The organism is Bacteroides sp. HMSC067B03 (assembly GCF_001811315.1).
Lineage (GTDB): Bacteria > Bacteroidota > Bacteroidia > Bacteroidales > Bacteroidaceae > Bacteroides > Bacteroides faecis.
In genome coordinates, this window is the sequence record NZ_KV804289.1 from 70,053 (window position 1) to 122,119 (window position 52,067).

Genomic DNA, 52,067 nt, shown 5'->3' on the forward strand with positions numbered 1-52,067 from the left:
TCGGGGTCGTTGGTTCGAATCCGACAAGAGGCTCGAAGGGATGATGAAAGTCTTCCGGCTCGCATAGCGAGGAAAGAATTAGAAGAAGAACTGAGAATAAAACATCTGTCTTCGGAGTATTGTTCGCTTTTTGATTTTAATTCTTCGTTTTAAGTATTAAGGGCAAATACCAGAGTGGCCAAATGGGGCAGACTGTAAATCTGCTGTCTTTCGACTTCGGTGGTTCGAATCCATCTTTGCCCACAATCAGAGTGACAACTTTGGCAAGAATGCGGAAGTAGCTCAGTTGATAGAGCATTAGCCTTCCAAGCTGAGGGTCGCGGGTTTGAGCCCCGTCTTCCGCTCTTTTTTCTTGCTGTTATAGCTCAGTGGTAGAGCACTTCCTTGGTAAGGAAGAGGTCCCGGGTTCAAATCCCGGTAACAGCTCATAAAGATGTAAATGCTGATTATTAATCAAATAAATAACAAGTAAAGCTATGGCTAAAGAGAAATTTGAACGTACCAAACCGCACGTAAACATTGGTACAATCGGTCACGTAGACCACGGTAAGACAACGTTGACAGCTGCTATCACTACGGTGTTGGCAAAAAAAGGTCTTTCTGAGTTGCGTTCTTTCGATTCTATCGATAACGCTCCTGAAGAAAAAGAAAGAGGTATTACTATCAATACTTCACACGTTGAGTACGAAACAGCTAACCGTCACTACGCACACGTTGACTGTCCGGGACACGCCGACTACGTAAAGAACATGGTAACTGGTGCTGCTCAGATGGATGGTGCTATCATCGTTTGTGCTGCAACTGATGGTCCGATGCCTCAGACTCGCGAACATATCTTGTTGGCTCGTCAGGTAAACGTTCCTCGTCTGGTTGTATTCTTGAACAAGTGCGATATGGTAGACGACGAAGAAATGTTGGAACTCGTTGAAATGGAAATGAGAGAACTTCTTTCATTCTATGATTTCGATGGTGACAATACTCCTATCATCCAGGGTTCTGCTCTTGGCGCATTGAACGGTGTAGAAAAATGGGAAGACAAAGTTATGGAACTGATGGATGCAGTTGATAACTGGATTCCGCTTCCTCCGCGCGATGTTGATAAACCATTCTTGATGCCGGTTGAAGACGTGTTCTCTATCACAGGTCGTGGTACTGTAGCAACAGGTCGTATCGAATCTGGTATCATCCACGTAGGTGATGAAGTTGAAATCCTTGGTTTAGGTGAAGATAAGAAATCAGTTGTAACTGGTGTTGAAATGTTCCGTAAACTGTTGGATCAGGGTGAAGCTGGTGACAACGTAGGTTTGTTGCTCCGTGGTGTTGACAAGAACGAAATCAAACGTGGTATGGTTCTTTGTAAACCGGGTCAGATTAAACCACACTCTCGCTTCAAAGCTGAGGTTTATATCCTGAAGAAAGAAGAAGGTGGTCGTCACACTCCGTTCCACAACAAATACCGTCCTCAGTTCTACTTGCGTACTATGGACTGTACAGGTGAAATCACTTTGCCGGAAGGAACAGAAATGGTAATGCCGGGTGATAACGTAACTATCACTGTAGAGTTGATCTACCCAGTAGCATTGAACCCAGGTCTTCGTTTCGCTATCCGCGAAGGTGGACGTACAGTAGGTGCTGGTCAGATTACTGAAATTATCGACTAATACAACAATAATTAATCAGTTCCCGGTTTTACCATCGGGAACTGATTATGTACAAACGGGAGTAGCTCAGTTGGTAGAGCACCGGTCTCCAAAACCGGGTGTCGGGAGTTCGAGCCTCTCCTCCCGTGCTAATATTATTGAAATGAAAAAGGTAATAGCTTATATTAAAGAATCTTACGACGAACTTGTTCATAAAGTATCGTGGCCTACGTATTCCGAACTTGCTAACAGTGCAGTAGTTGTTTTATATGCTTCCCTGCTTATTGCATTGGTAGTATGGGGTATGGATGTCTGTTTCCAGAACTTCATGGAAAAAATTGTTTATCCACATTAAAAAAATAGGAATTGAAAATGGCTGAGATTGAAAAGAAATGGTACGTTCTGCGTGCTATTAGCGGAAAAGAAGCTAAGGTAAAGGAATATCTTGAAGCTGATCTTAAAAACAGCGACCTTGGTGAATATGTATCTCAGGTATTGATTCCAACTGAAAAAGTGTATCAGGTTCGCAATGGTAAAAAAATTGTGAAAGAGAGAAGTTATCTCCCTGGTTACGTTTTAGTGGAGGCTGCTTTGGTCGGTGAGGTCGCTCATCACCTACGCAATACTCCGAATGTGATAGGCTTTTTAGGTGGCTCCGAAAAACCGGTGCCTCTCAGACAATCAGAAGTGAATCGTATACTTGGTACAGTAGACGAGCTACAGGAAACGGGTGAAGAACTCAATATTCCGTATGTAGTGGGTGAGACTGTGAAAGTTACTTTTGGTCCTTTCAGCGGATTCAGTGGTATCATTGAAGAAGTGAATAGCGAAAAGAAGAAACTAAAGGTCATGGTGAAGATATTCGGGCGCAAAACGCCGCTTGAATTAGGCTTTATGCAAGTGGAAAAAGAATAACGCGGAATTGTTACGCTGTTGTTGTTCTTCGTTTAATGTTTATATATAAATCAATAAAAAAATGGCTAAAGAAGTTGCTGGACTAATCAAGTTACAGATTAAAGGAGGCGCTGCAAATCCATCACCCCCAGTTGGACCTGCTTTGGGTTCCAAGGGTATTAATATCATGGAATTTTGCAAGCAATTCAATGCCAGAACCCAAGACAAGGCAGGTAAGATTTTGCCTGTTATCATTACTTACTACGCAGATAAGTCTTTCGATTTTGTAATCAAGACTCCTCCCGTTGCTATTCAATTGCTTGAAGTAGCTAAGGTAAAGAGTGGTTCTGCTGAGCCTAACCGTAAGAAAGTTGCCGAGCTTACTTGGGAACAGATTCGTACGATTGCTCAGGACAAAATGGTTGACTTAAACTGTTTTACTGTGGATGCTGCCATGAGAATGGTTGCTGGTACAGCTAGAAGTATGGGTATCGCTGTAAAAGGGGAGTTCCCGGTTAATAACTAATAAACTTCAATTGTAATGGGTAAACTGACAAAAAATCAAAAGTTAGCTGCAGAAAAAATTGAAGCAGGGAAAGCATACTCACTGAAAGAAGCTGCATCTTTAGTAAAAGAAATTACTTTCACTAAATTTGATGCCTCACTGGATATTGACGTACGTTTAGGTGTAGACCCACGTAAAGCTAACCAGATGGTGAGAGGTGTTGTTTCACTTCCTCATGGTACTGGTAAAGAAGTACGTGTTTTGGTACTCTGTACACCGGATGCTGAAGCTGCTGCAAAAGAAGCTGGTGCTGACTATGTTGGTCTTGACGAATATATTGAAAAGATCAAAGGTGGATGGACTGATATTGATGTAATTATCACTATGCCATCTATCATGGGTAAAATTGGTGCACTCGGTCGTGTACTCGGTCCTCGTGGATTGATGCCTAACCCGAAGAGTGGTACTGTAACTATGGATGTTGCTAAAGCTGTAAAAGAAGTAAAACAAGGTAAGATTGACTTTAAAGTTGATAAGAGCGGTATCGTTCATACTTCTATCGGTAAGGTATCATTCAGTCCTGATCAGATTCGCGACAACGCGAAAGAGTTTATCTCTACTCTGAACAAACTGAAACCGACCGCAGCAAAGGGTACATATATTAAGAGTATTTATCTTTCTAGTACAATGAGTGCGGGTATCAAGATCGACCCGAAATCAGTGGAAGAAATCTAATAAAACAGAGAAATAATGAGAAAGGAAGATAAAAATTCGATTATAGAGCAAATTGCTGCTACAGTAAAGGAATATAACCACTTCTACCTGGTAGACGTTACAGCGATGAACGCTACTGCTACAAGTGCATTGAGAAGAGATTGTTTCAAATCTGACATCAAATTGATGGTAGTTAAGAATACATTGCTTCACAAAGCTCTTGAGAGCCTGGAAGAAGACTTCTCTCCTCTTTACGGTTCTTTGAAAGGTACAACAGCTGTTATGTTTTGCAACACTGCAAACGTACCTGCTAAACTGATCAAGGACAAAGCTAAAGACGGAATTCCCGGACTGAAAGCTGCATATGCAGAAGAAAGCTTCTATATTGGTGCAGACCAATTGGATGCTCTCGTTGCTATCAAGAGTAAGAACGAAGTCATCGCCGATATCGTTGCATTGTTGCAATCTCCGGCCAAGAATGTTATTTCTGCTCTTCAATCAGGTGGTAACACCCTTCACGGAGTTCTCAAAACTCTTGGTGAGAGACCCGAATAATTTTCAAAAAACAACAAAGTATTTAAACAATTAAAATCATACAAAAAATGGCAGATTTGAAAGCTTTTGCAGAACAATTAGTTAACTTGACAGTAAAAGAAGTTAATGAACTTGCAACTATCCTTAAAGAAGAATACGGTATTGAACCTGCTGCTGCAGCTGTTGCTGTTGCTGCTGGTCCTGCAGCTGGTGCTGCTGCTGTAGAAGAAAAAACTTCTTTCGACGTAGTATTGAAGAGTGCTGGTGCAGCTAAACTTCAGGTTGTTAAGGCCGTTAAGGAAGCTTGTGGTCTTGGCTTGAAAGAAGCTAAGGACATGGTAGACGGTGCTCCTAGTGTAGTAAAAGAAGGTTTGGCTAAAGACGAAGCAGAATCATTGAAGAAAACATTGGAAGAAGCTGGAGCTGAAGTTGAACTTAAATAACATTAGCCTGGTAATCAGGTAATTCGGTTAGGAATCCTTCGCAAGAGGATTCTTAACCTTTTTGTGTATATATTTCAAATTAAGTTCTCCAAATTCATTCACAGATGTCTTCAAATACTGTAAATCAAAGAGTTAATTTTGCTTCGACTAAGAATCCGCTTGAATATCCGGATTTCCTGGAAGTACAATTGAAGTCATTCCAAGACTTTCTACAATTAGATACCCCACCTGAAAAGCGCAAGAATGAGGGTTTGTATAAAGTATTTGCTGAAAACTTCCCTATTGCCGATACAAGAAACAATTTTGTTCTTGAGTTTTTGGATTATTATATTGATCCGCCGCGCTATACCATCGATGATTGTATAGAGCGTGGGCTCACATATAGTGTTCCTTTGAAAGCGAAACTTAAGCTGTACTGTACTGACCCCGATCATGAGGATTTTGATACAGTTATTCAGGACGTATTCCTCGGCCCGATTCCTTATATGACTGACAAGGCTACTTTCGTCATTAACGGTGCCGAACGTGTAGTTGTGTCACAGCTTCACCGTTCTCCGGGTGTGTTCTTCGGTCAGAGTGTACATGCCAATGGTACGAAACTTTATTCGGCTCGTATTATCCCGTTTAAAGGTTCGTGGATTGAGTTTGCTACTGACATCAATAATGTGATGTATGCATACATCGACCGTAAGAAGAAATTGCCGGTAACTACTTTGTTACGTGCGATTGGCTTCGAGAACGATAAGGATATTCTTGAGATTTTCAACCTTGCAGAAGATGTGAAGGTAAACAAGACAAATCTGAAGAGAGTTCTAGGTCGTAAGTTAGCTGCACGTGTTTTGAAAACATGGATTGAAGATTTCGTTGATGAAGATACCGGTGAAGTGGTTTCTATCGAACGTAACGAGGTTATTATCGACCGTGAAACCGTGCTGGAGGAAGTACATATTGATGAAATTTTGGAATCGGGAGTTCAAAACATCCTTTTACATAAGGACGAGCCGAATCAATCTGATTTCTCTATTATATATAATACCCTGCAGAAGGACCCGAGTAACTCGGAAAAGGAAGCTGTGTTGTATATCTACCGTCAGTTGCGTAACGCTGATCCGGCTGATGACGCAAGTGCACGTGAAGTTATCAACAACTTGTTCTTCTCAGAAAAACGATATGACCTTGGTGATGTAGGTCGATACAGAATTAACAAGAAGTTGAATCTGACGACTGATATGGACGTGCGTGTCCTCACGAAGGAAGATATCATTGAAATCATTAAATATCTGATTGAGTTGATTAACTCAAAAGCGGATGTGGATGATATTGACCACTTGAGTAACCGTCGTGTGCGTACAGTTGGTGAGCAGCTTTCTAATCAGTTTGCTGTTGGTCTGGCTCGTATGTCTCGTACGATTCGTGAACGTATGAATGTTCGTGACAATGAAGTATTTACTCCGATCGATTTGATCAATGCGAAGACTATTTCTTCTGTGATCAACTCTTTCTTTGGAACAAATGCTTTGTCACAGTTCATGGACCAGACAAACCCGCTGGCTGAAATTACGCACAAGCGTCGTATGTCTGCACTGGGGCCTGGTGGTCTTTCTCGTGAACGTGCCGGATTTGAGGTTCGTGACGTTCACTATACACACTATGGTCGTCTATGCCCGATTGAGACTCCTGAAGGTCCGAATATCGGTTTGATCTCTTCCTTGTGTGTATTCGCTAAAATTAATGAGCTGGGATTCATTGAAACTCCGTACCGTAAAGTGGAAAACGGAAAAGTGGATCTTTCCGATAATGGTCTGGTTTATCTGACTGCTGAAGAAGAAGAAGAAAAGATTATTGCACAGGGTAATGCTCCGTTGAATGATGACGGTACATTTGTCCGCAATAAAGTTAAATCTCGTCAGGACGCTGACTTCCCGGTTGTAGAACCGTCTGAAGTAGATTTGATGGACGTTTCTCCTCAGCAGATTGCATCGATTGCTGCTTCACTGATTCCGTTCCTGGAACATGATGATGCTAACCGTGCATTGATGGGATCAAACATGATGCGCCAGGCAGTTCCTTTGTTGAGAAGTGAAGCTCCGATTGTAGGTACAGGTATCGAACGTCAGTTAGTGAGAGACTCTCGCACGCAGATTACTGCAGAAGGCGATGGTGTTGTTGACTTCGTTGATGCAACTACGATCCGTATTTTGTATGACCGTACAGAAGACGAAGAATTTGTAAGCTTCGAGCCTGCTTTGAAAGAATATAGAATTCCGAAGTTCCGTAAGACGAACCAGAACATGACTATTGACTTGCGTCCGATTTGTGACAAAGGTCAGCGCGTGAAGAAGGGTGACATCCTGACTGAAGGTTATTCTACCGAAAAGGGTGAATTAGCTTTGGGTAAAAACCTGTTGGTTGCTTATATGCCATGGAAGGGATATAACTATGAGGATGCTATCGTATTGAACGAACGCGTGGTTCGCGAGGACTTGTTGACTTCTGTTCACGTAGAAGAATACTCTCTGGAAGTTCGTGAAACGAAGCGCGGTATGGAAGAATTGACTTCTGATATTCCGAATGTAAGTGAGGAAGCTACTAAAGACCTGGATGAAAATGGTATCGTAAGAATCGGTGCGCGTATCGAACCGGGTGATATCATGATCGGTAAGATTACTCCGAAAGGTGAATCTGATCCTTCTCCGGAAGAAAAACTGCTTCGTGCTATCTTCGGTGATAAGGCAGGTGATGTGAAAGATGCTTCTTTAAAAGCTTCTCCTTCTTTGAAAGGTGTTGTTATTGATAAGAAACTTTTCTCACGTGTAATCAAGAACCGTAGCTCTAAACTGGCGGATAAAGCATTGTTGCCTAAGATTGACGATGAGTTTGAATCAAAGGTTGCAGACTTGAAGCGTATTCTGGTTAAGAAACTGATGACTTTGACTGAAGGCAAGGTTTCTCAGGGTGTGAAAGACTACTTGGGCGCAGAAGTTATTGCTAAGGGATCTAAGTTCAGTGCTTCTGATTTTGATTCACTTGACTTTACTTCTATTCAGCTGAGTAACTGGACTAGTGATGACCATACTAATGGTATGGTTCGTGATCTGGTTATGAACTTTATCAAGAAATACAAAGAACTGGATGCTGAATTGAAACGTAAGAAGTTTGCTATCACTATCGGTGATGAACTTCCGGCTGGTATCATTCAGATGGCTAAAGTATATATTGCTAAGAAACGTAAGATTGGTGTAGGTGATAAGATGGCAGGTCGTCACGGAAACAAGGGTATCGTGTCACGTGTTGTACGTCAGGAAGATATGCCGTTCTTGGCAGATGGTACTCCGGTTGACATTGTACTGAATCCGTTGGGTGTGCCTTCTCGTATGAACATTGGTCAGATTTTTGAAGCTGTATTAGGTCGTGCCGGAAAAACTTTGGGCGTGAAATTTGCAACTCCTATTTTTGACGGTGCTACGATGGACGACTTGGATCAGTGGACAGACAAAGCGGGATTGCCACGTTACTGTAAAACTTATCTTTGTGATGGTGGTACAGGTGAGCAATTTGACCAGGCAGCAACCGTAGGTGTGACTTATATGCTGAAGCTGGGGCACATGGTTGAAGACAAGATGCACGCTCGTTCTATCGGTCCGTACTCATTGATTACTCAGCAACCTCTTGGTGGTAAAGCACAATTCGGTGGTCAGCGTTTCGGAGAAATGGAGGTTTGGGCACTCGAAGGCTTCGGTGCTGCTCATATCCTGCAGGAAATCTTGACTATTAAGTCTGACGACGTAGTAGGACGTTCTAAGGCTTATGAAGCAATTGTGAAAGGTGAACCGATGCCGCAACCCGGTATTCCGGAATCCTTGAACGTATTGTTACACGAGTTGAGAGGTTTAGGTTTGAGTATCAACCTAGAATAAAATAATGAAAGAATGCAGGATGTCAATAGGCCGATGAAGGTCTGTTGACATTCGCATCTTCTTCAATTTCCAATGATTCAATTATCAAATCTCAATTATATAGAGTATGGCTTTTAGAAAAGAAAATAAGACGAAAAGCAATTTCTCGAAGATCTCAATTGGTCTGGCTTCTCCGGAAGAAATCCTAGAGAATTCGAGTGGTGAAGTTTTGAAGCCTGAAACCATAAATTACCGTACGTACAAACCCGAACGCGATGGTTTGTTCTGCGAGCGCATTTTTGGTCCCATTAAGGATTACGAATGCCATTGCGGTAAATATAAGCGTATCCGTTATAAAGGTATCGTCTGCGACCGTTGTGGTGTAGAAGTTACAGAAAAGAAAGTACGCCGTGAACGTATGGGACATATACAGCTGGTGGTGCCGGTGGCACACATCTGGTATTTCCGTTCGCTTCCAAATAAGATCGGTTATTTGCTCGGACTGCCGACAAAGAAGCTGGATTCGATTATATATTACGAACGTTATGTTGTTATTCAGCCGGGTGTAAAGGCTGAAGATGGCATTGCCGAATATGATTTACTTTCTGAAGAAGAATATCTGGATATTCTGGATACACTTCCGAAGGACAATCAATATCTGGAGGATAATGATCCGAATAAGTTTATCGCTAAGATGGGAGCTGAAGCAATCTATGATTTGCTGGCTCGTTTGGATCTGGATGCTCTGTCTTATGAATTGCGTCACCGTGCAGGCAATGATGCTTCACAGCAACGTAAGAATGAGGCATTGAAACGTCTGCAGGTTGTAGAATCGTTCCGTGCATCACGTGGACGTAACAAGCCGGAATGGATGATTGTACGTATCGTACCGGTTATTCCGCCCGAACTTCGTCCATTAGTTCCATTGGATGGTGGTCGTTTTGCTACTTCTGACTTGAATGACCTTTATCGTCGTGTTATCATTCGTAACAACCGTCTGAAGAGATTGATCGAAATCAAAGCTCCGGAAGTAATCTTACGTAATGAGAAACGTATGCTTCAGGAATCTGTAGACTCATTGTTCGATAATTCACGTAAATCAAGTGCAGTGAAGACGGATGCTAACCGCCCGTTGAAATCACTGTCTGATAGCTTGAAAGGTAAACAAGGACGTTTCCGTCAGAACTTGCTGGGTAAACGTGTTGACTACTCTGCACGTTCGGTAATTGTCGTTGGTCCGGAACTGAAGATGGGTGAGTGCGGTATTCCTAAATTGATGGCTGCCGAACTTTATAAGCCGTTTATTATCCGTAAGCTCATTGAACGTGGTATCGTTAAGACGGTGAAATCTGCAAAGAAGATTGTAGATCGTAAGGAAGCGGTGATCTGGGATATTCTGGAACACGTAATGAAAGGACATCCTGTACTGTTGAACCGTGCTCCGACATTGCACCGTTTGGGTATCCAGGCATTCCAGCCGAAGATGATCGAAGGCAAAGCTATCCAGTTGCACCCGTTGGCATGTACGGCATTCAACGCCGACTTTGACGGTGACCAGATGGCTGTTCACTTGCCTTTGAGTAACGAAGCAATTCTTGAAGCTCAGATGTTGATGCTTCAGTCACATAATATCCTGAATCCGGCAAATGGTGCGCCTATTACTGTGCCTGCACAGGATATGGTTCTTGGTTTGTATTATATTACCAAGTTGCGTGCCGGTGCTAAGGGAGAAGGACTTACATTCTACGGACCGGAAGAAGCATTAATTGCTTATAATGAAGGTAAGGTAGATATTCATGCTCCGGTAAAGGTTATCGTGAAAGACGTTGATGAAAATGGTAACATTGTTGACGTTATGCGTGAAACCTCTGTAGGACGTGTGATTGTTAATGAAATTGTTCCTCCTGAAGCAGGTTATATCAATACGATTATTTCTAAGAAATCTCTTCGTGATATCATTAGTGATGTAATCAAGGTTTGTGGTGTGGCTAAAGCTGCAGACTTCTTGGATGGAATCAAGAACTTAGGTTACCAAATGGCCTTTAAGGGTGGTTTGTCATTCAACTTGGGTGATATTATTATCCCGAAAGAAAAAGAGACATTGGTACAAAAAGGTTACGACGAAGTTGAACAAGTCGTAAATAACTATAATATGGGGTTCATTACCAACAACGAACGTTATAATCAGGTAATTGATATCTGGACACATGTGAACTCTGAGTTGTCTAACATCTTGATGAAAACTATTTCTTCGGATGACCAAGGATTTAACTCTGTATACATGATGCTGGATTCGGGTGCCCGTGGTTCTAAAGAACAGATTCGTCAGTTGTCCGGTATGCGTGGTTTGATGGCTAAGCCCCAGAAAGCTGGTGCTGAAGGTGGTCAGATTATTGAAAACCCGATCTTGTCAAACTTTAAAGAGGGACTTTCTGTGTTGGAGTACTTTATCTCCACTCACGGTGCCCGTAAAGGTTTGGCGGATACCGCTTTGAAGACTGCCGATGCCGGATATTTGACTCGTCGTCTGGTAGACGTTTCTCACGACGTGATCATCACAGAAGAAGACTGCGGTACACTTCGTGGATTGGTTTGTACAGACTTGAAGAATAACGATGAAGTAATCGCTACCCTGTATGAACGCATCTTAGGTCGTGTTTCTGTACATGATATTATTCATCCTACTACAGGCGAATTGCTTGTTGCCGGTGGTGAAGAAATCACAGAAGAAGTTGCTAAGAAGATTCAGGATTCTCCGATTGAAAGCGTTGAAATCCGTTCTGTATTGACTTGTGAAGCGAAGAAGGGTGTTTGTGCTAAGTGTTACGGACGTAACCTGGCAACAAGCCGCATGGTTCAGAAGGGTGAGGCTGTCGGTGTAATTGCTGCTCAGTCAATCGGTGAGCCGGGTACACAGTTGACATTGCGTACATTCCACGCCGGTGGTACTGCTGCGAATATTGCGGCAAATGCAAGTATTGTGGCTAAGAACAGTGCTCGTCTGGAATTTGAAGAACTTCGTACGGTAGATATCGTAGACGAAATGGGTGAAGCTGCAAAAGTAGTGGTAGGCCGTTTGGCTGAAGTTCGTTTTGTGGACGTAAATACTGGTATCGTTCTTTCTACGCACAATGTACCTTATGGTTCTACATTATATGTTTCGGATGGTGATCTGGTTGAAAAGGGTAAGTTAATTGCTAAATGGGACCCGTTCAATGCCGTTATTATAACTGAAGCAACTGGTAAGATTGAATTCGAAGGTGTAATTGAGAATGTTACTTATAAAGTGGAATCGGATGAAGCAACCGGTCTTCGTGAAATCATTATTATTGAATCTAAGGATAAAACGAAAGTTCCTTCGGCTCATATCCTGACAGAAGACGGCGATTTGATTCGTACTTATAATTTACCGGTAGGTGGTCACGTGATTATTGAAAATGGTCAGAAAGTGAAAGCCGGTGAAGTAATCGTGAAGATTCCGCGTGCTGTAGGTAAGGCGGGTGACATCACGGGTGGTCTTCCTCGTGTTACTGAGTTGTTTGAAGCACGTAATCCGTCTAATCCTGCTGTCGTTTCTGAAATTGACGGTGAGGTTACAATGGGTAAGATCAAGCGTGGTAACCGTGAAATCATCGTAACTTCGAAAACAGGTGAAGTGAAGAAGTATCTTGTTGCATTGTCCAAACAGATTCTGGTTCAGGAGAACGACTATGTGCGTGCTGGTACTCCATTATCTGACGGTGCTACTACTCCGGCTGATATCCTGGCAATTAAAGGTCCTACGGCTGTACAGGAATATATTGTGAATGAAGTTCAGGATGTATACCGTCTGCAGGGTGTGAAGATCAATGATAAGCATTTTGAGATTATCGTTCGCCAGATGATGCGTAAGGTTCAGATCGATGAGCCGGGTGATACTCGCTTCTTGGAACAACAGGTAGTGGATAAGCTTGAGTTTATGGAAGAGAACGATCGTATCTGGGGTAAGAAAGTCGTTGTTGATGCAGGTGATTCTCAGAATATGCAGCCGGGACAGATTGTGACTGCCCGCAAGTTGCGTGATGAGAACAGTATGCTGAAGCGCCGTGACTTGAAACCTGTTGAGGTACGTGATGCTGTAGCTGCAACTTCTACTCAGATTCTTCAGGGTATTACGCGTGCTGCACTGCAGACTTCAAGCTTTATGTCAGCTGCATCCTTCCAGGAAACAACGAAGGTATTGAATGAGGCTGCTATCAATGGCAAGACAGATAAACTTGAAGGAATGAAGGAAAACGTAATTTGCGGTCACTTAATTCCGGCAGGTACAGGTCAGCGTGAATTTGAAAAGATTATCGTTGGTTCAAAAGAAGAGTATGATCGTATCTTGGCGAACAAGAAGACAGTACTTGATTACAATGAAGTAGAATAATACAATTCAATTGACTATATGAAAAAGGAGCGATTGCTGTAATAGGCAGTTGCTCCTTTTTTTGTTTCTTTTACCTGACTGTATCATTCTTATCTCGATAAAATTTTGTTATTTTGCAAAAAAACATTTTATCTTATTTAATATGGAAGAACAAAATAACAACCAGTTACAGATCGAGTTGAAAGAAGAAGTAGCGCAAGGAACTTATGCGAATCTTGCAATCATTACTCATTCAAGCTCAGAGTTTATTCTAGACTTTGTACGGGTTATGCCAGGAGTGCCGAAAGCAGGAGTGCAATCTCGTATTATAGTAGCTCCAGAACACGCAAAACGCTTGTTGCGGGCATTGGAGGATAACATAGCAAAGTATGAACGTGCTTTTGGGCCTATTCGTATTTCTGAAGAGTCACCGATGCCTCCGCTAAGTGTTGTAAAAGGCGAAGCATGAGGTTGATATAAAAACATTAAAAAAGAAAAAAAAGTTGTAGCGCATTGAATATTCAAATATTATTCGTATTTTTGCAGCCCAAAATGTATAGTTACGAAATTAATATAACAATAATATAAATCAAAAAACAATTAAAATGCCTACAATTCAGCAATTAGTAAGAAAAGGACGCGAAGTGCTGGTGGAGAAAAGTAAATCTCCAGCCTTGGATTCATGTCCTCAAAGACGTGGCGTTTGCGTGAGAGTATATACTACTACTCCGAAGAAGCCGAACTCTGCAATGCGTAAAGTAGCTCGTGTACGTTTGACTAACCAAAAAGAGGTTAACTCATACATTCCGGGAGAAGGACACAACTTGCAGGAACACTCAATCGTTTTGGTACGTGGCGGTCGTGTAAAAGACCTTCCTGGTGTACGTTACCACATTGTACGTGGTACACTTGATACTGCAGGTGTTGCTGGTCGTACTCAAAGACGTTCTAAATACGGAGCTAAGCGTCCGAAACCAGGACAAGCTGCGCCGGCTAAGAAAAAATAAGGATTAAAACCTAATTAGAATTAAAGTAATAACTTACGTTTTAGTTTGTTGGAAATGCTAAAGGTTGAGTAAATTCTCCGGTGGGAGAGTTGAAGAAGTCAAGAAGTAGACAACCAAGAACAAAAACATTATTTTTCAAACAAATGAGAAAAGCAAAACCCAAAAAACGCGTAATCCTTCCGGATCCCGTTTTTAATGACCAAAAGGTTTCTAAGTTTGTAAACCATTTGATGTATGATGGTAAAAAGAATGCGTCTTATGAAATCTTTTATGCCGCTCTGGAAACAGTGAAAGCAAAACTTCCTAACGAAGAAAAATCAGCTCTCGAAATCTGGAAAAAGGCTTTGGATAATGTAACTCCGCAAGTAGAAGTAAAATCTCGTCGTGTAGGTGGTGCTACCTTCCAGGTTCCTACTGAAATCCGTCCTGATCGTAAAGAATCGGTTTCAATGAAAAACTTGATTCTGTTTGCTCGCAAAAGAGGTGGTAAATCTATGGCAGACAAATTGGCTGCTGAAATCATGGATGCCTTTAACGAACAAGGTGGTGCATACAAACGTAAAGAAGATATGCATAGAATGGCTGAAGCTAACCGTGCATTTGCCCATTTCAGATTCTAATACTATAAGAATATAACCGATTTAGATTAAAAACTTAAAGTAAAGGAATAAGAAAATGGCAAAGACAGATTTACATTTGACTCGTAATATCGGTATCATGGCTCACATTGATGCCGGAAAAACAACAACTTCTGAACGTATCCTGTTCTACACTGGATTGACTCACAAAATTGGTGAGGTACACGATGGTGCTGCAACAATGGACTGGATGGAACAGGAGCAAGAACGTGGTATTACTATTACATCTGCTGCAACAACAACAAGATGGAAATATGCTGGTGATACTTATAAAATCAACTTGATTGACACTCCGGGACACGTTGACTTTACTGCTGAAGTAGAACGTTCGTTACGTATCCTGGATGGTGCTGTGGCTGCTTACTGTGCAGTAGGTGGTGTAGAACCTCAATCAGAAACTGTATGGCGTCAAGCTGATAAGTATAATGTGCCACGTATTGCGTACGTAAACAAAATGGACCGTTCGGGTGCTGACTTCTTTGAGGTTGTACGCCAGATGAAAGCTGTTTTGGGTGCTAATCCTTGTCCAATCGTTGTTCCTATTGGTGCTGAGGAAACCTTCAAAGGTCTAGTAGACTTGATTAAAATGAAAGCTATCTATTGGCATGATGAAACAATGGGGGCTGACTATACAGTTGAAGAAATACCGGCAGATCTCGTTGATGAAGCAAATGAATGGAGAGATAAAATGCTTGAAAAGGTAGCTGAGTTTGACGATGCTTTGATGGAGAAATATTTCGACGATCCTTCTACTATTACAGAAGAAGAAGTGTTGAGAGCTCTCCGCAATGCAACAGTTCAGATGGCAGTTGTACCAATGTTGTGTGGCTCTTCATTTAAGAATAAGGGTGTTCAGACATTGTTGGATTATGTTTGTGCTTTCTTGCCTTCTCCATTGGATACTGAGAATGTGATTGGTACAAATCCGAATACAGGTGCAGAAGAAGATCGTAAACCGAGTGATGATGAGAAAACATCAGCTTTGGCATTTAAGATTGCTACTGACCCTTATGTAGGTCGTTTGACTTTCTTCCGTGTATATTCGGGTAAGATTGAAGCTGGTTCTTATATCTATAATTCTCGCTCTGGTAAGAAAGAACGTGTTTCTCGTCTGTTCCAGATGCATTCAAACAAGCAGAATCCGGTTGAAGTAATCGGTGCTGGTGATATTGGTGCAGGTGTAGGTTTTAAAGATATTCATACAGGTGATACGCTTTGTGATGAAACAGCTCCGATCGTATTAGAGTCTATGGACTTCCCAGAACCGGTAATCGGTATTGCAGTTGAGCCTAAAACTCAGAAAGACATGGATAAATTGTCTAACGGTTTGGCTAAGCTCGCTGAAGAAGATCCGACATTTACAGTTAAGACTGATGAGCAAACAGGACAGACTGTAATCTCTGGTATGGGTGAGTTACACTTGGATATCATTATTGACCGTTTGAAACGTGAATTTAAAGTAGAATGTAACCAAGGTAAACCTCAGGTTAATTATAAAGAAGCTATCACTAAGACAGTTGATCTTCGTGAAGTTTATAAGAAACAGTCTGGTGGTCGTGGTAAGTTTGCAGATATTATCGTTAAGATCGGTCCTGTTGATGAAGATTTCAAAGAAGGCGGATTGCAGTTTATCGATGAAGTGAAGGGTGGTAATATTCCTAAAGAATTTATTCCTTCAGTTCAGAAAGGTTTCACAAGCGCAATGAAGAACGGTGTGTTGGCCGGATATCCGTTGGATTCAATGAAAGTAACTTTGATTGATGGTTCATTCCACCCGGTTGACTCTGACCAGTTGTCTTTCGAAATCTGTGCTATTCAGGCATATAAGAATGCATGTGCTAAAGCTGGTCCAGTATTGATGGAGCCTATCATGAAACTGGAGGTTGTTACTCCGGAAGAAAACATGGGTGATGTGATCGGTGACTTGAATAAGCGTCGTGGCCAGGTTGAAGGGATGGAATCTAGCCGTTCCGGTGCTCGTATCGTGAAAGCAATGGTGCCACTGGCTGAAATGTTTGGTTATGTAACAGCGTTACGTACTATTACATCAGGTCGCGCAACTTCATCAATGGTATATTCTCATCACGCTCAAGTTTCTAACTCTATTGCTAAGGCAGTATTGGAAGAAGTAAAAGGACGTGCTGATTTACTCTAAAAGAATATCAAAAGCAGCAGGCTAGCGAATGACTCTTAGCCTGCCGCTTTATCTTATTTATAAATATATTAATTTAAAACCATAATGAGTCAGAAAATTAGAATTAAATTGAAATCTTACGACCACAACTTGGTTGACAAGTCAGCTGAGAAGATTGTAAGAACCGTAAAGGCTACGGGTGCTATTGTTAGTGGTCCAATTCCTCTGCCTACGCACAAGCGTATCTTTACAGTAAACCGCTCGACTTTCGTTAACAAGAAGTCACGTGAACAGTTTGAACTCTCTTCTTATAAGAGATTGATCGACATCTATAGCTCAACTGCTAAGACAGTAGATGCTCTTATGAAGCTTGAGTTGCCGAGTGGTGTGGAAGTAGAAATTAAAGTTTGATAATTAAAAATTAGTGAAATGCCAGGATTATTAGGAAAAAAAATCGGAATGACATCCGTTTTCAGTGCTGATGGTAAGAATGTACCATGCACTGTTATCGAAGCAGGTCCTTGTGTTGTTACTCAGGTTAAAACTGTCGAAAAAGATGGCTATGCAGCTGTTCAGTTGGGTTTTCAGGACAAAAAGGAAAAACATACAACTAAACCGTTGATGGGTCACTTTAAGAGAGCTGGAGTAACACCGAAGAGACACTTGGCCGAGTTCAAAGAATTTGAAACAGAGTTGAATCTGGGTGATACTATTACTGTAGAGATGTTTAATGACGCTACTTTCGTAGATGTTGTCGGAACTTCTAAAGGTAAAGGCTTCCAGGGTGTAGTTAAGAGACATGGTTTCGGTGGTGTAGGTCAAGCTACTCACGGTCAGCATAATCGTGCTCGTAAGCCGGGTTCTATCGGTGCTTGTTCTTATCCAGCTAAAGTATTCAAAGGAATGCGCATGGGCGGACAGCTCGGTGGTGACAGAGTTACTGTTCAAAACTTGCAGGTATTAAAAGTAATCGCGGATCATAACCTTCTTTTGATCAAAGGTTCTATCCCGGGTTGCAAAGGTTCAATCGTAATAATTGAGAAATAATGGAAGTTAACGTATATAACATTAAAGGTGAAGACACTGGGAGAAAGGTTACGTTAAACGAATCTATCTTCGGAATTGAGCCCAACGACCACGCTATCTATTTGGATGTAAAGCAATTTATGGCCAACCAGCGTCAGGGTACTCATAAGTCAAAAGAAAGAAGTGAAATCAGTGGCTCTACTCGTAAGATCGGTCGCCAGAAAGGTGGTGGTGGAGCACGTCGTGGTGATATGAATTCACCGGTGCTCGTTGGTGGTGCTCGTGTTTTTGGTCCGAAACCAAGAGACTACTTCTTCAAGTTGAATAAAAAAGTTAAGACATTGGCTCGTAAGTCAGCATTGTCTTATAAAGTTCAGAACAACGCGCTTATTGTTGTTGAAGACTTCGTTTTTGAAGCTCCTAAGACAAAAGATTTCGTTGCTATGACAAAAAATCTTAAAGTTTCCGATAAAAAGCTACTCGTAATTTTACCGGAAGCAAATAAAAACGTATATTTGTCAGCTCGTAACATAGAGGGTGCAAACGTGCAGACTGTCTCAGGATTAAATACTTACAGAGTATTGAATGCTGGGGTTGTTGTGCTTACAGAAAACTCTCTGAAGGCTATTGACAATATCTTAATTTAAAAAGGAGGCTTAAATAATGGGAATTATTATTAAACCGTTGGTAACAGAGAAAATGACTGCAATCACTGATAAGCTGAATCGTTTCGGCTTTGTTGTACGTCCTGATGCTAACAAACTGGAAATTAAGAAGGAAGTTGAAGCTCTTTATAATGTTACTGTAGTTGATGTGAATACAGTGAAGTATGCAGGCAAAAATAAAAGCCGTTATACTAAAGCAGGTATCATCAATGGCCGTACGAATGCATTCAAAAAAGCAATTGTAACATTGAAAGAAGGAGATACTATTGATTTTTATAGTAATATTTAATAAAAATGGCAGTACGTAAATTAAAGCCCACAACACCGGGGCAAAGACATAAAATTATTGGTACTTTCGAAGAAATTACTGCATCAGTACCAGAAAAGTCTCTTGTATATGGTAAGAAATCATCTGGTGGTCGTAACAACGAAGGTAAGATGACTATGCGCTACATTGGTGGCGGTCATAGAAAGGTGATTAGAATTGTTGATTTCAAGAGAAACAAAGACGGTGTACCAGCAGTGGTTAAGACAATTGAATACGATCCGAATCGTTCGGCTCGTATCGCTTTGTTATATTACGCTGATGGAGAAAAAAGATATATTATTGCTCCCAATGGATTGCAAGTTGGTGCGACTCTGATGTCGGGTGAAACAGCAGCGCCAGAGATTGGTAATACTCTTCCTCTTCAGAACATTCCGGTTGGTACTGTAATTCACAATATTGAGTTACGTCCGGGACAGGGTGCTGCTCTGGTTAGATCAGCTGGAAACTTTGCTCAGTTAACTTCTCGTGAGGGTAAGTATTGTGTGATTAAATTGCCTTCAGGTGAAGTAAGACAGATTCTTAGCACTTGTAAAGCTACTATCGGTAGTGTTGGTAACTCAGATCATGGATTGGAACGCTCAGGTAAGGCTGGACGTTCTCGTTGGCAAGGTCGTCGTCCTCGTAACCGTGGTGTTGTAATGAACCCGGTTGATCACCCGATGGGTGGTGGTGAAGGACGTTCTTCCGGAGGACATCCAAGATCTCGTAAGGGATTGTACGCTAAGGGACTTAAGACTAGAGCTCCTAAGAAACAATCGTCTAAGTACATTATTGAGAGAAGAAAAAAGTAATCTGATTAATTGAGTAAACTATGAGTCGTTCATTAAAAAAAGGTCCATATATTAACGTAAAGCTTGAAAAGAGAATTTTTGCCATGAATGAATCTGGCAAAAAAGTCGTAGTAAAGACATGGGCCAGAGCTTCAATGATTTCGCCTGATTTTGTAGGCCATACAGTTGCAGTTCACAATGGAAATAAATTTATTCCTGTATATGTTACCGAAAATATGGTAGGACACAAGTTGGGCGAATTCGCTCCAACTCGTACATTCAGAGGACACGCTGGTAACAAGAAAAGATAACAGGAATTATTTGAAATAATAAAGTAATAAATATAATGGGAGCAAGAAAAAAAATATCGGCTGAAAAAAGAAAAGAAGCCCTTAAGACCATGTATTTTGCTAAATTGCAAAATGTTCCTACTTCTCCACGTAAGATGCGCTTAGTCGCTGATATGATTCGTGGTATGGAAGTGAACAGAGCACTTGGTGTTTTGAAATTTTCTTCAAAAGAAGCTGCTGCAAGAGTGGAAAAATTGCTTCGCTCTGCAATTGCTAACTGGGAACAGAAAAACGAACGTAAAGCAGAAAGCGGCGAGTTGTTCGTAACGCAGATTTTTGTTGATGGTGGCGCTACACTCAAAAGAATGAGACCGGCACCGCAGGGTAGAGGTTATAGAATTCGCAAACGTTCAAATCACGTAACATTGTTCGTTGGTGCTAAAAGTAATAACGAAGATCAAAATTAAGGTAGATGGGACAAAAAGTTAATCCAATAAGCAACCGTTTAGGAATTATCAGAGGATGGGATTCTAACTGGTATGGTGGAAATGATTACGGTGATTCTTTGCTGGAAGATAGCAAAATCCGTAAATATCTTAATGCAAGACTTGCAAAGGCAAGTGTATCAAGAATCGTAATTGAACGTACGCTGAAGCTCGTTACTATTACCGTTTGCACTGCTCGCCCGGGTATTATCATCGGTAAAGGTGGCCAAGAAGTTGATAAGTTAAAAGAAGAGTTGAAGAAGGTTACCGACAAAGATATTCAGATTAATATCTTTGAAGTGAAAAGACCGGAACTGGATGCTGTAATTGTTGCTAACAACATTGCTCGCCAGGTAGAAGGTAAAATTGCCTACCGCCGTGCCATTAAAATGGCTATCGCAAATACAATGCGTATGGGTGCTGAAGGTATCAAAATTCAGATTTCAGGACGTTTGAATGGAGCTGAAATGGCTCGTTCTGAAATGTATAAAGAAGGAAGAACTCCGTTACACACTTTCAGAGCTGATATCGACTACTGTCATGCTGAAGCATTGACTAAAGTGGGTCTTTTAGGTATCAAAGTTTGGATTTGTAGAGGTGAAGTGTTTGGTAAGAAAGAATTAGCTCCGAACTTTACACAAAGCAAAGAAAGTGGTCGTGGAAACAATGGTGGAAACAACGGCGGAAAGAACTTCAAAAGAAAGAAAAATAATCGCTAAACGAATTTGAATTTTAGGAAACTATGTTACAACCGAAAAAGACAAAATTCAGAAGACAACAAAAAGGCCGTGCAAAAGGTAATGCTCAGAGAGGCAACCAGCTGGCTTTCGGTTCTTTTGGCATTAAGGCTTTGGAAACTAAATGGATTACAGGCCGTCAGATCGAAGCTGCTCGTATTGCAGTAACAAGATATATGCAACGTCAAGGACAGATCTGGATCCGTATATTCCCGGATAAACCAATTACTAGAAAACCTGCCGATGTGCGTATGGGTAAAGGTAAAGGTGCTCCCGAGGGATTTGTGGCTCCTGTAACTCCAGGTAGAATCATTATTGAAGCTGAAGGAGTATCTTACGAAATCGCGAAAGAAGCATTGCGCTTAGCTGCTCAAAAGCTTCCTATTACAACGAAGTTTGTCGTAAGACGTGATTATGATATTCAAAATCAAAATGCGTAAGGTTTATGAAAATTGCAGAAATTAAAGAAATGACTACTAATGATTTAGTAGAAAGAGTAGAGGCAGAAACAGCTAATTATAACCAGATGGTTATCAATCATTCTATTTCTCCTTTGGAAAATCCTGCTCAAATCAAACAATTACGCAGGACTATTGCGCGTATGAAAACAGAATTACGCCAAAGAGAACTTAACAATAAATGATCAGCTTGATGGAAGCAAGAAATTTAAGAAAAGAAAGAACAGGGGTTGTATTGAGCAACAAGATGGAAAAAACTATCACAGTTGCTGCCAAGTTTAAAGAAAAACACCCTATATATGGTAAGTTCGTTAGTAAAACGAAGAAGTACCATGCTCATGATGAAAAGAATGAATGCAATATCGGTGATACTGTACGCATCATGGAAACTCGTCCTTTGAGCAAGACTAAAAGATGGAGATTAGTAGAAATAATTGAAAGAGCTAAGTAATTATGATACAAGTAGAATCCAGACTTACAGTATGTGATAACAGTGGAGCTAAAGAAGCTTTGTGTATCCGTGTATTGGGTGGCACAGGTCGTCGTTATGCTTCAGTAGGAGATGTTATTGTAGTTTCCGTAAAGAGTGTTATCCCTTCGAGTGATGTTAAAAAAGGTGCAGTATCAAAGGCTTTGATTGTACGTACGAAGAAAGAAATCCGTCGTCCTGATGGTTCTTATATACGTTTTGATGATAATGCTTGCGTGTTGCTTAATAATGCAGGTGAAATTAGAGGAAGTCGTATTTTCGGTCCTGTAGCAAGAGAACTTCGTGCTACAAACATGAAGGTTGTGTCACTTGCGCCTGAGGTACTTTAATTTTGTAAAAGATTTGAGTAATGAGTAAATTACATATTAAAAAAGGCGATACAGTTTACGTAAATGCTGGCGAAGATAAGGGCAAAACTGGTCGTGTATTGAAGGTTCTTGTTAAAGAAGGTCGTGCAATTGTTGAGGGTATCAATATGGTATCTAAGAGCACTAAGCCGAATGCAAAGAATCCGCAGGGTGGTATTGTGAAGCAAGAAGCTTCTATCCACATTTCAAACTTGAACCCGGTTGATCCAAAAACTGGTAAAGCAACGCGTATTGGGAGAAGAAAGAGTTCTGAAGGAACTTTAGTGCGTTATTCTAAAAAATCAGGAGAGGAGATTTAGTAATGAGTAATACTGCTAGCCTAAAGAAAGAATATGCAGATCGTATTGCACCTGCATTGAAATCACAATTCCAGTATTCTTCAACGATGCAGGTACCCGTACTTAAGAAGATTGTTATCAATCAAGGTTTAGGTATGGCTGTTGCTGATAAGAAGATTATTGAAGTAGCAATCAATGAAATGACAGCTATCACAGGTCAGAAGGCCGTAGCTACCATTTCTCGTAAAGATATCGCAAACTTTAAGTTACGTAAAAAAATGCCGATTGGCGTTATGGTAACTTTGCGCCGTGAGAGAATGTATGAATTCTTGGAAAAACTAGTTCGTGTAGCTCTTCCTCGTATTCGTGACTTCAAAGGTATCGAAAGTAAGTTTGATGGTAAAGGTAACTATACCCTTGGTATTCAGGAACAAATCATTTTCCCTGAAATAAATATCGATAGTATTACAAGAATTCTCGGAATGAATATTACCTTTGTAACCTCTGCGGAGACAGATGAAGAAGGTTATGCCTTGTTGAAGGAATTCGGTTTACCTTTTAAAAACGCTAAAAAAGATTAATAGAATATGGCAAAGGAATCAATGAAGGCACGTGAAGTAAAGCGTGCTAAATTAGTAGCCAGATACGCCGAGAAAAGAGCTGCTTTGAAGCAAATCGTGAGAACAGGTGAACCTGCCGATGCTTTTGAAGCTGCACAGAAATTGCAAGAGTTGCCTAAGAATTCAAATCCGATTCGTATGCACAACCGTTGCAAACTGACTGGTCGTCCAAAAGGTTATATCCGTCAGTTCGGAATTTCAAGAATCCAGTTCCGTGAGATGGCATCTAACGGTCTGATCCCGGGCGTAAAGAAAGCAAGCTGGTAATTATTGTTTAAATATTGTCAGGGAAGTCCTGATTAATTTAATTTATTTTTATATGACTGATCCAATAGCAGATTATTTGACGAGGTTGCGGAACGCAATTGGTGCTAAGCACAGAGTTGTAGAAGTTCCCGCTTCGAACTTGAAAAAAGAAATCACTAAGATTCTTTTTGAAAAAGGCTACATTCTTAACTATAAGTTTGTAGAAGATGGTCCTCAAGGAACTATTAAGGTTGCCTTGAAGTATGATTCTGTTAACAAAGTTAACGCAATCAAAAAATTAGAAAGAGTATCTTCTCCGGGTATGCGTAAGTATACTGGTTACAAAGATATGCCGCGTGTTATTAATGGGCTGGGTATTGCTATAATATCTACTTCCAAAGGTGTAATGACTAACAAAGAAGCTGCTGAACTGAAAATCGGTGGTGAAGTCTTGTGTTACGTATATTAATTTAGGAGGAATAAGCAATGTCAAGAATAGGAAAATTACCCATTAGTATCCCTGCTGGAGTGACAGTCACTCTGAAGGATGATGTGGTTACCGTTAAGGGACCCAAAGGCGAACTTAGCCAATATGTGAATCCTGCTATCAATGTTGCCATTGAAGACGGACACGTGACTTTAACAGAAAACGAAAAAGAAATGATTGATAACCCGAAGCAAAAACATGCTTTCCACGGTTTGTATCGTTCTTTAGTTCATAACATGGTTGTGGGCGTGTCTGAAGGATATAAAAAGGAACTGGAACTTGTCGGTGTAGGTTACCGTGCTTCTAACCAAGGTAACATCATTGAACTGGCTTTAGGTTATACACACAATATTTTCATTCAATTGCCTGCTGAGGTGAAAGTTGAAACTAAGTCTGAAAGAAATAAGAACCCTCTTATTATATTGGAATCGTGTGACAAACAATTGCTTGGTCAAGTTTGCTCTAAAATACGTTCTTTCCGTAAGCCTGAACCATATAAGGGTAAAGGTATTAAGTTTGTTGGCGAAGTAATTCGTAGAAAGTCTGGTAAATCAGCCGGTGCTAAGTAAATCATATAAAATTAGATTATTATGACAACAAAAATAGAAAGACGAGTTAAGATCAAATATAGAGTACGCAATAAGATCTCAGGTACTGCTGAACGTCCGCGTATGAGTGTATTTAGAAGTAACAAGCAAATTTATGTCCAGATTATCGATGATCTTTCTGGTAAGACACTGGCTGCTGCTTCTTCTTTAGGTATGGCTGAGAAAGTCGCAAAGAAAGAACAAGCTGCTAAAGTTGGTGAAATGATTGCTAAAAAGGCTCAGGAAGCAGGTATAACTACTGTTGTTTTCGACCGTAATGGTTACTTGTATCATGGGAGAGTAAAAGAAGTAGCTGATGCTGCTCGTAACGGTGGACTTAAATTTTAATCATTATGGCAGGAGTTAATAATAGAGTTAAGGTTACTAACGATATAGAACTGAAGGATAGATTGGTTGCTATTAATCGTGTTACTAAAGTTACCAAAGGTGGTAGAACTTTTAGTTTCTCTGCAATCGTTGTTGTAGGTAACGAAGAAGGTATTATCGGTTGGGGACTTGGTAAAGCAGGTGAAGTAACAGCTGCTATCGCTAAAGGCGTAGAATCAGCTAAAAAGAACCTGGTGAAAGTACCTGTTTTGAAAGGTACTGTTCCTCATGAACAATCAGCTAAGTTTGGTGGTGCTGAAGTATTCATCAAACCTGCATCTCACGGAACCGGTGTAGTAGCTGGTGGTGCTATGCGTGCTGTATTGGAAAGTGTTGGTATTACTGACGTTTTGGCAAAATCTAAAGGTTCTTCAAATCCGCACAACCTTGTTAAAGCTACAATTGAAGCTTTGAGTGAGATGCGTGATGCAAGAATGATTGCTCAGAACAGAGGTATTAGTGTTGAAAAAGTATTTAGAGGATAAGGAGGAGATATGTCAATTATAAAGATTAAACAAGTTAAAAGTAGAATTGGTGCTCCAGCTGATCAGAAAAGAACTCTTGATGCACTGGGACTTCGCAAACTGAACCGTGTGGTTGAACACGAAAGCACTCCTTCAATTCTTGGAATGGTAGATAAAGTAAAACACTTGGTTGCCATTGTTAAGTAATTATTTGTTGAATAAAAAAACGAATTACAATATGAACTTAAGTAATTTAAAACCTGCAGAAGGATCTACTAAGACAAGAAAGAGAATAGGACGTGGTGCCGGTTCTGGCTTGGGGGGCACTTCTACAAGAGGTCATAAAGGAGCTAAATCAAGATCTGGATACTCTAAGAAAGTTGGCTTTGAAGGTGGTCAGATGCCTCTTCAACGTCGAGTACCTAAATTTGGTTTTAAGAATATCAATCGTGTAGAATATAAGGCTATCAACTTGGATACAATTCAGACGCTTGCAGACGCTAAGAATCTGACAAAAGTTGGTATTAGCGACTTTATTGAAGCAGGATTTATTTCTTCAAATCAATTGGTTAAAGTATTGGGTAACGGAGCTCTGACTAACAAGCTGGAAGTAGAAGCTAACGCATTCTCTAAGAGTGCTGCTGCTGCTATTGAAGCTGCTGGTGGAACTGTAGTAAAACTCTGATTCAATGAGAAAAGCTATTGAAACATTAAAGAATATATGGAAGATTGAGGATCTGAGACAGCGGATCCTCATCACCATATTGTTTGTGGCAATTTACCGTTTCGGATCATATGTCGTATTACCGGGTATTAATCCGGCAATGCTGGCAAAATTGCACGAACAAACAAGTGAAGGCCTTTTAGCCTTGTTAAATATGTTCTCTGGAGGAGCATTTTCTAATGCCTCTATTTTTGCATTAGGAATCATGCCTTATATCTCTGCATCTATCGTTATTCAGCTATTGGGAATCGCTGTGCCGTATTTCCAGAAGTTGCAGCGCGAAGGTGAGAGCGGCAGAAGAAAAATGAATCAATATACTCGTTATCTGACGATTGCTATATTGTTAGTTCAGGCCCCTTCTTATTTGCTCAATCTTAAAATGCAGGCTGGCCCTTCCTTAAATGCTTCATTAGATTGGACTCTGTTTATGGTTACCTCTACCATTATTTTGGCAGCAGGTAGTATGTTTATTTTGTGGCTTGGTGAAAGAATAACTGATAAAGGTATTGGTAACGGTATTTCATTTATCATCCTGATCGGTATTATCGCTCGTTTCCCTGATGCTTTGATACAAGAAGTTGTATCCAGAGTAGCAAATAAGAGTGGTGGTCTGATTATGTTTATAATTGAAGTCGTATTCTTATTGTTAGTAATTGGTGCTGCAATCCTGTTGGTACAAGGTACAAGAAAGATTCCTGTACAATATGCTAAAAGAATTGTAGGTAATAAACAATATGGTGGTGCAAGACAGTATATTCCTTTGAAGGTGAATGCTGCTGGTGTAATGCCTATTATCTTTGCTCAGGCAATCATGTTTATTCCAATTACATTTATCGGTTTTTCCAATAATGTAAATAACGCAGGTGGTTTCTTGCATGCGTTTACAGATCATACAAGTTTCTGGTATAATTTTGTTTTTGCGGTAATGATTATATTATTTACATATTTCTATACTGCAATTACAATCAATCCGACTCAGATGGCTGAGGATATGAAGAGAAATAATGGTTTCATCCCTGGTATCAAACCGGGAAAGAAAACAGCAGAGTATATTGATGATATCATGTCTCGTATTACTTTACCGGGTTCTTTCTTCTTGGCATTGGTTGCTATTATGCCTGCTTTTGCTGGTATATTTGGGGTTCAAGCTGGATTTGCTCAATTCTTCGGCGGTACATCTTTGTTAATTCTTGTAGGTGTTGTTCTTGATACACTGCAACAGGTTGAAAGTCATTTGTTGATGAGACATTATGATGGTCTGTTGAAATCAGGTCGTATTAAGGGACGCGCTGGTGTAGCGGCATATTAATTCTTTAGAATAGAAATGATATTTCTTAAGACAGAAGATGAAATAGAATTGCTCCGTCAGAGTAACCTGCTTGTCGGTAGAACTCTAGCTGAGGTTGCTAAAGTGGTGAAGCCTGGTGTAACTACACGTGAGTTGGATAAAGTTGCTGAAGAATTCATTAGAGATAATGGGGCAACTCCAACTTTTAAAGGATTCCCGAATCAATATGGAGACCCGTTTCCTGCATCCATCTGTACTTCTGTAAATGACCAGGTAGTACATGGAATTCCGGGGGATATTGTTTTGAAAGACGGCGATATCGTATCTGTGGATTGCGGAACTTATATGAATGGTTTTTGTGGAGATTCTGCTTATACTTTTTGTGTAGGAGAGGTAGACGAAGAAATTCGTAACTTGTTGAAGGTAACTAAAGAAGCGTTATATATCGGTATTCAGAATGCAGTACATGGAAAAAGAATCGGAGATATCGGATATGCTATTCAGCAATATTGTGAGTCTCATTCTTATGGTGTAGTGCGTGAGTTTGTCGGTCACGGCATCGGTAAGGAAATGCACGAAGATCCCCAGGTACCTAATTATGGTAAAAGAGGATATGGTCCTTTGATGAAAAGAGGTCTTTGCATTGCAATTGAGCCGATGATAACGTTGGGAGACAGACAAGTGATTATGGAAGGTGACGGATGGACTGTGAGGACCAGAGATCGTAAATGTGCTGCGCACTTTGAACATACGGTAGCTGTTGGAGTTGGTGAGGCTGATATTTTGTCTTCATTCAAATTCATAGAAGAAGTTTTAGGAGATAAAGCAATATAATATGGCAAAGCAATCTGCAATAGAACAAGATGGAGTTATAGTTGAAGCATTGTCTAATGCAATGTTTCGTGTTGAATTAGAAAACGGACATGAGATTACTGCACATATTTCAGGTAAGATGCGTATGCATTACATTAAGATTTTGCCGGGAGATAAAGTGAGAGTCGAAATGTCTCCTTACGACTTATCGAAAGGAAGAATTGTGTTTAGATATAAATAAAATTAAGATATGAAAGTAAGAGCATCATTAAAGAAACGCACGCCAGAATGTAAGATCGTTAGACGTAATGGCCGTTTGTATGTTATTAACAAGAAAAATCCTAAGTATAAACAACGTCAAGGATAATTTGTTATTTTTGCAAAAAAAATAATTTAGTATATGGCTATAAGAATAGTTGGTGTAGATTTACCTCAGAATAAAAGAGGTGAAATTGCGTTGACCTATGTATATGGAATAGGTCGCAGTAGTTCAGCAAAAATTTTAGATAAAGCTGGTGTAGATAAAGATCTGAAGGTTAAAGACTGGACAGATGATCAAGCTGCTAAGATTCGTGAGATTATCGGTGCAGAGTATAAAGTAGAAGGTGATCTTCGTTCTGAAATCCAATTGAACATTAAGCGATTAATGGATATTGGTTGTTACCGTGGTGTACGTCATCGTATTGGTCTGCCGGTTAGAGGTCAGAGCACTAAGAACAATGCGCGTACTCGTAAGGGTAGAAAGAAAACCGTTGCTAATAAGAAAAAAGCTACTAAATAATAATTGTTGATATGGCAAAAAAAACAGTTGCAGCTAAGAAGAGAAATGTGAAAGTAGACGCTAATGGACAGTTACACGTTCATTCATCTTTCAACAATATTATTGTTTCTCTTGCAAACAGTGAAGGGCAGATAATCTCTTGGTCATCTGCAGGAAAGATGGGATTTAGAGGTTCAAAAAAGAATACTCCTTATGCAGCTCAGATGGCTGCCCAGGATTGTGCAAAAATTGCATTTGATCTTGGCCTGAGAAAGGTAAAAGCATATGTGAAGGGTCCAGGTAACGGACGTGAGTCTGCTATTAGAACTATCCACGGAGCTGGTATTGAGGTTACAGAGATCATCGACGTAACTCCACTTCCACACAATGGTTGTCGTCCTCCGAAAAGACGTAGAGTTTAATTTACCTTTAACTTAAAATGATCTTGATTTTGTTTTTGGATTGCAATAATTTCTTCTCTGCAATCGCGGCTGCAACAAATTGAGTTCATGAATAAACAATTAAATATTTAAAAGAAATGGCTAGATATACTGGACCAAAATCAAGAATAGCCCGTAAATTCGGTGAAGGCATCTTTGGAGCTGATAAAGTTTTGTCAAAGAAGAACTATCCTCCCGGACAACACGGAAATTCAAGAAAAAGAAAAACTTCTGAATATGGTGTGCAACTTCGTGAAAAGCAGAAAGCGAAATACACTTATGGAGTTTTAGAAAAACAATTCCGCAATTTGTTTGAAAAAGCCGCTACCGCTAAAGGTATTACCGGTGAGGTGCTTCTTCAATTGCTGGAAGGCCGCCTTGACAACGTAGTATTCCGTTTGGGTATTGCTCCTACACGTGCTGCTGCTCGTCAGTTGGTTAGTCACAAGCATATTACTGTAGATGGTGAAGTGGTAAACATTCCTTCGTTCGCAGTAAAACCAGGACAATTGATTGGTGTTCGTGAAAGATCTAAATCTTTGGAAGTAATTGCTAACTCTCTTGCAGGTTTCAATCACAGCAAATACGCTTGGTTGGAGTGGGATGAAACTTCTAAGGTTGGTAAAATGTTGCATATACCTGAAAGAGCAGACATTCCTGAGAACATTAAAGAACATTTGATCGTTGAATTGTATTCTAAATAATAATTAATTTCATGGCGATATTAGCATTTCAAAAACCTGATAAAGTATTAATGTTGGAGGCGGACTCCAGATTCGGTAAATTCGAATTTCGTCCGTTGGAACCGGGGTTTGGTATTACCGTAGGTAATGCATTACGCCGTATCCTGCTCTCTTCATTAGAGGGTTTTGCTATCACTACTATCAGAATAGATGGTGTGGAGCATGAATTTTCTAGTGTACCTGGAGTAAAAGAGGATGTTACCAACATTATCTTGAATCTGAAACAAGTGAGATTCAAGCAAGTAGTTGAAGAATTCGAGAGCGAAAAAGTGAGTATCACTGTCGAGAATTCAAGTGAATTTAAAGCAGGTGACATAGGTAAGTATTTGACTGGATTTGAAGTGTTAAATCCGGAATTAGTTATTTGTCATTTAGATTCTAAGGCAACTATGCAGATTGATATTACTATTAACAAGGGTCGTGGATATGTTCCTGCTGATGAAAATCGCGAATATTGCACGGATGTTAATGTAATTCCAATCGACTCTATTTATACACCGATACGTAATGTCAAGTATGCTGTAGAAAACTTCCGTGTAGAACAGAAGACAGACTACGAAAAGCTAGTGCTTGAGATTAGTACCGACGGTTCTATACACCCGAAGGAAGCGCTGAAAGAAGCTGCAAAAATTCTGATTTATCACTTCATGTTGTTCTCTGACGAGAAGATCACGCTTGAAAGTAACGATACTGATGGCAATGAAGAGTTTGATGAAGAAGTATTGCATATGCGTCAGCTGTTGAAGACTAAGCTTGTTGATATGGACTTGTCAGTTCGCGCCCTCAATTGTTTGAAGGCTGCTGACGTAGAAACTCTCGGTGACTTGGTACAATTCAACAAAACTGACCTGTTGAAGTTCAGAAACTTCGGAAAGAAATCGCTTACCGAGCTTGATGATTTGCTGGAAAGTCTGAATCTATCGTTTGGAACCGACATTTCTAAATATAAATTAGATAAAGAATAAAAAATGAGACATAATAAAAAATTCAATCATTTAGGTCGTACTGCTTCTCATAGAAGCGCTATGTTATCTAACATGGCTTGCTCCTTGATCAAGCACAAAAGAATCACTACGACTGTGGCAAAGGCTAAAGCTTTGAAGAAGTTTGTTGAGCCTTTGATTACAAAGTCTAAAGAAGATACTACGAATTCTCGTCGTGTTGTATTTAGCAACCTGCAAGATAAGATTGCAGTAACAGAATTGTTCAAAGAAATCTCGGTTAAGATTGCTGACCGTCCGGGTGGTTATACTCGTATCATCAAGACTGGTAACCGTTTAGGTGACAATGCAGAAATGTGTTTCATTGAGTTGGTTGACTACAATGAAAACATGGCTAAAGAAAAAGTTGCTAAGAAAGCTACTCGTACTCGTCGTTCTAAGAAGAGTGCTGCTCCTGCTGCTGTTGAAGCTCCTGCAACTGAAGAACCAAAAGCTGAATCAGCTGAATAATTTTACAGTTATTCTTATACATATAAAAAAGGCTACTCATACGGGTAGCCTTTTTTGTATCCTTATATTTTAGTTATACTAAGATACATTAAAAGATTTACCGAATGAACTTTTCGTAAGAATTATCTGTTATATTTGCAGGAGAATATGGCAAAATTTGTAAAGGTAATATTGTTTCTGTTGCTGGCAGTTGCCCTTCATGGGGTCGCAGGCAATGTTTTCACTGAAAAACAGGTGGAACAACCAGAGCATGCTGTTACATATTCTATGAAACCGCAGGGGCAGATTAATGCTCCAGAATCTCCTTATCTTCCTGTGGCTGAATTAACTAATTTGCAAAGCCATCAGATATCGGTGACACGCATCCAACGTGTGCAAATCGGTGAATACTTCTCTTCTCTGAGAAATGTACTGCAATGTTGTGCAGACCGTGATAACTCACTGTCACAGCATTGGGGAAGGATTTATAATACTACAACTTCCTATTATTGCCAGCCTGCAAGTGAATATTATGTATTTACTTTAAGGCATATTATTATTTAGACGTTTATTTATTGGTATTATTTTACGGATTGCTGGCGTTAATTATATAGTGCCGGTCAGTCTTTATTATCTTCATATTTTTACTAATAATTTAAACTTCAATATTATGGCAACTCAAGCTATTGATGCTACTATATTTGCATCTTCACATCCCGATATCGCTAAACGTACGAGTATCTCCGGTCTTTTAATTTCTTGTGTAATGTTACTGATTGGTATTTTATCTTTTGCTTCTACTTTCGAACTGGAAGATAAATCGTCTACTGTCAGTATGGCTCTGATGGTCTTTGGAACAGGATTGTTCCTTTTAGGTATATTCCGGCTTTTCTGGAAGTCAAAAGAAGTGGTCTATGTTCCGACAGGAAGCATAACGAAAGAGCGTAGTGTTTTCTTTGATCTGAAGCATATGGACAAGTTGACTGACCTTGTTAATTCCGGTTCATTTTCTGCGGATTCAAAGATTAAGAGTGAGGCAAGTGGTAATATACGTATGGACGTGATACTATCTGCTGATAATAAATTTGCAGCTGTACAGCTATTCCAGTTTGTACCTTATACATATCAGCCGGTGACTGCTGTGCATTATTTTACCAATGATGCAGCTGCAGCTGTTGCTGCGTTTCTGACTAAAAGTCAATTGAATTAAAGTGCTTAATGCCAAATGGTGTTCATGTTGATGGCGAATTGTCATTCATCAGAAGATCATTTCTAAGATAGTCAAGTGCAGGGATGCAGGGATAAATGGATAATGGATTGATAATTACTGAATATCGCACTTCTATGTCTTAATAGCTTAGATACAAGCAGGCTTTAAGGAATAATTTGACATGTGGGGATTAACCGTCGATGACGGCAATCCCCATTTTTTTCATTAAGAAGCACGCATTCATGTTCTGTGCGACTCCGCTTCTCATCTGGTATGAAAATGTCAGTTCGTTGTTGGTAATGTCCGCTTCGAAACAATAATTCCGGATATTTTGTGGAAAAGCATCTATTAGTGTGCCTAGCAGTAGGTCATGAGTAGCGATAATACCATTGGCATCCATGCTCATGAACTGTTTGATTAAGGCAAAAGAACCTTTCTGTTTATCCATAGAGTTAGTTCCTTTCAGAATTTCATCAAGGATGATAAATAATTCTTCTCCGGCTTTGAGTTTATCAATGATTAGTTTCAGTCGTTTGAGTTCGGCGAAGAAGTAAGATTCGTTGTCGGTGAGTGAATCACTTGTCCGGAGGCTGGTGACAAGACGAGCGGGAAATATTTCCATTTTCGCAGCCCATACAGGAGCACCAATGCAAGCCAAGAGATAGTTGACACCTACGGTGCGCAGGTAAGTACTTTTGCCTGCCATGTTGGCGCCGGTAATAATGATAAAGAACGGGCGTTTCTCCATATCGATTCCATTGCGGACACATTTATTGCGGTCCATGAGCGGATGCCCTAAGGCTTCGGCTTGCAGATGGAAAGACTGAGAAGTTATTTGAGGATAGATGTAATCCGGATGGTTGTATGAGAATGTTGCAAGAGAACAATAAGCATCAATTGCTCCGATAGCTTCGATCCAGCGGGGGAGATCTGCGGAGTGTACTTCTTTCCATTTCTCGATTTGCATGACTTGGCGGAGTTCCCAAAATAGGAGGCCGTTCAAGATGGTGCTTATTAGCAGATTACCTCGTTGGTCGAGTGCATTCATGAGTTTAGCAAGGCGATGTACGGACTGGGAAGCTGTTTGATTTTGGCTTGTAAGTTCGGCTTTCAGTTGTTGCAGTGCAGGGCTGTGCATCTCTTTTTTCTCGGTGATGAGAATCTGGTCGGCGTAAGTAGACAGAATTTGTAGTTTTTCGCCATACGTCGCTTGTATTTTGGTTATTCCTTTTGAGAAGATAAAACTGAATACGACAAAGCATGCAAATACTATCCCGCTGATGCTTGCAGGGAGAAATCCCAGAATCGTTGCGCCGATACATAGGAGGTTTATAATACCTACTGCTGTCGGGAGGATACGGAGGAAAGCGTGTTTCCGATAGTCGCTCGGACTGTTTACCCATTCTTTAATTTCAGAGGTGTCGGATGGCTTGCCTTTATAAAGTAATCCGAGCAGGCGGAATTGTTGCCGAAACTCAAGTTCTGAAGATAGTTCCCGAATCGCTTCCTGACGTTGTTCGATAGCTTCTTTTTCTTCCAGATGCGCATTGAACCAGTTGGCAAGACGCTGTTTGCCGATGGGGGTCGAAGTACGATTGATATACTGGAATAGTGAGTGCTCGCCAAATATGTCCAAGTCGAAAGTATAGAGGTGAGACGGATCGATGTATTCTTTTCCGTTGTCGAAGTCGGAAAAGTCATATTGCAGTGCTCGTAGTTCCTGCTGATTGATTTCTATTTTCTTTTTGAGATAATCTTTCCAGTAAAACCATCGGTTGTGGCTTTGCACCAGCCAAATGAAAGCGATGATGGGAATTACGGTAAAGACGATGAGCTTTAACCATCCATCAGACCAAAAAATAATGGCGGAGGCTACTGCTTCTACGAATAAGATCAGTCTCAGAAGGCTGATATAGCGAATGCGTTTCTGCGCTTTTTGTAGTTGTTGTTCTGTTTCCTGAATGATTTGTTGATAGGTTGCTATAATATTTTCTTGTTTTTCCATACGATTATATTGCTTTTCGGACAAAGGTAATATAATTCGTAAAAAGCAGAATGGGAGCGTGTTTTTGTAAAGAGCAGATTTACTCTTTATTAACGGTCATTCAGTAATCGGTGATGAAGCAAGTTGTGATGGTTTAGAGCAAAGTTACATAGGAAATAAACACACTTTGTTATTGTCACTTGTCACCTTTGTGTGATAAGTGTCTTATAATTAGTCAAGTAATGGTGATAATAACCGGTGATAATAAGGTGATAATAGATGTTTTTCTGCTTTCTATTATCACCTGTTTTTAATAGATAATACGGTTAATTTGTTGATTATCAGTAGAAAGTGTACTCTTTTAAAGCCTTTGCCTATTTGTGTTAAGAATTCCCTTTTAGGCATGAATGTACGTTGTTTATGCCATATATTACTTCCTGTATGCCGCCTATATTAAGACAAGACTCGGCAACCTTAACCTGTAAACAAGGTTTGACTAATATATTTTGTTCGTTTCATATTTTCGTTTCACGTCCGTGATCTGTTCGGTTCACGTATGTGAGCTCAATGGTTTACGTACGTGGACTGATGGGAGCATGTACGTGAAACGATTTGTTGTTACTGACGGAATATATTAATCATGCCTGCATAATAGCATAATGAATCGTTCATTTGCTGTTGTTCCCGGGAGCTTATTCTTTCATAGTTGATATGGGGCTGACTAAAAAGTCGGTAGTATCTTAAATCTTCTCCTTCCCGAAGGGAGGGGAATTGGAGATACTACCGACTTTTTAGTCAACCCTGACGACTCAGGTATTAACGCCTGATATTCCGGATGAAAAAAGACAAGATAAGATTATAAAAAGAACCATAAACCGTATTTCATGAGTAAACAAACTTCGGGGACGATTGACTTGCTTCCGGGATAATTGTGTGTAAGAGGTGCTGTGCCAAGAAGGCGAAAGGGGCTTCTTGGCTTCTTTTTTCAACATTTCTTTTTCCATTCTTGCATTTATGCGCTAAAATTTATAACTTTCCACTCGAAAAGGCGTTGAATGAAGAAAGGAGGATGGCTTATGAAGAAAGGATATGTTTTGTGGTTGCTGATAAGCGTGATTAGCCTTCCGGTAGTTGCGCAGAATATCATTTATTCGAACTTGAAAGAGTTGATGGCTCAAGATGGCGATACCCTTGCGGTGTTGCGAGTAGAGAAGCGTTCCAGAAGCCAGATTCTATTGACAGGCGGGGCTGACTACCGGATAACGGCAGGCAATGATGAATCTATGTGCCGCCAGTTGAAGAAGCGTTGTTTTGCGGTGCGTACTTCTGAAGGAGACTTATTTATCAACTGTCGTAAGTTGCGTTATAAAAAGATGCGTTTCGGGGCGTGGTATGCTCCGGCTGTTCAGTTGGGCAAAAATATCTATTTCTGTGCGATGCCATTAGGGTCGGTAATCGGTGGGACATTTGCAGAAGAAGATGATGTGAAACTGGGTGGAAATGTGGGAGATGCTCTTGCCGCTTCAAGTCTGGTTACTAAACGGGTCTGCTATGAGCTGAACGGTGAGACCGGAAAGATTGATTTTGTAGGAAAAGAAAAGATGGCGCAACTGCTGGAAAAACATCCGGACTGGAAGAAAGCCTACCTTACAAAAGATAGTCAGGAAGCGAAGCATACCTTCAAGTATCTGCAAATGCTGTGTGGTGAGCAGCAGAAAGAATAAATAATACCTTTCTGATAATAAATCTGCCAAAACCTTTGTCTTTTCTCTTCTTTTTTTCTATATTGCGAAGAGTTATAGAACTGTATTGCTTACAGTTTGTAATCCTTAATTCTGCTTATTATGAAGATAACTCTTGGCAACACGTTACCTCCCTACCCAGCTTTCATAGAAGGTATCCGGAGGGCCCCCGACCGTAGTTATACGCTTACGCCGGCGCAGACAGCTACGGCATTGAAGAATGCATTGCGCTATATCCCCTTGGAATTGCATGAGCAACTGGCACCTGAATTTATGGAAGAATTGCGTACCCGTGGGCGAATTTACGGATACCGCTTCCGCCCCGCAGGCGATCTGAAAGCCAGACCGATTGATGAATATCGTGGCAAATGTGTGGAAGGCAAAGCCTTTCAAGTAATGATTGACAACAATCTCTGTTTTGATATCGCGTTGTATCCCTATGAACTTGTTACTTATGGTGAAACCGGACAAGTTTGTCAGAACTGGATGCAATACCTTCTGATCAAGCAATATCTCGAAGAACTTACTCCTGAGCAAACACTGGTCATTGAGTCCGGACATCCGTTGGGACTGTTTCGTTCCCGTCCCGATGCTCCCCGCGTTATTATTACCAACTCTATGATGATAGGTCAGTTCGACAATCAGCACGACTGGCACATTGCCGCACAAATGGGAGTTGCCAACTATGGGCAGATGACGGCGGGCGGCTGGATGTATATCGGTCCGCAGGGTATTGTTCATGGCACTTTCAATACATTACTCAATGCCGGACGATTGAAACTCGGCATTCCGCAGGACAAAGATTTGCGTGGTCACTTCTTCGTATCTTCCGGTTTGGGAGGAATGAGCGGGGCACAGCCAAAGGCAGCCGAAATAGCCGGAGCAGCCTCTATTATAGCCGAAGTCGATAGCTCCCGTATCGAAACACGTTATCGGCAGGGATGGGTAGGCCATGTCACACAAGACTTGTCGGAGGCTTTCCGTCTGGCAAAAGAAGCGATGGAACGTCGGGAACCTTGCTCGGTAGCCTATCATGGCAACGTCGTCGATTTGCTGGAATATGCGGAACGTGAGCAGATTCATATTGAACTTTTGTCCGATCAGACCTCTTGCCATGCCGTTTACGAAGGAGGTTACTGTCCCGCAGGCTTGACTTTCGAAGAGCGGACCCGCCTTCTTCATGAATCCCCTGATCAGTTCCGTCGTCTGGCAGACGCTTCCTTGCGCCGCCATTTTGAGGTAATCCGGAAACTGGTGGCACGCGGCACTTACTTCTTCGATTATGGCAACTCCTTTATGAAAGCGGTTTATGATGCCGGAGTGAAAGAGATTTCCCGCAATGGCGTTGATGAGAAAGACGGATTTATATGGCCGAGTTATGTAGAAGATATCATGGGACCCCAACTCTTTGATTATGGTTATGGCCCCTTCCGATGGGTATGTCTGAGCGGTAGGCACGAAGATCTGATAAAAACGGACCGTGCCGCAATGGAGTGCATTGATGTCAATCGACGGGGACAGGATCTGGATAATTATAACTGGATACGCGACGCCGAAAAGAACAGGCTGGTAGTAGGTACTCAGGCACGTATTCTCTATCAGGATGCCGTGGGAAGAATGAATATCGCCCTCCGTTTCAATGAAATGGTACGGCGGGGAGAAGTAGGACCGATCATGTTGGGCCGTGATCATCATGATGTGAGTGGAACCGATTCGCCTTTCCGTGAGACATCGAATATCAAAGATGGAAGTAATGTCATGGCTGATATGGCCGTGCAGTGTTTTGCCGGAAACTGCGCCCGTGGCATGAGCTTGGTAGCCCTGCATAATGGCGGCGGAGTCGGTATCGGAAAAGCGATTAATGGCGGCTTCGGCATGGTATGTGACGGCAGCGAACGGGTAGACGAGATACTTCGCTCGGCTATGCTTTGGGATGTGATGGGCGGAGTGGCCCGCCGTTCGTGGGCCCGCAATCCGCATGCAATGGAAACTAGTGACGCTTTCAATGAATCACATTCGGAAGGGTATCATATAACGATGCCTTATCTGGTTGATGACGAGCTGATTAAAAAGACAATAAAAGAAGTATTGTAATAGAAAGTAACGAAATAGAGAAATAAATATGAATTGGAGTAAGATCATCGAATGTGTCCCCAACTTTAGCGAGGGACGTGATTTGGAGAAAATAGACAAGATAGTAGCCCCTTTTCGTGGCAAATCCGGCGTGAAGCTGCTCGACTATAGCAATGATGAAGATCATAACCGTCTGGTAGTCACTTTGGTTGGCGAACCGGAAGCCTTGCGCGATGCAGTCATTGAAGCTATCGGCATTGCTGTCCGTCTGATAGACCTTAACCATCATAGCGGACAGCATCCCCGCATGGGAGCGGTGGACGTGGTTCCTTTCATTCCGATCAAGAATACGACGATGGAAGAAGCCGTCGCCCTGTCGAAAGAAGTGGCTTCCCGGGTGGCGGAACTATATAATCTCCCTGTCTTTCTGTATGAAAAGTCCGCCACAGCTCCGCATCGGGAAAATCTGGCCTCCGTCCGTAAGGGAGAATTTGAAGGAATGGCGGAGAAAATCAGACTTCCCGAATGGCAGCCCGACTTCGGTCCTGCCGAGCGTCATCCCACTGCCGGAACGGTAGCTATCGGTGCCCGAATGCCGCTGGTTGCTTATAACATCAATCTGAGTACCAATAATCTTGAAATAGCCACGAAGATAGCAAAGAATATCCGGCATATCAACGGCGGTCTCCGCTACGTCAAAGCAATGGGGGTGGAACTGAAAGAGCGGAATATCACCCAAGTATCCATTAATATGACCGATTACACCCGCACCGCCCTTTACCGTGCTTTCGAATTGGTGCGTATTGAGGCCCGTCGCTATGGAGTGACGATTGTTGGAAGTGAGATCATTGGTCTGGTGCCGATGGAAGCGCTGATAGATACGGCCTCCTATTATTTAGGACTGGAGAATTTCTCCATGCAGCAGGTGCTGGAAGCGCGTATCATGGAATAGCGCCCGGAGTATTCAAATAATGTGTGTCCGATATAAAGCTGCTGAAACTTATATCGACTTATGATTGAAATAGTAAGAACCGAATAATAAAAGATCAATGAGTGAAAACCTGATTATATTCAATGCCCGTATTGTCACCCCGACAGGAACCTCCGCCCGTAAAGGTGCGGAAATGGGACAACTCCGTATCATAGAAAACGGAACGGTAGAAGTGACCAAAGGCATCATCACTTACGTCGGTGAGAGCCGTGGCGAAGATCGTGACGGCTACTACCAGCATTACTGGCATTACAACGCCCGGGGACATTGCCTGCTTCCGGGCTTTGTCGATTCGCATACCCATTTTGTTTTTGGCGGAGAACGTTCCGAAGAATTTTCATGGCGGCTGAAAGGCGAAAGCTATATGTCCATCATGGAACATGGCGGAGGGATAGCCAGTACCGTAAAAGCTACCCGGCAAATGAATTTCCTGAAACTTCGCTCGGCAGCCGAAGGTTTTCTGAAGAAGATGAGTGCTATGGGAGTCACCACGGTAGAAGGCAAAAGCGGCTATGGACTCGATCGGGAAACAGAATTGCTGCAACTGAAAATAATGCGCAGCCTGAACAATGACGAACACAAACGTATCGACATTGTATCCACTTTCTTAGGAGCCCACGCCCTTCCCGAAGAGTATAAAGGAAGAGGAGACGAATACATCGACTTTCTGATTCGTGAAATGCTCCCCGTTATCCGCGAGAACGAACTTGCCGAATGTTGTGATGTCTTTTGCGAACAAGGAGTTTTCTCTGTCGAACAGTCCCGCCGTCTCCTTCGGGAAGCCAAAGAACAAGGCTTCCTGTTAAAGCTCCATGCCGATGAAATCGTTTCCTTTGGTGGCGCTGAGCTGGCTGCCGAACTGGGCGCTTTGTCTGCCGATCATCTGCTTCAGGCTTCCGATGCCGGAATCCGTGCAATGGCCGATGCAGGAGTAGTAGCTACCCTGCTGCCTCTGACGGCTTTCGCGCTGAAAGAACCTTATGCACGCGGTCGTGAAATGATTGATGCCGGCTGTGCCGTAGCACTTGCCACAGACTTGAATCCGGGAAGCTGTTTCTCCGGTTCCATCCCGTTGACCATTGCTTTGGCGTGTATTTACATGAAACTTAGCATCGAAGAAACCATCACTGCCCTTACACTGAACGGAGCTGCTGCCCTTCATCGGGCAGACCGGATCGGAAGTATCGAAGTAGGCAAGCAAGGTGACTTTGTCATACTGAATTCGGACAATTATCACATTCTGCCATACTACGTAGGCATGAACTGTGTCATCATGACTATTAAAGGCGGTATGTTATACCCCGTCAATTGATAACTAAAAGCATAAAATACCATGTTAGCAGATTTAACCGTAAAAGATTTTTTAGATAAGGTAGCCGGCAATGATCCGGTACCCGGCGGTGGCAGTATTGCTGCTTTAGGCGGAGCGCTGGCTTCTGCTTTGGCCACGATGGTGACGAGACTCACCATCGGAAAGAAAGGATATGAAGCCAGCGAAGAAGTAATGCAGCACGCACAGACGCTTACCACCCGATTCCAAAAAGAATTCGTCGCCTTGATTGATAAAGACTCCGAAGCCTATGATGAAGTTTTTGCCTGTTTTAAACTTCCCAAAGCTACCGATGAAGAAAAAGCTGCCCGCAGCGCTGCCATTCAGGAAGCCACCAGGCATGCCGCCCTCATTCCGATGGAAGTTGCCCGGAAAGCACTTGAAGTGATGCCCGTCATAGCAGACATCGCCCGTCTGGGAAACCGGAACGCTATTACAGACGCCTGTGTAGCCATGATGGCGGCACGATCCGCCGTATTGGGGGCATTGCTGAATGTCCGCATTAATCTGGGGGTACTCAAAGACAAAGAATTTGTCCAGGGCTTGCAAGCCGAAGCGGACCGGATAGAGCAAACCGCCTGCCGGAAAGAGAAAGAATTACTGGATGCCGTCAACCAAGATTTACGCGTATGAGCAAGAATGTGTATCAAATAGGTTCCGGAGAACTGACCTTCGAAATCATCGAACGGATCATCAACGAGAATCTGAAGCTGGAACTGGCTCCCGAAGCCAAGCTCCGCATTCAGAAATGCCGTGATTATCTCGACCATAAAATAGCTGCTTCCGAAGAACCTTTATATGGCATTACTACAGGCTTTGGTTCTTTATGTACTAAAAATATATCTCCCGACGAATTGGGAACCTTACAGGAAAACCTCATCAAGAGCCATGCTTGCAGTGTAGGAGAAGAAATTCGTCCTGTCATTATCAAACTGATGATGCTGCTCAAAGCCCATGCTCTCTCGTTGGGGCACAGTGGCGTACAACTTATTACCGTACAGCGTATTCTCGATTTTTTCAATAACGACGTACTGCCCATTGTCTACGATCGTGGTTCTTTGGGTGCTTCCGGCGATCTTGCCCCATTAGCAAATCTGTTTCTTCCTCTGATTGGTGTAGGCGACGTTAACTATAAAGGAAAGAAATGCGAAGCAATCAGCGTACTCGACGAATTTGGCTGGGAGCCCGTCCGGCTCATGAGCAAGGAAGGGCTTGCGTTGCTCAATGGTACACAGTTCATGAGTGCCAATGGTGTGTTTGCTATTCTCAAAGCCTTCCGTCTCTCTAAAAAGGCCGATTTGATAGCTGCCCTTTCTCTTGAGGCTTTTGACGGGCGCATTGACCCGTTTATGGATTGTATCCAACAGATACGCCCTCATCCCGGACAGATAGAAACAGGAGAGGCCTTTCGTAAGCTGCTGGCTGGCAGTGAACTGATCGAGCGTCCTAAGGCGCACGTGCAAGATCCTTACTCTTTTCGCTGTATCCCGCAAGTGCATGGCGCAACGAAAGATGCTATCCGCTATGTTTCTTCCGTGTTGCTGACTGAAATTAATTCCGTTACAGACAATCCCACGATCTTTCCTGATGAAGACAGAATCATCTCCGGTGGAAATTTTCACGGCCAGCCACTTGCCATTTCCTATGACTTTCTCGCCATTGCTTTGGCAGAACTGGGAAATATTTCCGAACGTCGTGTTTCCCAATTGATCATGGGGCTCCGTGAACTTCCGGAGTTTCTGGTAGCCAATCCGGGACTAAATTCCGGTTTCATGATTCCACAATATGCCGCTGCATCTATGGTCAGCCAGAACAAAATGTACTGTTATGCCGCGTCAAGCGATTCCATTGTCTCGTCTAATGGACAGGAAGACCACGTAAGTATGGGCGCCAATGCCGCGACTAAACTTTATAAAGTGATGGATAATCTGGAGCATATCCTTGCTATCGAACTGATGAATGCCGCACAGGGTATCGATTTCCGCCGTCCGTTGAAAACCTCTCCGCTTTTGGAGAGTTTCCTGAATGCTTATCGGAAAGAAGTGCCTTTTGTGAAAGATGACATCGTGATGTACAAAGAGATACATAAAACAGTTGCTTTTTTAAAAAGGACTAAGTTAGAGTACTAAACCTCCTTTTGTTTATCGTTAATAATGGGTGACTGTTACTGCCGGATAACATATCGATTCTTATCGGTATTTATCCGGCATTTACCGGTTATTTCCCTCTTCATAACGATAAAACTTTACTTCATATACCGCTATTCCTTACTTTTGCTCTGTATTTCCTATTAACACTTGTTTTCATATACCTCTAGTGAATGATAATATTTATCAAATGGGCTATAAATAAAAGGAAACTTGATTTGTTAATTGAGTTTTCTATATATCTTTGTTCCGTTTTTCCCCTAAAGTGGTGAATTTATAGTAAACTGAGTCTAACAAAATCTAAAAAAGAGTGATGATGGAGCATGGAAGAGACGCGTCCCAAAAGGCAGAGTTGAGAGAACGGATCATAATGACCGCGACAGAAGCTTTTACTTTGAAAGGTATTAAGTGTATTACGATGGATGACATTGCGGCAGCATTGGGAATTTCCAAACGTACGCTCTATGAGGTTTTTGCAGATAAGGAATCATTATTGAAGGAGTGTATTCTGCATAAACAGGCTGAAAGAGACAAATACTTACAGGCAATATACGAACAATCTAATAATGTGCTGGAGGTTATACTTGCTGTTTTTCAGAAGAGTATTGAGATCTTTCACCAGACAAATAAACGCTTTTTTGAGGATATCAAGAAATATCCGAAGGTGTATGCAATGATGAAAGACCGTAGTGAAAGTGACTCGGAAAAGACGATGTCTTTTTTTAAGTCGGGTGTGGAGCAAGGTATTTTTCGTTCGGATGTCAACTTTGAGATAGTCAACCTGTTGGTACGCGAACAGTTCGATGTGTTGTTGAATACGGATATTTGCAACGAATATCCTTTTATAGAAGTATACGAATCCATCATGTTTACTTATATACGTGGTATTTCCACGGAAAAAGGAGCCAGAGTTTTAGAAGAATTTATATCAGAATATCGTAAAAACCGGGTCGAACAACAATAGGAGTAAGATTCGGATGACAAACAATTAAGGATCAAATAGAAACGAGTTTATGAACAGATTGAAAAGATTGACAGGCAAGAAAATGCTTCTGACAGCAATGGCGCTCTGTGCGTTTGGCTTTGCAAAGGCTCAGACAGAACAGACAGCGCAGAATACGCTGACGCTGACGCTGGATAAAGCCCTGGAAATAGCGTTGGATGAGAATCCTACGATAAAGGTGGCAGCAGAAGAAATTGCCTTGAAGAAAGTTGCAAGTAAGGAAGCGTGGCAGAGTCTGCTACCTGAAGCAAGCCTAAACGGATCACTGGATCACACGATCAAAGCGGCTGAAATGAAACTGAACGACATGTCGTTCAAGATGGGGCAAGACGGTACGAATACCGCTAATGCCGGACTGAGCATTAACCTACCTTTGTTTGCACCGGCAGTTTACCGGGCTATGTCAATGACAAAGACGGATATCGAACTGGCGGTAGAGAAGTCACGTGCTTCCGAACTGGATCTGATCAATCAGGTAACTAAAGCTTATTATCAGCTGATGCTTGCTCAGGATAGTTATGAAGTACTTCAGGGCAGTTATAAGTTGGCAGAAGATAATTTCAACGTTGTGAACGCTAAATATCAACAAGGAGCAGTCAGCGAATTTGATAAGATCAGTGCAGAGGTGCAGATGCGTAGCATCAAACCAAATGTAATTTCTGCCGCTAATGCTGTGACGCTGGCGAAACTCCAGTTGAAAGTGCTGATGGGAATTACGGCAGATGTAGATATTAAGACTGACGATAATCTGACAAACTACGAATCAATGCTGTTTGCCAATCAGTTGAAAGAAGAAGATATGAGTTTGGATAATAATACGACGATGAAGCAGTTTGAGTTGAATATGAAGTTGCTCGAAAAGAACGTGAAGTCGTTGAGAACGAACTTTATACCTACTTTGTCGATGAGTTTCTCTTATCAGTATCAGTCTTTGTATAATCCGAATATCAATTTCTTTGATTATACATGGAGCAACAGTTCATCTTTGATGTTCAATCTGAGTATTCCTTTGTATAGAGCGAGCAACTTTACGAAAGTAAAATCAGCCCGCATCCAGATGCGCCAGCTCGACTGGAACCGCATTGATACGGAGAGAAAGCTGAATATGCAAGTAGTAAGCTACCGTAACAATATGACTGCCAGTTCAGAACAGGTTGTCAGCAACAAGGAAAACGTGATGCAAGCTGAAAAAGCGGTGCAGATTGCCGGAAAACGTTACGAAGTAGGTAAGGGAACCGTACTCGAACTTAATAGTTCGCAAGTATCCCTGACACAGGCACAACTTACTTATAATCAATCAATCTACGATTACCTGACAGCGAAGGCTGACCTTGATCAGGTTTTGGGAAAACAATAAAGAAGATAGACAACTAAAATTACAACTAAGGAATATGAAAAAAGGTATCCAATTAGTGGCTCTGCTATTGACAGTAGTTATGACCTCATGTACGGGTGGAAAAGATAAGGCTGCTTTGAAACAGGAAGACGAGAAGCCTAGAGTAAAAGTGGCTGATGTAACGGCCCGTCCCGTAGATCAGATACAGGATTACACAGCGACGGTGGAAGCTGAAGTAAAGAACAACATTGCTCCTTCGTCACCTGTCCGCATCGACCGGATTCTGGTAGAAGTGGGCGACCGTGTATCCAAAGGTCAGAAGTTGGTACAGATGGATGCAGCCAATCTGACACAAACGAAACTGCAACTGGACAATCAGAAAATAGAATTTAATCGTATTGACGAGCTATATAAAGTAGGTGGTGCTTCTAAATCAGAGTGGGATGCTTCGAAGATGCAGCTCGATGTGAAGCAGACTGCCTATGATAATCTGGTGGAGAATACTTTCCTGTTGAGCCCGATCAATGGAGTAATCACTGCCCGTAATTATGATAATGGTGATATGTATAGCGGAGGCAGTCCGGTATTGGTAGTCGAGCAGATTACTCCGGTCAAGCTGATGATCAACGTTTCTGAAACCTATTTCACGAAAGTGAAGAAAGGTGAACCGGTAGATGTGAAGCTGGATGTATATGGTGACGAACTGTTCAAGGGAACTATCAGCCTGATCTATCCGACTATCGACGCAACTACCCGTACTTTCCAGATCGAGATCAAGTTGGACAACAAAGATCAGCGTGTACGTCCGGGAATGTTTGCCCGTGCTACTCTGAACTTCGGTACGGCGGATAATGTCGTAGTGCCCGACTTGGCTATTGTGAAACAGGCAGGTTCCGGTGATCGCTATGTGTACGTTTATAAAGATGGCAAGGTGTCTTACAACAAAGTAGAGTTAGGCAGACGTATGGGCTCGGAGTATGAGCTGAAATCCGGTGTGCCCGATAACTCACAGGTGGTAGTGGCCGGACAGGCACGTCTGATAAACGGTACAGAAGTAGAGATCGAGAAGTAAAATCACTATTAAACTAATCACGATAAAGAAATGAGTTTATACGAAGGTGCGGTTAAGAAACCGATTATGACCTCCCTCTGCTTTCTGGCAGTGGTGATTTTTGGTCTTTTCTCTTTGTCTAAGTTACCTATCGACTTGTATCCGGATATTGATACAAATACGATCATGGTAATGACCGCATATCCTGGCGCAAGTGCTTCGGATATAGAAAATAACGTTACCCGACCGCTGGAGAATACCTTGAATGCGGTGAGTAACCTGAAACATATTACCTCTCGTTCTTCCGAGAACATGTCATTGATTACGCTGGAATTTGAGTTTGGTAATGATATTGACGTGCTGACGAATGATGTGCGTGATAAACTTGACATGGTAAGTTCTCAGCTTCCGGATGATGTCGAGAATCCGATCATCTTCAAGTTCAGTACGGACATGATTCCTATTGTATTGCTTTCGGTACAGGCTAATGAGAGCCAGGCTGCGCTTTACAAAATATTGGATGACCGTGTGGTTAACCCTCTGGCACGTATCCCCGGTGTGGGTACGGTGTCCATCAGTGGTGCACCGCAGCGTGAGATTCAGGTATACTGCGACCCCAATAAGCTGGAAGCGTATAATCTGAGCATTGAGACAATCAGCTCTATTATCGGAGCCGAAAACAAGAATATTCCGGGTGGTAACTTCGATATCGGTAGTGAGACGTATGCACTCCGTGTGGAAGGAGAATTTGACGATTCCCGGCAGTTGGCGGATATCGTAGTCGGTACGCACAATGGAGCCAATGTATTTCTGCGTGATGTGGCACGAATTGTTGACACAGTAGAAGAACGTGCGCAGGAGACTTACAATAATGGTGTGCAGGGGGCAATGATTGTAGTTCAGAAGCAGTCGGGAGCCAACTCTGTAGAAATCTCCCGTAAAGTAGAAGAAGCCCTTCCGCGCTTGCAGAAGAATCTGCCGAGTGACGTGAAGCTGGGAGTGATTGTAGATACTTCCGATAACATCCTGAACACGATTGACAGTTTGGCAGAAACTGTAATGTACGCTCTGTTGTTCGTTGTGATTGTCGTGTTCCTTTTCTTAGGACGCTGGCGCGCGACGTTGATTATCTGTATCACGATTCCGCTTTCATTGATTGCCTCTTTCATATATCTGGCAATTACCGGAAATACGATTAATATTATTTCGCTTTCGTCTCTGTCTATTGCCATCGGTATGGTGGTGGATGATGCGATTGTGGTACTTGAGAATGTGACGACGCATATTGAGCGTGGCTCGGACCCGAAACAGGCTGCAGTGCATGGAACGAATGAGGTGGCGATTTCCGTAATCGCTTCTACACTGACCATGATTGCCGTGTTCTTTCCGTTGACAATGGTAAGCGGTATGTCCGGTGTACTTTTCAAGCAGTTGGGCTGGATGATGTGTGCCATCATGTTTGTGTCTACTGTGGCGGCATTGTCACTGACCCCGATGCTCTGTTCGCAATTACTCCGCCTGCAAAAGAGACCGTCGAAAATGTTCAAGCTCTTCTTTACTCCGATTGAGAAGGCGTTAGACGGACTCGATACCGGGTATGCGAAGATGCTGAACTGGGCAGTTCGTCATCGTCCGATTGTGATTGTGAGCTGTATCGCTTTCTTTGTTGTCAGTTTGCTTTGTGCAAAAGGCATTGGTACGGAGTTCTTCCCTGCACAGGATAATGCCCGTATCGCTGTTCAGCTTGAGTTGCCGATCGGTACACGAAAGGAAATAGCGCAGGAGCTTTCAGAGAAACTGACTAATCAGTGGCTGACTAAATATAAGGACATCATGAAGGTATGTAACTATACTGTAGGTCAGGCAGATTCCGATAATACTTGGGCTTCTATGCAGGACAACGGTTCGCATATCATTTCCTTCAACATCAGTCTGGTGGACCCGGGCGACCGTGATATTTCGCTGGAAACAGTCTGCGATGAGATGCGTCAGGACTTGAAAGCTTATCCGGAGTTCAGTAAAGCACAGGTTATTCTGGGAGGTAGCAATACCGGTATGTCTGCTCAGGCAAGTGCCGATTTTGAGATATACGGATATGATATGACGACGACCGATAGCGTGGCCGCCCGTTTGAAACGTGAATTGCTGAACGTGAAAGGTGTAACTGAGGTTAACATCAGCCGTAGCGATTACCAGCCTGAATATCAGGTTGATTTCGACCGCGAGAAACTGGCGATGCACGGACTGAACCTGGCTACTGCAGGTAATTATTTGCGTAATCGTATCAATGGTGCCGTTGCTTCCAAATATCGTGAGGATGGAGATGAGTATGATATCAAAGTGCGTTATGCACCCGAATATCGTACCAGTCTGGAAAGCCTCGAGAATATCCTTATTTATAATGCAAAAGGAGAATCAGTACGCGTGAAGGATGTCGGAAAGGTAGTAGAACGTTTCGCGCCCCCTACCATCGAACGTAAAGACCGTGAACGTATCGTTACTGTGTCCGCCGTTATTTCGGGAGCTCCGTTGGGTGACGTAGTAGCAGCCGGAAATAAGATTATCGATAAGATGGAACTTCCGGGGGAAGTGACCATTCAGATTTCCGGTTCGTTCGAGGACCAGCAGGATTCGTTCCGTGATTTGGGAACACTGGGTATTCTGATTGTCATTCTTGTGTTCATCGTAATGGCAGCACAGTTTGAGTCACTGACTTATCCGTTCATTATCATGTTCTCTCTGCCGTTTGCATTTAGTGGAGTCTTGATGGCATTGTTCTTCACAGGCAGTACGTTGAGTGTAATGAGTTTGCTGGGAGGTATCATGTTGATTGGTATTGTGGTGAAGAATGGTATTGTGCTCATTGACTATATCACCCTCTGTCGAGAGCGGGGTATGGCAGTCATCAACTCTGTGGTGACATCCGGCAAGAGCCGTCTGCGTCCGGTATTGATGACGACAGCCACTACGGTTTTGGGTATGATCCCGATGGCTATCGGTGGCGGACAAGGTTCTGAAATGTGGAGTCCGATGGCGATTGCCGTTATCGGTGGTCTGACAATATCGACTATTCTTACTTTGATTCTGATTCCTACCTTGTACTGTGTATTTGCCGGAACCGGTATCAAGAACCGACGTCGTAAACTTCATCGTCAGCGCGAGTTGGATGTTTACTTCCAGGAACATAAAGACGAAATTATTAAGAAATAACAGAAAAGAAATATGAAATCAGTATTGATAACATTCGACCAGGCTTATTACGAACGGATTATGGCATTGCTCGACCGTCTGAACTGCCGTGGCTTTACATATTTGGAAAAGGTGCAGGGACGTGGTTCAAAGACAGGTGATCCGCACTTCGGCAGCCATGCCTGGCCTAGCATGTGCTCTGCTATCCTTACGGTAGTTGATGACAATAAAGTTGACCCGTTGCTGGATACACTGCACAAGATGGACTTGCAGACCGAACAGTTGGGCTTGCGTGCATTTGTATGGAACATTGAACGGACGATCTAGCGCTCGTACTGTGAATAAATAATCAGAAGGGAGAATCTATAAATAATGTAGATTCTCCCTTCTTTATTCTCTCTTTTGTCTATCTTTGTAGCCCGAAAACGTTTGGCACCGATGAGCTTGTGCTCCGGCACCGATGAAGACCTCCTCCGGCACCGATGAAGGGGTGGTTCGGCACCGGGTAAAAAACAAGAACGAAAAGGAGAGCCTATATCTATTTATAAGATGAAGATTATCAAAAACTACCTGAAATATTCGTTATGGTTTGTACTGACAGTGTTTGCAGCGCTGCTCGGACTTTATTGGCTTCCGGCTATAACAATCGACGGACACACGATGAGGCGTGTCGATATTTTAAGTGATCTTCGCTATCCGAAGCAAGAAGTGGCGGCAGCCGATTCTGACAGTATACCTTTACCTCCGGTTGTAAAGCCGGCTTTTGTTGATACATGTCGTGCAGGCATGACTTGTATTGAAGATTACGGTGACTCCACCCGTTGTGGTATGGCTTCTTTTTATGAAGCACTCGATCGTACTTCTTCTTCGAATCCGGAGGATGACGGACTGGTGCGTATAGCCGTTTTCGGTGATTCTTTCATAGAGGCGGATATATTCACGGCTGATTTGCGCGAAATGCTTCAGAAACGTTTTGGAGGTTGTGGTGTGGGATTTGTCACGATTACTTCGATGACGAGTGGCTATCGTCCTACTGTGCGCCATACCTTCGGGGGATGGTCCAGCCATGCGGTGACGGACAGCGTCTATTTCGATAAAAAGAAGCAAGGTATTTCCGGACATTACTTTATTCCCCGTGAAGGGGCATACGTCGAGTTGAGAGGACAAAGCAAATATGCTTCGCTTCTTGACACTTGCCAGCGAGCTTCGATTTTCTTCTACAATAAAGATTCCGTTTATCTTACTGCACGTGTGAACCGGGGAGAGAATAAGAACTACTCTTTGGCACCTTCCGGTGATTTGCAAAAGATTTCTGTAGAGGGGCGTATCGGCTCTGTACGGTGGACGGTAGATCGTGCCGACTCCACCCTTTTCTACGGATTGGCCATGGATGGAAAGAAAGGAATCATTCTCGATAACTTTTCTTTGCGCGGTAGTTCCGGCTTGTCATTGCGTGGTATTCCGCAACAAATGCTCCGTCAGTTTAACGAGCAACGTCCTTATGACCTGATTATTCTTGAATACGGATTGAACGTGGCTACCGAGCGTGGACGCAATTATGATAACTATCAGAAAGGGCTGCTTACTTCTATCGAGCATCTGAAGAACTGTTTTCCACAGGCGAGTATTTTGCTGTTAAGTGTCGGTGACCGTGATTATAAGACTGAAGACGGTGAACTTCGTACTATGCCGGGAGTCAAGAACCTGATTCGCTATCAGCAGAACATTGCTGCCGAGAGCGGCATTGCTTTTTGGAATATGTTCGAAGCGATGGGCGGCGAGGGCAGTATGGCGAATTTGGTACATGCCAAACCTTCGATGGCGAACTATGATTATACGCATATCAACTTTCGCGGAGGCAAGCATCTGGCCGGATTGCTTTATGAAACATTGATATACGGTAAGGAACAATATGACAGGAGGCGTGCTTATGAGTAAAAGTAGCCTGTTGCGTATCTTTATCTTAGTCTTTTCCGGAGTTTTCTCTTTTCTTCCGGAGGGAATGGCGCAAGACCGTATCCCTGCTTGTCCTCCATTGGGGAAGACCTTGAAGCACATAAAGCCTTTGCGGGAAATGAACTGGGCAAATGACACGATCCCGGTGCAGACATCTTTTCCCTCCGCTTTCCGCGAAACCGGCAGGAATGAGATTATCGACAGCATTGCTTTGTTGACACCCGTATTTGAACGGCTTCGTCAGGTGCGTGCCGGCCTTTCCGAAGATACGGTGCGTATTCTTCATATTGGTGACAGCCATATTCGGGGGCATATCTATCCGCAAACTACGGGAACGCTGCTGAAAGAAACGTTTGGGGCTGTCTCTTATACGGAT

The 52,067-nt window shown here is 42.2% G+C and carries 58 protein-coding genes, 4 tRNA genes and 1 pseudogene; 62 read left to right on the forward strand and 1 reads right to left on the reverse strand.

From position 1 onward, the window contains the following. Positions 1–160: 160 nt before the first annotated feature. The 49 genes from HMPREF2794_RS04305 (at position 161) to HMPREF2794_RS04540 (ending at position 32,889) form a co-directional block, all read left to right on the forward strand. Positions 161–243 (forward strand) — tRNA-Tyr (locus tag HMPREF2794_RS04305). 28 nt (positions 244–271) lie between these two features. Further along, positions 272–344: transfer RNA gene (locus HMPREF2794_RS04310), tRNA-Gly, on the forward strand. 10 nt (positions 345–354) lie between these two features. Continuing rightward, positions 355–426, forward strand: a tRNA-Thr gene (locus HMPREF2794_RS04315). Between the two features lie 50 nt (positions 427–476). After that, the gene (gene tuf / locus HMPREF2794_RS04320; RefSeq protein ID WP_008762026.1) at positions 477–1,661 is read left to right on the forward strand and encodes an elongation factor Tu; all 1,185 of its coding nucleotides are present in this window, start codon (positions 477–479) and stop codon (positions 1,659–1,661) included. 55 nt (positions 1,662–1,716) lie between these two features. After that, positions 1,717–1,789 (forward strand) — tRNA-Trp (locus tag HMPREF2794_RS04325). Between the two features lie 14 nt (positions 1,790–1,803). Beyond that, on the forward strand, positions 1,804–1,995 hold the full coding sequence (secE, locus tag HMPREF2794_RS04330; protein ID WP_004296363.1) for a preprotein translocase subunit SecE: 192 nt from the start codon (positions 1,804–1,806) through the stop codon (positions 1,993–1,995). Positions 1,996–2,012: 17 nt separating this feature from the next. Next, positions 2,013–2,555, forward strand: a complete 543-nt coding sequence (nusG, locus tag HMPREF2794_RS04335) for a transcription termination/antitermination protein NusG (RefSeq protein WP_004296362.1) — start codon at positions 2,013–2,015, stop codon at positions 2,553–2,555. Between the two features lie 61 nt (positions 2,556–2,616). Then, positions 2,617–3,060, forward strand: a complete 444-nt coding sequence (gene rplK / locus HMPREF2794_RS04340; protein WP_008762027.1) for a 50S ribosomal protein L11 — start codon at positions 2,617–2,619, stop codon at positions 3,058–3,060. 15 nt (positions 3,061–3,075) lie between these two features. Continuing rightward, the gene (gene rplA / locus HMPREF2794_RS04345) at positions 3,076–3,774 is read left to right on the forward strand and encodes a 50S ribosomal protein L1 (RefSeq protein ID WP_010535562.1); all 699 of its coding nucleotides are present in this window, start codon (positions 3,076–3,078) and stop codon (positions 3,772–3,774) included. A gap of 15 nt (positions 3,775–3,789) precedes the next feature. Further along, positions 3,790–4,308, forward strand: coding sequence for a 50S ribosomal protein L10 (rplJ, locus tag HMPREF2794_RS04350; RefSeq protein WP_010535561.1), 519 nt, complete (start codon positions 3,790–3,792; stop codon positions 4,306–4,308). Positions 4,309–4,355: 47 nt separating this feature from the next. Further along, complete coding sequence (rplL, locus tag HMPREF2794_RS04355) at positions 4,356–4,730, forward strand: 50S ribosomal protein L7/L12 (RefSeq protein WP_002558082.1); 375 nt, start codon at positions 4,356–4,358, stop codon at positions 4,728–4,730. 104 nt (positions 4,731–4,834) lie between these two features. Beyond that, positions 4,835–8,647 carry a DNA-directed RNA polymerase subunit beta gene (gene rpoB / locus HMPREF2794_RS04360; RefSeq protein WP_008762029.1) on the forward strand — a complete coding sequence of 1,271 codons (3,813 nt, stop codon included), beginning with the start codon at positions 4,835–4,837 and terminating at the stop codon, positions 8,645–8,647. 106 nt (positions 8,648–8,753) lie between these two features. After that, on the forward strand, positions 8,754–13,037 hold the full coding sequence (gene rpoC / locus HMPREF2794_RS04365; protein ID WP_008762030.1) for a DNA-directed RNA polymerase subunit beta': 4,284 nt from the start codon (positions 8,754–8,756) through the stop codon (positions 13,035–13,037). A 142-nt stretch (positions 13,038–13,179) separates the two neighbouring features. Beyond that, positions 13,180–13,485, forward strand: a complete 306-nt coding sequence (locus HMPREF2794_RS04370) for a DUF3467 domain-containing protein (RefSeq protein WP_008762031.1) — start codon at positions 13,180–13,182, stop codon at positions 13,483–13,485. A 136-nt stretch (positions 13,486–13,621) separates the two neighbouring features. After that, the gene (gene rpsL, locus HMPREF2794_RS04375; RefSeq protein WP_005675419.1) at positions 13,622–14,023 is read left to right on the forward strand and encodes a 30S ribosomal protein S12; all 402 of its coding nucleotides are present in this window, start codon (positions 13,622–13,624) and stop codon (positions 14,021–14,023) included. A gap of 143 nt (positions 14,024–14,166) precedes the next feature. After that, positions 14,167–14,643 carry a 30S ribosomal protein S7 gene (rpsG, locus tag HMPREF2794_RS04380; RefSeq protein ID WP_008762032.1) on the forward strand — a complete coding sequence of 159 codons (477 nt, stop codon included), beginning with the start codon at positions 14,167–14,169 and terminating at the stop codon, positions 14,641–14,643. Positions 14,644–14,698: 55 nt separating this feature from the next. After that, the gene (gene fusA / locus HMPREF2794_RS04385; protein ID WP_008762033.1) at positions 14,699–16,816 is read left to right on the forward strand and encodes an elongation factor G; all 2,118 of its coding nucleotides are present in this window, start codon (positions 14,699–14,701) and stop codon (positions 16,814–16,816) included. An 84-nt stretch (positions 16,817–16,900) separates the two neighbouring features. Continuing rightward, positions 16,901–17,206 carry a 30S ribosomal protein S10 gene (gene rpsJ / locus HMPREF2794_RS04390; protein ID WP_002558075.1) on the forward strand — a complete coding sequence of 102 codons (306 nt, stop codon included), beginning with the start codon at positions 16,901–16,903 and terminating at the stop codon, positions 17,204–17,206. An 18-nt stretch (positions 17,207–17,224) separates the two neighbouring features. Then, complete coding sequence (gene rplC, locus HMPREF2794_RS04395; RefSeq protein ID WP_008762034.1) at positions 17,225–17,842, forward strand: 50S ribosomal protein L3; 618 nt, start codon at positions 17,225–17,227, stop codon at positions 17,840–17,842. Beyond that, a complete protein-coding gene (rplD, locus tag HMPREF2794_RS04400; protein WP_008762035.1) occupies positions 17,842–18,468 on the forward strand; it encodes a 50S ribosomal protein L4 in 627 nt (208 codons plus the stop codon). The genes rplC and rplD overlap by 1 nt, the downstream gene beginning before the upstream one ends. A gap of 16 nt (positions 18,469–18,484) precedes the next feature. After that, positions 18,485–18,775 (forward strand): 50S ribosomal protein L23, encoded by a 291-nt coding sequence (gene rplW, locus HMPREF2794_RS04405; protein ID WP_007747932.1) that lies wholly within the window; start codon positions 18,485–18,487, stop codon positions 18,773–18,775. Positions 18,776–18,780: 5 nt separating this feature from the next. Further along, positions 18,781–19,605 (forward strand): 50S ribosomal protein L2, encoded by an 825-nt coding sequence (gene rplB / locus HMPREF2794_RS04410; RefSeq protein ID WP_008765427.1) that lies wholly within the window; start codon positions 18,781–18,783, stop codon positions 19,603–19,605. Between the two features lie 20 nt (positions 19,606–19,625). Further along, positions 19,626–19,895, forward strand: a complete 270-nt coding sequence (gene rpsS / locus HMPREF2794_RS04415; RefSeq protein ID WP_008762037.1) for a 30S ribosomal protein S19 — start codon at positions 19,626–19,628, stop codon at positions 19,893–19,895. A 35-nt stretch (positions 19,896–19,930) separates the two neighbouring features. Next, positions 19,931–20,341 (forward strand): 50S ribosomal protein L22, encoded by a 411-nt coding sequence (rplV, locus tag HMPREF2794_RS04420; protein ID WP_004296344.1) that lies wholly within the window; start codon positions 19,931–19,933, stop codon positions 20,339–20,341. Between the two features lie 5 nt (positions 20,342–20,346). Beyond that, the gene (rpsC, locus tag HMPREF2794_RS04425) at positions 20,347–21,078 is read left to right on the forward strand and encodes a 30S ribosomal protein S3 (RefSeq protein ID WP_008762038.1); all 732 of its coding nucleotides are present in this window, start codon (positions 20,347–20,349) and stop codon (positions 21,076–21,078) included. Positions 21,079–21,101: 23 nt separating this feature from the next. Continuing rightward, positions 21,102–21,536, forward strand: coding sequence for a 50S ribosomal protein L16 (gene rplP, locus HMPREF2794_RS04430; RefSeq protein WP_002558067.1), 435 nt, complete (start codon positions 21,102–21,104; stop codon positions 21,534–21,536). Positions 21,537–21,541: 5 nt separating this feature from the next. Further along, the gene (gene rpmC / locus HMPREF2794_RS04435) at positions 21,542–21,739 is read left to right on the forward strand and encodes a 50S ribosomal protein L29 (protein WP_008762039.1); all 198 of its coding nucleotides are present in this window, start codon (positions 21,542–21,544) and stop codon (positions 21,737–21,739) included. Further along, positions 21,736–22,005: a 30S ribosomal protein S17 gene (gene rpsQ / locus HMPREF2794_RS04440; protein WP_008762040.1), complete on the forward strand. Its 270-nt coding sequence runs from the start codon at positions 21,736–21,738 to the stop codon at positions 22,003–22,005. Before rpmC ends, rpsQ begins: the two co-directional genes overlap by 4 nt. Positions 22,006–22,007: 2 nt before the next feature. Continuing rightward, positions 22,008–22,373 (forward strand): 50S ribosomal protein L14, encoded by a 366-nt coding sequence (rplN, locus tag HMPREF2794_RS04445; RefSeq protein ID WP_004296340.1) that lies wholly within the window; start codon positions 22,008–22,010, stop codon positions 22,371–22,373. Positions 22,374–22,393: 20 nt separating this feature from the next. Continuing rightward, positions 22,394–22,711 carry a 50S ribosomal protein L24 gene (rplX, locus tag HMPREF2794_RS04450; protein WP_008762041.1) on the forward strand — a complete coding sequence of 106 codons (318 nt, stop codon included), beginning with the start codon at positions 22,394–22,396 and terminating at the stop codon, positions 22,709–22,711. A gap of 2 nt (positions 22,712–22,713) precedes the next feature. Next, positions 22,714–23,271, forward strand: a complete 558-nt coding sequence (gene rplE, locus HMPREF2794_RS04455) for a 50S ribosomal protein L5 (protein WP_005675434.1) — start codon at positions 22,714–22,716, stop codon at positions 23,269–23,271. Positions 23,272–23,277: 6 nt separating this feature from the next. Beyond that, positions 23,278–23,577 (forward strand): 30S ribosomal protein S14, encoded by a 300-nt coding sequence (gene rpsN / locus HMPREF2794_RS04460; protein WP_008762042.1) that lies wholly within the window; start codon positions 23,278–23,280, stop codon positions 23,575–23,577. Between the two features lie 52 nt (positions 23,578–23,629). Next, the gene (gene rpsH, locus HMPREF2794_RS04465; protein WP_008762043.1) at positions 23,630–24,025 is read left to right on the forward strand and encodes a 30S ribosomal protein S8; all 396 of its coding nucleotides are present in this window, start codon (positions 23,630–23,632) and stop codon (positions 24,023–24,025) included. Between the two features lie 17 nt (positions 24,026–24,042). Further along, positions 24,043–24,612 carry a 50S ribosomal protein L6 gene (rplF, locus tag HMPREF2794_RS04470; protein ID WP_008765429.1) on the forward strand — a complete coding sequence of 190 codons (570 nt, stop codon included), beginning with the start codon at positions 24,043–24,045 and terminating at the stop codon, positions 24,610–24,612. 21 nt (positions 24,613–24,633) lie between these two features. After that, positions 24,634–24,978, forward strand: a complete 345-nt coding sequence (rplR, locus tag HMPREF2794_RS04475; RefSeq protein WP_008765430.1) for a 50S ribosomal protein L18 — start codon at positions 24,634–24,636, stop codon at positions 24,976–24,978. 5 nt (positions 24,979–24,983) lie between these two features. Further along, positions 24,984–25,502 (forward strand): 30S ribosomal protein S5, encoded by a 519-nt coding sequence (gene rpsE / locus HMPREF2794_RS04480; protein WP_008762045.1) that lies wholly within the window; start codon positions 24,984–24,986, stop codon positions 25,500–25,502. A gap of 9 nt (positions 25,503–25,511) precedes the next feature. Beyond that, on the forward strand, positions 25,512–25,688 hold the full coding sequence (gene rpmD / locus HMPREF2794_RS04485) for a 50S ribosomal protein L30 (RefSeq protein WP_005782220.1): 177 nt from the start codon (positions 25,512–25,514) through the stop codon (positions 25,686–25,688). Between the two features lie 31 nt (positions 25,689–25,719). Then, positions 25,720–26,166 (forward strand): 50S ribosomal protein L15, encoded by a 447-nt coding sequence (gene rplO / locus HMPREF2794_RS04490; RefSeq protein ID WP_008762046.1) that lies wholly within the window; start codon positions 25,720–25,722, stop codon positions 26,164–26,166. A gap of 4 nt (positions 26,167–26,170) precedes the next feature. Further along, on the forward strand, positions 26,171–27,514 hold the full coding sequence (gene secY, locus HMPREF2794_RS04495; protein ID WP_008762047.1) for a preprotein translocase subunit SecY: 1,344 nt from the start codon (positions 26,171–26,173) through the stop codon (positions 27,512–27,514). A gap of 15 nt (positions 27,515–27,529) precedes the next feature. After that, positions 27,530–28,327 carry a type I methionyl aminopeptidase gene (map, locus tag HMPREF2794_RS04500; RefSeq protein WP_010535559.1) on the forward strand — a complete coding sequence of 266 codons (798 nt, stop codon included), beginning with the start codon at positions 27,530–27,532 and terminating at the stop codon, positions 28,325–28,327. Position 28,328: 1 nt separating this feature from the next. Further along, positions 28,329–28,547: a translation initiation factor IF-1 gene (infA, locus tag HMPREF2794_RS04505; protein ID WP_002558052.1), complete on the forward strand. Its 219-nt coding sequence runs from the start codon at positions 28,329–28,331 to the stop codon at positions 28,545–28,547. 9 nt (positions 28,548–28,556) lie between these two features. Further along, a complete protein-coding gene (gene ykgO / locus HMPREF2794_RS27555) occupies positions 28,557–28,673 on the forward strand; it encodes a type B 50S ribosomal protein L36 (protein ID WP_002558051.1) in 117 nt (38 codons plus the stop codon). 33 nt (positions 28,674–28,706) lie between these two features. Beyond that, positions 28,707–29,087, forward strand: a complete 381-nt coding sequence (gene rpsM, locus HMPREF2794_RS04510) for a 30S ribosomal protein S13 (RefSeq protein ID WP_004296328.1) — start codon at positions 28,707–28,709, stop codon at positions 29,085–29,087. A gap of 11 nt (positions 29,088–29,098) precedes the next feature. Further along, on the forward strand, positions 29,099–29,488 hold the full coding sequence (rpsK, locus tag HMPREF2794_RS04515; protein ID WP_004296327.1) for a 30S ribosomal protein S11: 390 nt from the start codon (positions 29,099–29,101) through the stop codon (positions 29,486–29,488). 116 nt (positions 29,489–29,604) lie between these two features. Next, a complete protein-coding gene (gene rpsD / locus HMPREF2794_RS04520; protein ID WP_008762050.1) occupies positions 29,605–30,210 on the forward strand; it encodes a 30S ribosomal protein S4 in 606 nt (201 codons plus the stop codon). Positions 30,211–30,221: 11 nt separating this feature from the next. Then, complete coding sequence (locus tag HMPREF2794_RS04525) at positions 30,222–31,214, forward strand: DNA-directed RNA polymerase subunit alpha (protein ID WP_008762051.1); 993 nt, start codon at positions 30,222–30,224, stop codon at positions 31,212–31,214. A 3-nt stretch (positions 31,215–31,217) separates the two neighbouring features. Beyond that, positions 31,218–31,700: a 50S ribosomal protein L17 gene (rplQ, locus tag HMPREF2794_RS04530; RefSeq protein ID WP_010535558.1), complete on the forward strand. Its 483-nt coding sequence runs from the start codon at positions 31,218–31,220 to the stop codon at positions 31,698–31,700. Between the two features lie 147 nt (positions 31,701–31,847). After that, entirely contained in the window at positions 31,848–32,243 is a 396-nt protein-coding gene (locus HMPREF2794_RS04535) for a hypothetical protein (protein ID WP_008765431.1), read from the forward strand. Positions 32,244–32,349: 106 nt separating this feature from the next. After that, a complete protein-coding gene (locus tag HMPREF2794_RS04540) occupies positions 32,350–32,889 on the forward strand; it encodes a hypothetical protein (RefSeq protein ID WP_010535556.1) in 540 nt (179 codons plus the stop codon). Positions 32,890–33,079: 190 nt separating this feature from the next. Here HMPREF2794_RS04540 and HMPREF2794_RS04545 read toward each other — a convergent pair whose 3' ends face one another. Next, positions 33,080–34,894, reverse strand: a complete 1,815-nt coding sequence (locus HMPREF2794_RS04545) for a MutS family DNA mismatch repair protein (RefSeq protein ID WP_010535555.1) — start codon at positions 34,892–34,894, stop codon at positions 33,080–33,082. A 1,055-nt stretch (positions 34,895–35,949) separates the two neighbouring features. On the opposite strand from HMPREF2794_RS04545, the gene HMPREF2794_RS04550 reads away from it, so the two are divergent. The 13 genes and pseudogenes from HMPREF2794_RS04550 to HMPREF2794_RS04610 form a co-directional block, all read left to right on the forward strand. After that, positions 35,950–36,597, forward strand: coding sequence for a DUF6563 family protein (locus HMPREF2794_RS04550; protein ID WP_070751023.1), 648 nt, complete (start codon positions 35,950–35,952; stop codon positions 36,595–36,597). Positions 36,598–36,717: 120 nt separating this feature from the next. After that, entirely contained in the window at positions 36,718–38,709 is a 1,992-nt protein-coding gene (locus HMPREF2794_RS04555) for a urocanate hydratase (protein WP_070751015.1), read from the forward strand. Between the two features lie 28 nt (positions 38,710–38,737). Beyond that, the gene (ftcD, locus tag HMPREF2794_RS04560; RefSeq protein WP_008762058.1) at positions 38,738–39,640 is read left to right on the forward strand and encodes a glutamate formimidoyltransferase; all 903 of its coding nucleotides are present in this window, start codon (positions 38,738–38,740) and stop codon (positions 39,638–39,640) included. A gap of 97 nt (positions 39,641–39,737) precedes the next feature. Then, positions 39,738–40,991, forward strand: coding sequence for an imidazolonepropionase (gene hutI / locus HMPREF2794_RS04565; protein ID WP_055269542.1), 1,254 nt, complete (start codon positions 39,738–39,740; stop codon positions 40,989–40,991). 21 nt (positions 40,992–41,012) lie between these two features. Further along, complete coding sequence (locus tag HMPREF2794_RS04570; protein ID WP_055269541.1) at positions 41,013–41,642, forward strand: cyclodeaminase/cyclohydrolase family protein; 630 nt, start codon at positions 41,013–41,015, stop codon at positions 41,640–41,642. Beyond that, complete coding sequence (gene hutH, locus HMPREF2794_RS04575; protein WP_055269540.1) at positions 41,639–43,138, forward strand: histidine ammonia-lyase; 1,500 nt, start codon at positions 41,639–41,641, stop codon at positions 43,136–43,138. The genes HMPREF2794_RS04570 and hutH overlap by 4 nt, the downstream gene beginning before the upstream one ends. A gap of 331 nt (positions 43,139–43,469) precedes the next feature. Next, complete coding sequence (locus HMPREF2794_RS04580) at positions 43,470–44,120, forward strand: TetR/AcrR family transcriptional regulator (protein ID WP_010535549.1); 651 nt, start codon at positions 43,470–43,472, stop codon at positions 44,118–44,120. 49 nt (positions 44,121–44,169) lie between these two features. Continuing rightward, on the forward strand, positions 44,170–45,516 hold the full coding sequence (locus HMPREF2794_RS04585; RefSeq protein ID WP_010535548.1) for a TolC family protein: 1,347 nt from the start codon (positions 44,170–44,172) through the stop codon (positions 45,514–45,516). Between the two features lie 34 nt (positions 45,517–45,550). Beyond that, positions 45,551–46,567 carry an efflux RND transporter periplasmic adaptor subunit gene (locus HMPREF2794_RS04590; protein WP_010535547.1) on the forward strand — a complete coding sequence of 339 codons (1,017 nt, stop codon included), beginning with the start codon at positions 45,551–45,553 and terminating at the stop codon, positions 46,565–46,567. A gap of 30 nt (positions 46,568–46,597) precedes the next feature. Next, positions 46,598–49,756 (forward strand): efflux RND transporter permease subunit, encoded by a 3,159-nt coding sequence (locus tag HMPREF2794_RS04595; RefSeq protein WP_055269539.1) that lies wholly within the window; start codon positions 46,598–46,600, stop codon positions 49,754–49,756. A gap of 12 nt (positions 49,757–49,768) precedes the next feature. Next, positions 49,769–50,062: a PG0541 family transporter-associated protein gene (locus HMPREF2794_RS04600; RefSeq protein WP_008762066.1), complete on the forward strand. Its 294-nt coding sequence runs from the start codon at positions 49,769–49,771 to the stop codon at positions 50,060–50,062. A gap of 222 nt (positions 50,063–50,284) precedes the next feature. After that, a complete protein-coding gene (locus HMPREF2794_RS04605) occupies positions 50,285–51,673 on the forward strand; it encodes an SGNH/GDSL hydrolase family protein (RefSeq protein WP_022300798.1) in 1,389 nt (462 codons plus the stop codon). Next, positions 51,666–52,067 (forward strand): annotated as a pseudogene (locus tag HMPREF2794_RS04610) (lipase); the annotation flags it as partial. The gene HMPREF2794_RS04605 and the pseudogene HMPREF2794_RS04610, both read left to right, overlap by 8 nt.

Coding starts and splice junctions, on each gene's coding strand:
- HMPREF2794_RS04585 (WP_010535548.1), top strand. CDS start 44,170: ATGAACAGATTGAAAAGATTGACAGGCAAGAAAATGCTTCTGACAGCA.
- HMPREF2794_RS04535 (WP_008765431.1), top strand. CDS start 31,848: ATGGCAAAATTTGTAAAGGTAATATTGTTTCTGTTGCTGGCAGTTGCC.
- rplA (WP_010535562.1), top strand. CDS start 3,076: ATGGGTAAACTGACAAAAAATCAAAAGTTAGCTGCAGAAAAAATTGAA.
- rpsH (WP_008762043.1), top strand. CDS start 23,630: ATGACTGATCCAATAGCAGATTATTTGACGAGGTTGCGGAACGCAATT.
- rplR (WP_008765430.1), top strand. CDS start 24,634: ATGACAACAAAAATAGAAAGACGAGTTAAGATCAAATATAGAGTACGC.
- rplF (WP_008765429.1), top strand. CDS start 24,043: ATGTCAAGAATAGGAAAATTACCCATTAGTATCCCTGCTGGAGTGACA.
- rpsJ (WP_002558075.1), top strand. CDS start 16,901: ATGAGTCAGAAAATTAGAATTAAATTGAAATCTTACGACCACAACTTG.
- secY (WP_008762047.1), top strand. CDS start 26,171: ATGAGAAAAGCTATTGAAACATTAAAGAATATATGGAAGATTGAGGAT.
- rpsC (WP_008762038.1), top strand. CDS start 20,347: ATGGGACAAAAAGTTAATCCAATAAGCAACCGTTTAGGAATTATCAGA.
- rpsM (WP_004296328.1), top strand. CDS start 28,707: ATGGCTATAAGAATAGTTGGTGTAGATTTACCTCAGAATAAAAGAGGT.
- rplN (WP_004296340.1), top strand. CDS start 22,008: ATGATACAAGTAGAATCCAGACTTACAGTATGTGATAACAGTGGAGCT.
- rpsQ (WP_008762040.1), top strand. CDS start 21,736: ATGATCAGCTTGATGGAAGCAAGAAATTTAAGAAAAGAAAGAACAGGG.
- rplL (WP_002558082.1), top strand. CDS start 4,356: ATGGCAGATTTGAAAGCTTTTGCAGAACAATTAGTTAACTTGACAGTA.
- HMPREF2794_RS04550 (WP_070751023.1), top strand. CDS start 35,950: ATGAAGAAAGGATATGTTTTGTGGTTGCTGATAAGCGTGATTAGCCTT.
- ykgO (WP_002558051.1), top strand. CDS start 28,557: ATGAAAGTAAGAGCATCATTAAAGAAACGCACGCCAGAATGTAAGATC.
- HMPREF2794_RS04540 (WP_010535556.1), top strand. CDS start 32,350: ATGGCAACTCAAGCTATTGATGCTACTATATTTGCATCTTCACATCCC.
- rplJ (WP_010535561.1), top strand. CDS start 3,790: ATGAGAAAGGAAGATAAAAATTCGATTATAGAGCAAATTGCTGCTACA.
- rplB (WP_008765427.1), top strand. CDS start 18,781: ATGGCAGTACGTAAATTAAAGCCCACAACACCGGGGCAAAGACATAAA.
- rplX (WP_008762041.1), top strand. CDS start 22,394: ATGAGTAAATTACATATTAAAAAAGGCGATACAGTTTACGTAAATGCT.
- rpoC (WP_008762030.1), top strand. CDS start 8,754: ATGGCTTTTAGAAAAGAAAATAAGACGAAAAGCAATTTCTCGAAGATC.
- rplW (WP_007747932.1), top strand. CDS start 18,485: ATGGGAATTATTATTAAACCGTTGGTAACAGAGAAAATGACTGCAATC.
- hutI (WP_055269542.1), top strand. CDS start 39,738: ATGAGTGAAAACCTGATTATATTCAATGCCCGTATTGTCACCCCGACA.
- rpoB (WP_008762029.1), top strand. CDS start 4,835: ATGTCTTCAAATACTGTAAATCAAAGAGTTAATTTTGCTTCGACTAAG.
- rplK (WP_008762027.1), top strand. CDS start 2,617: ATGGCTAAAGAAGTTGCTGGACTAATCAAGTTACAGATTAAAGGAGGC.
- ftcD (WP_008762058.1), top strand. CDS start 38,738: ATGAATTGGAGTAAGATCATCGAATGTGTCCCCAACTTTAGCGAGGGA.
- rplV (WP_004296344.1), top strand. CDS start 19,931: ATGGGAGCAAGAAAAAAAATATCGGCTGAAAAAAGAAAAGAAGCCCTT.
- hutH (WP_055269540.1), top strand. CDS start 41,639: ATGAGCAAGAATGTGTATCAAATAGGTTCCGGAGAACTGACCTTCGAA.
- HMPREF2794_RS04555 (WP_070751015.1), top strand. CDS start 36,718: ATGAAGATAACTCTTGGCAACACGTTACCTCCCTACCCAGCTTTCATA.
- HMPREF2794_RS04525 (WP_008762051.1), top strand. CDS start 30,222: ATGGCGATATTAGCATTTCAAAAACCTGATAAAGTATTAATGTTGGAG.
- HMPREF2794_RS04605 (WP_022300798.1), top strand. CDS start 50,285: ATGAAGATTATCAAAAACTACCTGAAATATTCGTTATGGTTTGTACTG.
- rplQ (WP_010535558.1), top strand. CDS start 31,218: ATGAGACATAATAAAAAATTCAATCATTTAGGTCGTACTGCTTCTCAT.
- rplP (WP_002558067.1), top strand. CDS start 21,102: ATGTTACAACCGAAAAAGACAAAATTCAGAAGACAACAAAAAGGCCGT.
- tuf (WP_008762026.1), top strand. CDS start 477: ATGGCTAAAGAGAAATTTGAACGTACCAAACCGCACGTAAACATTGGT.
- rplO (WP_008762046.1), top strand. CDS start 25,720: ATGAACTTAAGTAATTTAAAACCTGCAGAAGGATCTACTAAGACAAGA.
- rpsK (WP_004296327.1), top strand. CDS start 29,099: ATGGCAAAAAAAACAGTTGCAGCTAAGAAGAGAAATGTGAAAGTAGAC.
- HMPREF2794_RS04580 (WP_010535549.1), top strand. CDS start 43,470: ATGATGGAGCATGGAAGAGACGCGTCCCAAAAGGCAGAGTTGAGAGAA.
- nusG (WP_004296362.1), top strand. CDS start 2,013: ATGGCTGAGATTGAAAAGAAATGGTACGTTCTGCGTGCTATTAGCGGA.
- rpsG (WP_008762032.1), top strand. CDS start 14,167: ATGAGAAAAGCAAAACCCAAAAAACGCGTAATCCTTCCGGATCCCGTT.
- rpmC (WP_008762039.1), top strand. CDS start 21,542: ATGAAAATTGCAGAAATTAAAGAAATGACTACTAATGATTTAGTAGAA.
- HMPREF2794_RS04545 (WP_010535555.1), bottom strand. CDS start 34,894: ATGGAAAAACAAGAAAATATTATAGCAACCTATCAACAAATCATTCAG.
- rplD (WP_008762035.1), top strand. CDS start 17,842: ATGGAAGTTAACGTATATAACATTAAAGGTGAAGACACTGGGAGAAAG.
- HMPREF2794_RS04595 (WP_055269539.1), top strand. CDS start 46,598: ATGAGTTTATACGAAGGTGCGGTTAAGAAACCGATTATGACCTCCCTC.
- rplC (WP_008762034.1), top strand. CDS start 17,225: ATGCCAGGATTATTAGGAAAAAAAATCGGAATGACATCCGTTTTCAGT.
- fusA (WP_008762033.1), top strand. CDS start 14,699: ATGGCAAAGACAGATTTACATTTGACTCGTAATATCGGTATCATGGCT.
- rpmD (WP_005782220.1), top strand. CDS start 25,512: ATGTCAATTATAAAGATTAAACAAGTTAAAAGTAGAATTGGTGCTCCA.
- HMPREF2794_RS04590 (WP_010535547.1), top strand. CDS start 45,551: ATGAAAAAAGGTATCCAATTAGTGGCTCTGCTATTGACAGTAGTTATG.
- rpsN (WP_008762042.1), top strand. CDS start 23,278: ATGGCAAAGGAATCAATGAAGGCACGTGAAGTAAAGCGTGCTAAATTA.
- rplE (WP_005675434.1), top strand. CDS start 22,714: ATGAGTAATACTGCTAGCCTAAAGAAAGAATATGCAGATCGTATTGCA.
- rpsS (WP_008762037.1), top strand. CDS start 19,626: ATGAGTCGTTCATTAAAAAAAGGTCCATATATTAACGTAAAGCTTGAA.
- HMPREF2794_RS04600 (WP_008762066.1), top strand. CDS start 49,769: ATGAAATCAGTATTGATAACATTCGACCAGGCTTATTACGAACGGATT.
- rpsE (WP_008762045.1), top strand. CDS start 24,984: ATGGCAGGAGTTAATAATAGAGTTAAGGTTACTAACGATATAGAACTG.
- HMPREF2794_RS04370 (WP_008762031.1), top strand. CDS start 13,180: ATGGAAGAACAAAATAACAACCAGTTACAGATCGAGTTGAAAGAAGAA.
- rpsL (WP_005675419.1), top strand. CDS start 13,622: ATGCCTACAATTCAGCAATTAGTAAGAAAAGGACGCGAAGTGCTGGTG.
- map (WP_010535559.1), top strand. CDS start 27,530: ATGATATTTCTTAAGACAGAAGATGAAATAGAATTGCTCCGTCAGAGT.
- rpsD (WP_008762050.1), top strand. CDS start 29,605: ATGGCTAGATATACTGGACCAAAATCAAGAATAGCCCGTAAATTCGGT.
- secE (WP_004296363.1), top strand. CDS start 1,804: ATGAAAAAGGTAATAGCTTATATTAAAGAATCTTACGACGAACTTGTT.
- infA (WP_002558052.1), top strand. CDS start 28,329: ATGGCAAAGCAATCTGCAATAGAACAAGATGGAGTTATAGTTGAAGCA.
- HMPREF2794_RS04570 (WP_055269541.1), top strand. CDS start 41,013: ATGTTAGCAGATTTAACCGTAAAAGATTTTTTAGATAAGGTAGCCGGC.